The organism is Polyangium sp. 15x6, assembly GCF_029960785.1.
Lineage (GTDB): Bacteria > Myxococcota_A > Polyangia > Polyangiales > Polyangiaceae > Polyangium.
The window spans coordinates 57672-114818 of sequence record NZ_JASBQE010000001.1; the positions used below are offsets into that span (position 1 = coordinate 57672).

A 57147-nucleotide genomic window follows, 5' to 3' on the forward strand; every position below is an offset into this window, starting at 1 on the left:
CGACGCCGCAATTGCCCATCACGCAGGTCGTGACCCCGTGGAGCGACGAGGGCGCGAGCTCCTCGTCCCAGGAGATCTGGCCGTCGTAGTGCGTGTGGATATCCAGAAAGCCAGGGAGCACCAGGGCACCGTGGGCGGAGATCGTGCGCGCGGCGCTCTCGGGGCAGTTGCCGACGTCGACGATCTTGCCGTCCTTGATGCCGATATCGCCGGAGGAGCGCGGCGCGCCCGTGCCGTCGACGAGGGTGCCGCCCACGATCTTGACGTCATACATGGCGCCGATCATCGGCCGAAGCCCGAGGCCCTGGCAAGCGCATTCGGACCCGGCGTGCAAGGGACGCGTCTCGGACGGAGGAGCCGCGGGGGAGCGAGGTTTCGGCCTCGCTCCCCGGAGGCCGCTCTTTATCGGCCGCGGATGCGATCGACGAGCTCGGTGCGGATCTGCGGGTTGTGGCTGCCGCGCGGGAGGCGGTCGGGCACGATGATCGCGTAATCGGGGTGGTCCCATTGCGATCGGTCGGTCCAGGCGCTCGAGGTCACGCCGAATCGATCCCCCTGCCACTTGCCCTTGAGGTCGTACGTGTACTCGCGCGCGTCCTCGATCGTGCCCACGAAATTGTGATCGTCGACGTGCGGGCTCGCGAGGAAGAGCCAGGTGCGGACGTGCGCGACGGTGCTGTCGTCCTCGTCCTTTTCGATCCGCGTGATCGTCTTCCACGCCGGCTCGTTCCACACCTCGGGGCCCGCGTCCTCGTCGATGATGAAGGCGCGCTTGCGGCCGATGAGCTCCGTCTCGATGACCCGGTGCAGCTCGTGGGGCCGGACGTCTTCGTAGACGTCGTCCCATTCGCCGTCGAATCGGGTGCCGACGATCGTGAGCGGCGGGACCTTCTCGTACGTCTTGAGAAGGAGCGCCTTCTGATCGGCGACCGTGAACGTCACGTCGCCGCGCGTCACGGAGCGCGTCGGCTCGGGCTCGAGGATCGACGCCAGGGCCCACGCGTCGCAGAGACCCGACCACTGGGCCGCGCGCGGCTGGTAGAGCTCCTTGCGCTCGTAGGCCGTGGCCGACGTGCGCGTATTGGCGAATCTCTCCGCCCAGGTGTCGTATTTCTCGAGCGTCGAGAGCTCGCCGTTTTTCCCCTGGAACAGGGTGTCCTCCCAGAGCGGATACCACCAGGACGACCAGGGTTTTCTCGTCGCTTCCGCCGTGCGTTCTCCCTTCTCGACCCAGAAAAGGGGCTGACCCGTCGCCGAGCTGCCGCCGGTGCCGCCGGTGCCGCCGGTGCCGCCGGTGCCGCCGGTGCCGCCGGTGCCGCCGGTACCACCCGTTCCGCCAGTACCGCCGCCGCCGCTTCCGTCGCGACCTCCGTTTCCACCCGTGTTGTCCGGACAATCCTCCGCCGGCTCGCAATCGGGTTCGCCGCCGCCGGTGGTCGTGGTGCCGACGACGCCGCAACCGGCGCCTACGAGGCCGATCACGAGGATGGTAGAGGTCGTCACGATGCGAATCGCCATGAGCCGTCTCCTTGGATGTTTGTCCCGGAATGCTCAGGGGATTTTCAAAAAAGGCCAGGCGACCGGGCCACGCGGCCCGGCCGCCTGACGAGCGCGCTCACTTCATGTCAGCGCGACTTGTTCACCGCGACTTGTGGCCGCCCGCGAGGCCCGGGAGCGACGGGAGCTGCCCGCCGATGCCCGGACGCACGCTGCCGACCTGCCCGCCCGGGATGGCCGGCTGCACGCCGCCCGGCTGCGCCGGAGCCGCCTTGCCGCCGTTCTGGACCGGAGCCACCGGCGCCGGGGCCTTCGGAGGCTCGTTCAGGAGCTGAGGCGCCGCGCACATATCGTACACGCGACCCGTCGCGGCGCGCGTGGCGAGCTGCTGGTTGCCCTTGACCGCGGTGTCGAGGCGCGCCTTGCAGAAATCGTTCATGTTGCCCTGGAAGTTCTGGATCTCCTGGCACGAGAGCGAGAAGCTCTGCGTATAGGAGACCTGGACCTCCTTGAAGCGCGGGCACATCGTCTGCGAAACGCTCATCGGCACCGATTGGTCCTGCCGGATGATGTAATACTTGTCCGAGCTCAGCGACGCCGTGATCTGCCGCGAGTTATCCATTTCCACGCGGTCGGTCTGCTCGGCCTCCCAGACGAGCTGGGTATCCTCGCAGGTCAGCCGGATCGCGTTCGGCTGGCGCTGGCTCTGGAACGCCGCGGGATTCTGACAGGCCGACTGGAGCTGCTGCCACGAGAGCTGCTTGAGCCCCGCGTTCTGACCAGCCCCCGTCTCCGCGAAAGCCGTGGCGCCGAGAGCGAAGGTCGAGACGAGAGCGGCGGCTGCGATGTGCTTGAGCATGGGATCCTCCTCCACTTCGTTGCGCGTTTCCGAGACCGGGCGAGCGCGCCTCGGCCGGCTTCGTTCACGCACCGAGACCCAATTGCAAGGCGCCTGCCGTACCCGGTCCCGAGCACATTTCCGCGTGAATTCGTGGTGCCTTCGCTCCGGAGGCGAGTTCCGTCCGATCAGGACGGATACAGGGAGCGAGCGTCTTCCCGCACATGACCGGCACGGACTGTCACGCCCGACCGATACGGAGTCGCCCCGGCGTCCGTCCGTGCAGGGAAGCATCGCCCGTCCCTGCACACCACGGCCTATTCGTCAATAACGGAAGCCCATGGAGGCCATTTGTCGCTTCATCGAGGAAATTCGCGGCGTCTTCGCCAGCGTGTGCCCCTCGGGCGCGGGAGGGAGGCGGGTCGGGACGGACGTGACGGTGCCCTACGATGACGAGGGCAGGCGGCCGTCGATTCTGTCCATCTTGCCGATCCTCCCATGTTCTCGATGGATGGCATTTCATTCAAGAGGCTCTACAGGTTCCTGCTCGAGATGGCGTCGCCCGAAATGAACCCGTCTCGTATCGGCGGCGTGTATCGCGTCGAGCACCTCCGGGGTCCCTTCGCTCGCGGCGCCGGTCTACAGGGCGGCGACGGAGTTCGCGGTCGCGCACGCGCCCGAGCTCGCAGGCGCGCGGCGGGTGCGGCATCGGTGGTGTTCTCGGGGGCCGGAGGGGCGCGCGCAGAACGTCGACAAAAACCCGAAGGTGCGCTAGTCGGTCGGCCGTGGACCTTCTACGCGAGTTCTTCTCCAAGCTGCGCCACCTCGAGGAGCTGCTCACCTGGGGCGGCTACCCGGTGCTCATGGCCATCATCTTCGCCGAGACCGGGCTCCTCGTGGGTTTCTTCCTTCCGGGCGACTCCCTGCTCGTGACGGCGGGCGTGCTCGTCAACGCGAATATGATCAACCCGCTCGAGCTCTCGACCTTCTCGAACCTCCTGCTCTTGAACGCCGTGCTCTGCGTCATGGCGATCGTGGGCGATACGGTGGGCTACTCGATCGGGTACAAGGCGGGCCCGAGGCTCTTCAACCGGGAGCAAAGCCTGTTTTTCCGGCGCGACTACCTGATCGCCACGCAGAAGTTCTACGAGAAGCACGGCGGCAAGACGATCGTGCTCGCCCGCTTCATGCCGTTCGCCCGCACGTTCGCGCCCGTCGTCGCCGGCATCGGCCAGATGAGCTATCGCCGCTTCATCATGTTCAACGTGTTCGGCGGCATCGGCTGGGTCGTGTCGATGACGTTTCTCGGCTACTTCCTCGGCAAGGTGCTCGGCGCGAAGGAGATCGAGAAGGTCGTTTACCTGATCATCGTGATTTCGGTGCTCCCGCCCGTCGTGGGCGCGATCCGGACGCACCTCGCCTCGAAGAAGGCGGCGGCCGCGGAGAAGGTGAAATCCTCGTAATTCAGCTCGGGAGCGGCTCGGGGACGACACGCATGTGGATGCCGTCCCGGGGCCTGAGCGTGATTCCCGGCTCGGGCTCGATGGTCTGTCCGGGGACGAGGTCGAGGCGGACGCGGCGCAGGATCGTGGCGAGCACGAGCGTCCCCTCGACCATGGCGAAGCTCGATCCGATGCACTGGCGCGCGCCGCCGCCGAACGGAAAATAAGCAAAACGTGGCATCCGGGAGAGCGCGCCGCCGGCGAAGCGGTCGGGATCGAACCCTTCCGGGTTCTCCCAGTACGACGGGTGCCGGTGCGTGACGAAGGGGCTCACGAGGGCGAGGGAGTCCTTGGGGATCGAATACCCCCCGACGACGTCGTCCTCGGCCACGCGCCGGGAAATCATCCACGCCGGCGGATAAAGGCGCATCGATTCCTGAAACACCCGGCCGACGAGGTCGAGGGCGCCGATGTCGGTGAAATCGGGGAGGCGGTCGCCGAGGACACGGAACACCTCGGCGCGGGCGCGGCGCCGGACGTCGGGGTGCGTGGAGAGCAGATAAAAGGTCCAGGCGAGCGCGTTCGCCGTGGTCTCGTGGCCCGCGGCGAACATGGTCATGACCTCGTCGCGGAGCTGGCGGTCGGTCATTCCTTCGCCGGTCTCGGGGTCGCGCGTGGCCATGAGCATGGAGACGAGGTCGGTCCCGCCCTCGCGCGCCTTGCGGCGGTGCTCGATGATGCGGAAGACCTCGCGGTCGAGGACGGCGATGGCCTCCTGAAATCGCCGATTGTCGGGGGTGGGCACGCTCCGGGGGATCTTGAGGAGCCGCGTGAGGTTCTTGCGGCTGTCGTCGAGGATGAAGTCGAGGGCAGAGGCCGTCGCGGCGGCGTCGATGGGCACGTCGGTGCCGAGCAGGGTCTCGGTGACGATGCGCAAGGCGACGCGCATCATCTCGCCGGCGACGTCGACGGGCGCGTCGGGGCGGGGCCTTCGCATCCAGCCGTCGACGAGCTCGTCGGCGGCGCGGACCATGACGCCGGCGAACGCGGCGATGCGTTGCTTGTGAAAGGCCGGCTGTGCAATGCGGCGCTGCCGGCGCCAGAAGGCGCCCTCGCTCGTGAGCAAGCCGTTGCCGAGGACCGGGCGGATCGCGTCGATGCCGGGGGTTTGTTTGGTAAAACGCTCGGCCGCGTCGACGAAGACGTACTTGATGTGGTCGGGGTGGCGGAGGAGGTGGGCGACGTGCCGCGGGCCGGGGCCGAATTGAAAGCGGACGACGTCGCCGTAGGTATCGGCGGCCTCGAGGAAGATGCGGATCCGGTCGCGGCGAAGCGCGGGGAGGTTGCCGAGGAACGGCATACCCCGAGGTCCCGGCGCGAAGGGGGCGGAGGGCGAGCGCGAGGCGGAGACGGAGGTCACGGGGGCAGCGTAGCAGCGAGGCGTCGTCGGGGGGAGATCCGGTGTAAGATGCCGGTATGCGAGCGCAATCGATCCTGATTTCGGTGATATTTGCGGCCGGGCTGTCCGCCGTCGTCGCGGCCTGCAGTGACGAAGGCGAGGGGACCGCGGGGGGCGGGGCGTCCGGCGCGGGGACGGGTGCGTCCGGGGGCTCCGGCGGGAGCGGCGGTGGGAGCGGCGGGAGCGGCGGAATCGGGGGCGGGAGCGGCGGCGGAGGCGGGAGCGCGAGCGGAAGCGGCGGCGGGAGCGCAAGCACGAGCGGCAGCGGCGGCGGTGGCGTGGGGGGCGGCAATGGTGTGGGCGCGCCGTGCAATGGGGGCGCCTCCGGGTGTGATCCGGGTCTTTATTGCAATGCGCCCGGGTGCGGGGCGGGCGTTTGCGCGCAGAAGCCGCCTCCGGGGCTGCAATCGCAGGACCCCGACCTCGTGTGCGGGTGCGACGGCGTCACGTACTGGAATGCGGAGATCGCCGAGGTGCTCGGGTCGAGCGTGAAATCGGCGGGCGCCTGCCCCGCGGCCGAGGCCGTGACCTGCGATCCTGAGACGCCTTGCCCCGGGGGACGCCATTGCAATCGCATGGTCGCGGCGGCGAACGCCTGCTCGCCCATGGTCACGGGCGTTTGCTGGGGCATGCCCATTTCATGTTCCGTGACCGGGGCGAAGGCGAAGGGCTGCGCCGGCGGGATGTGCTTCGATCAGTGCAGCCTGATCCAGAGCCAGAATCCCTGGTACGACGACGGCGGCTGCCCTTGAGAGGGGAGGGGGGCGGGAGAGGCGACGCGGTTACTGCGTGATCGCCTTGAGGTCGAGCATCTCCTCGACGCTCGGCACCACGATGAGGTCGCAGCGGCGGTTCTTCTGCCGGCCCTCGTCCGTGTCGTTCGACGCGATCGGGTCCGTGTCGCCGAAGCCGGCGGCGCTCCACTTCGCGGTCGGCATGTTGCCGCCCTTCTCGCTCACCAGGTAGAGCAACACCTCGCGCGCGCGCATGAGCGACAGACCCCAGTTGTCGCGGAAGACGCCGCCCGCGAGGGGCTTGTTGTCCGTGTGCCCGGCGACCTGGTAGTCGCGGCCGAGCAGCGAGGCGTCGTTCTTGACGATGTTCGCGACCTTCAAGAGGATCTCCTGACCCTCTTTCTTCAGCGTCTCGCGGCCCGAGTCGAAGAGCACGTCGCCGGGGAGCGAGATGACCATGCGGTTCTTGCGGATGTTCACCGCGAGGCCGAGCTTCGTGAGCTCGTCGAGCTTCTTGCGCAGCATCTCGAAGCGCGCCTTGATCTGCTCGAGCTGCTTGGCGCGCGCCTTGTACTCGGCGAGCGCCTTCTCGCGCTCCTCGAGCGTCGAGCTCAGCGCCGACACCTTCGTCGCCGACGCCTGCAGGCTCTCGTTCAGCTTGCTGATGTCGACGCCGGCGTCCGAGAGCTTCTTCGTCAGGTCAGAGACCTTCGCCTGCTCCGCCGCGAGCTCCGCCGCGAGCTTCTTCTGCGCTGCCGCCGCGGCCTGGTCGTTCGAGTTCTTCTCGGCCAGGAGCTGGTTGTACTTGTCGAGCTGCGCCTGCCACTCTTCCTCGGAGTACCCGCAGCCGCTCACGGCGAACGCCGCGGCGAAGGCAGAGGCAGTAAGGATGCGCACGTTCATGACATTCTCCCCGGTGCATCCCAGGGGAAAATACGTCCCTGGGACGAGCAATCCTTGAACCGTAGCGAGGTCGTCCGTCCCGCGAAAGTCCATTCCATCGGAAGCCCCCGGCGGATCCCGCGCGCTCGGCCTTCCATGTAGGGATTCTTGCTTCGAAGCCCCGGGGAACCCCCTGCCTCCCGGTTCCGGTCTGGTCCCGAGTCGTGATCTTGCTCGCTTGCCGCAGCCGCGAAGGACAAACCGGCGGCGTCGAGACAGACAAACCAGGCTCCAAAGAGACAAACCGGGCGGACCCGGGATCCTCCGCGGGATCGCGCCGATCTCGGTCGCATACATCCCTTCCCTGACAGAGAAGGGAAAGTCCTCGAACCAACGGCCCCGACAGCCCGATGGCTCGGTTATTCCCGATGCGCCAGATCGTTCGCGTTCGCCGGGACCTAGTTCGTCCCGGCCCGGTCGCGCCGCCGCGCAGGCAGGAGGAAGGCGCGGTGGCGACGCCCCGCGCGACTCCGGCCGCGCCGCCGCGTCGAGAAAGACCCAAGCGCCGGAGGAGGTCCGATGCGATCCGTCCGTCCGAGTTTCATCGCTTCCGTGATCGTCTGCGCCTCGCTCGGGGCCCGCGCGGCCCACGCCGCCCCGCTCCCCTCGCCCGCGGACACGCTCGCCGACGTGCTGCGACAAACCGCCGCCGTGATCGAAGGCGACGTCGAGGATGTGAGCTTCCATTTCGACGAGGTCGAAGGGCCGCGGACGGTCGCGACCGTGACGAACGTGTTCGTCCACCTGGGATCGCTGGGCAAGTCGCCGCCGAGCTCGCTCCAGATCCGCTCGTTCGGCGGGTATCTGCCCGACGGTCGGGAGATCGTCGCGACGCACGTGCCCGCGCTCGCCCCGGGCAAACGGTACTTCCTGTTCCTGCGCAACACCGAGTGGACGCTGTCGCCGATCGCCTTCGAGCACGTGTTCCGCCTGGACACCGTGGGGAAGAAGCGCGCGCTCGTGGATGCCTACGGGCGGCTCGTCGCGGCCGTGGGCGCGCGGGAGGTCCTGCCCGGGCCGCTGCTCTGGACGCAGCCGAGCGGCGCGGTCGATGCTTCGACGCCGCCGCGGCTCTCGACGTGGATCACGGAGGCCGACGTGGATCGAGCCCTCGACGCCGCGGAGCTCGCCGAGGCGCTGCGCGTGTTCGCCCGCGCGACGGGCGCGTGGCCGCACGGATCGTTCTCGCCCGCGCCGGTGTCGGCCGGTCCGTGGCGGCGCGTGACGACGTGGCGCGCGCCCACGCCCACGGAGAGCCCCGCGAGCACCGAGGGCCTGCTCGCATGCTTCGACCCGCCCGTGGGCCTCGCCGATACGTCGACGAAGGAGCTCGCCGTGTGTGAAGACGGAGGTGCGCCGTGATGCGCGTGCATCCGTCGATCATCGCCGCGTGCTTGGTCCTCGCGTGCCTCTTGCTCGCGAGCCGCGCCGAGGCGTTCCGCTTCCTCACGTGCGACGGCAAGAACGTCCGTTGGAAGTCGCCGTTCGGGCTCGTGCAGAATCTCTGCAGCATCCCGTCGGGCTCGAGCCAGGCGAAGGCCTATGCCGCGGCGATCGGGCAGTGGCGCGGCGTCGGCGGCATGCAGGACGTCGTCTACCACTACGGATCCTGGTCCGCGAACCACTGCTGGGTGGATCTCGACGACGGCTGGAACGACGTGGCGCTCGTCGAGGCGTCGAGCATCGACGGCTCGCTCGGCACGACGGTGGTCGTGCGGAGCTGCGATCGGATCGACGAGGTGAACGTGCTGCTCGCGAACCTGTCGACGCAGAGCTTCGACAACCCCGACGAGGCGTTCGCTTCGGGCGCTTGCCCGTACAGCCCGACGCGGACGGGCAGGTCCACGTTCCTCCACGAGCTCGGCCATGCGCACGGTTTGTCGATCTCGGCCCCGGGCGGCGCCGACAACCACACGCTCGACTTCACGATCATGCGGCCCTCGCCGCCTGTGCCGCTCGGCGGCGGGCCGAGCGCGATGTTCGCGCAGCCCATGCCGGACGACGCGGCTGGCGGGCGCTTCCTGTACCCGTCGACGGTCGGCGAGACGAACCTGATGGCCTCCGCGCAGCGCCTCACGAACGGAAAGATCCAGAGCACGGCCGCGTGGCAGACGATCCAGCGCTGCCGCGGCGACACGTTCTCGTTCCACTTCACCACGGCCAACACCGGGACGAAGACGGTGGCATCGGACCAGCGCTTCTTCATCGCGACGAGCCCGACCGCGCACGCGTGGGCGGGGATCACGCTCGGGACATGGTTCGGGGCGACGGTCAACGCGGAGAAGCAGGTCCACCCGAGCGTGACGACCACGGTGCCGTGCGGCACGCCGAAGGGTTTGTACTGGCTCTACCACCAGGTCGACGCGGGCAACGCGGTCGTGGAGAGCTCCGAGAGCGACAACGTCATCCACAACCCGCTCACCATCCAGGTGCTCGACTGCGGGTGCTGAAGCCAGAGGATACGTCGATGAAGGACGAGAGAAACCTGTTCCTGCTGCGCGCGTGCGCCACGTCCGCAGCCCTCTGCACCACGGCCTGCTCTGTGGGTGACGTGAGTGATCTGTTCGCGTTCCGGACGACGGCCGTGAACGACGACCTCACGATCCGGACGCCCGACGGTCGCGTCTTCCGCGGCGATTCGGCGAGCATCGAGGTGCGCGCGTCGCTGCCGAACGGACCACCGGCGACGGCGTCGGTGACGCTCTCGACGGCCGATCGGCGTGGCTACGGGCTCAGCGTGGCGTTCGACATCAGCACGGATACGCTGCTCGAACAGAGCTTCTCGGTGACGCTCACCGACGGGTACGGCGGAGGGACGCTCGCGCATCTGTCGCAGAGCGGCGCGCAGGTCATCGGCCCGGGGACGCTGTCGATGCGGACGTCAGCCGGCAAGATCACGGGGCGGTTCGAGACGGAGGACGAGGCGTTCCCCGCGGGGACGATCGAGGGGCGGTACGAGGTGGTTTGTCTGGTCCTACCGGAGATGCTGGGCGTGTCGCCGAACGGCGAGGCCTCGCAGGGGACGTGGATCCTCGTGGAGGACGAGGCGAAGACGAGCAAGTTCTGCCAGACGTTCGCGGAGCTCTAGGGCGAACGCTCGCGGGAGCGCGCGGGCGCAAGCTCGCTCTGGAAGCGCATGCGCCGGAGCGATCCGTCGACCATGACCGCGAGGCGCTCCATGACGACGCGCTCGTTCGCGTCGCGCGTGGCGAAGACGTACGCGAAGCACCGCTTGGCCCAGCCGCCGAAGGCCAGGACGAAGCCGTCGGTGGGCTCGCCGTTCGTGGAATGTGGGCCGAGGAGGACCTCGACCAGGGTGTCGTGATCCGGAGGCACCGCGAGGCGTGAGGCCGAGACGAGGCGGCGTCCGTCGCGCGAAGGCAAGTCGCGCCAGGTGCGCGCGCGCGCCTCGCATCGCGCGCGGCCGCCGACCTCGTCCTCGCGCCACGTGCGGACGAGCAGGACCGAGCTCGTCGCCTCGTGACGAGCCACGAGCCAGCGCTCGGTCCGATCGTCGACCCGGAACGCCGCGCCGTCGGGCAGCGGCAAGGAGAGGTCGAAGCGCGCCGAGGTGAACGTCGTGAAGGACGTGGCCGCGGCGATCGCGTCGGGCGCGGGCTTCGGCGCCGCGCTCCCCGCGGAGGGGAGCGGGCGCGGCGGGTTTGTCCGGGGAGAGGGCGCGCCGCCGCAGCCGCAGAGGAGGGCGAGGGCGAGCGCGAGGGGCGCGCGCACGGTCAGACGCGCGTGAGCCACTCGGGGTGCGAGTTGTCCTCGCCCCGCACGATGCCGAAGAAGCGCTGCTGCAGCCTGCGCGTGATCGCGCCGACCTGGCCCTCGCCGATCGTGCGATCGTCGACCTCGCGGATCGGCGTGACCTCGGCGGCCGTGCCCGTGAAGAACGCCTCGTCGGCGAGGTAGAGCTGATCGCGCGTGATCATCTCCTCCGCCGCCGGGATGCCCTCCTCGCGCGCGAGCGTGAGGATCGTGTCGCGCGTGATGCCCTCGAGGATCGAGGCCGAGAGCGGCGGCGTGAGCAGACGGCCGCGGCGCACGATGAAGATGTTCTCGCCCGAGCCCTCGCTGACGTAGCCGTTCGGATCGAGCAGGATCGCCTCGTTGTAGCCGGCGATGCGCGCCTCGCGCTTGGCGAGCGAGCTGTTCGTGTACTGCCCCATCATCTTCGCCTTGGGCAAACCCACGTTGATGTGGTGCCGGGCGAACGCGCTGATCTTCGCGCGGATGCCGTTCTCGGTCGCGCCCTTGCCGAGGTACGCGCCCCAGTGCCACCCGACGACCGTGGTGCGCACGGGGTTGTCGTGCGCGTACACGCCCATCGGCCCGTCGCCCATGTACACGAGCGGGCGGATGTAGCCCTCCTGCATGTCGTTCTGGCGGAGGAACTCCACCGTCGCGTCGGACACCTGCTGCCGCGTGAACCGCGGCTGGATCGCGAGCAGCCTGCACGTGTCGAAGAGCCGATCGATGTGCTCCTTCAGCCGGAACACGTACGTGCCGCCGTCGGTCCTGCGATAGGCGCGGATCCCTTCGAAGGCGCCGAGCCCGTAGTGCAAGGAGTGCGTCAGGATGTGCACCTTGGCGTCGTCCCAGTCGACGAACTCGCCTTCCATCCAGATCTTCTTCAGCTTGTCGACCATCACGCGCTCCTTCGGAGGTTCGTCGTTCCGACGCTTCGTTTGATGCCGCTTCCCCCGCGTTCGCCGTCCGCTGCGAGGGGGAATGCGAGAGAGGAACTAGCCCGATCCCGTCAGCGTGCCAAGAGCGCCAGCACGACTCCCGTACCGCCTTCGTCCTCGGGGGCCGACGCGAACGCGGCCACATGGTGGGCGACCGGACCCTGGCTCAACCACGCCGCAATCTCGCCGCGCAGCACGCCGATGCCGCGCGGCGAGTGGTTCCCCCGACCGTGGATCAAAGCCACGACACGATCTCCGTCCGCGCGCCGTTTGCGTACGAACTTTTCCACCTCGCGACGCGCCTCGCCTGCGCTCATGCCGTGCAAATCGAGCCGACCATCGACCGTATACGCACCGCGTCGAAGGCGTCGCACCTCGCGTGGATCGACGTCGAGCCTGCGGCCTTCGATGCGCTCGCCGTCGTCGGTGACCTCGAAGCGAACGCCCTCGGCGACGAGGGAGTGCAGCATGTGACGCGCGTCGGCGTCGTGGTCCTTCATGACGCGCGGAGCCTTGGATTTCGGCTCGATCGGCGTGGCCGAGCGAGGGACGCGCGCCTTGCGATCCTCGAGCGTACGCACGCCCGCCATGTACATGGCGAACGTCTCGGCGTCGCTCGGTTGCACCTCCGGCTCGGCCTGCTCGTTCGTCAACTGTACAGGTACACGTTGCGACGCCTGCTTCTTCGCGCCGCCTTCCTGTTTCGTCGCAGGCGCAGATTTTTCGGGCTTCGCGGCCTTGTCGTTCTTCTCGGCCTTCTCCGCTTTGCCCTTGCGTCCCTTGGACGCGAGCTTCGCGAACGGGCGGAAGAACGGGCTATCGGCCGCCTGTTTGCTCGGCTTCTTCTGCGTCTTCTTGGTGCTCGTCCGCCCGGCTCGCGCCTTGGTCGCCATGAGAGAGAACTTCACCCGAGAGCGCCCGTAGCGCAAACCGCACGGACTGAATTCCCGTCAGTTGCCCATCTTCGAAGTGCCAGTCAGGGTCGTCGAGGTCCGGGAAATCATGAGGATTGCGGATGTCCTCCGGCGTGAGCCCCGGCAAGAGGCGCCGCGCCAGGGAGAGGACCTTCTGCCGCTGGTTCTCCTCCATCGCCTCGACGAGAGAGAGGACGCGCTCGAAGAGCTCACTTGCATCCGGATCACCACGCATGGCGCGGAGCGTAGCAAAGGGGCCGAGGTGTCGAGGCGTCAACGCGTGCGACGCCGCGCGCGCTCGAGCGTGAACGATGGCGAGCGAAGAAGCGGAGGCGCAGGCGGAAACGGAGGCGATTGTCAAGCCGTACGGTGGCTACGACTTCGCCGTCGTGTCGCCTTCGAGCTCGGAGAGCAGCGCCGCCTCTTGCGCCGCGAGCTCGGCCTTGAGCTTCTGGAGCGCTTCGAGCTTCGCCTTCTTTTCTTGCTGGACGGCTTGCGCCCGTTGGGCGGCGATCTTCGCTTCCTGGGCGGTGAGGATTTCGCGCTGCTTCTTCAACGCGTCGAGCTCTGCCGTGGCCGCGCCGATCTTCTTGTCGAGCAGGCTCAGGCTCGGCTCTTCGGCCGATTCCTGCAAGAAGAACGACTCTGCCCATCCGGCGCCGAGCTTGTGCTCGTGCTGGATCTCACCCAGCTTGCCGAAGAGGGACTTCCGCAATTTGTTGTGGTCCTGGTTCAGCTTGACGCGCGTGCCGATGGTCCGGAAATCGACGAGCTTCTGCGCGGCGGTCCTCTTCTCGTCCGCCGCCTGCGTGCCTGCCAGCGCGCGCGCGGCGACCACGGGCGCGTGGTCCTTCAGCACGGGTTTATCGGCTTCCGCCAGCGCTTCGGGCCAGGTCTTCATGATGTCGAGCTGCCCGCCGAGCGTGGGGCGCTTCAATTCGCTGGGTCGCAGATCCCCGAAGAGCCGCTGCGCGAGGAGCGAGCCCTTTTCCACGTTGGCCCAGACGAAATCGACCGAATCATCGAGGTCATGATCCGCGAATTCGACGGCCGCGGCGGCGGAGGCCTCGGCGATGAGGAGGTTCTTCTCCTCGGCGATGGCCGCCTCGATTCGCGACTCGAATGCATCCACCTCGGCGACGAGCGCCTGCGCGTAGGGGTTGCGTCGGATGCGGGCCGCCATGAAGCGGAAGTGTGCCTCGCCGGCCGTCGTGGTCGCTGTTTCGGGGAGGGTCTTGATTCCAACCATGGGGGCGGATGCGAGAGAGCGCGCTTACCGGGCGTCAAGGGCAGAGACCGCCCGGCGACGCCGCCGTCCTCTGCGCGGGAGGGCTCGAACGCCTCGGCGACGGTTTGCGGGGGCGTTCGAGCCGGCTGAAGCGGCGTCGCAACGCGTCGCGGGGGCGGTTCGGGCGCCGGAAGTGAGGTCGGAACGTCGACGGGTGTGCCGCGGGCGCGTGGAACGGGGGCGCGAGCGGTTGCGTGGGCGCTCGCGGCGCCGGAGGCGCGCGGTGCACGTGTTTCGCCGCCTGTCGACCGACGCTCGAACCTGCGTGGCAATGCGGGCCGAGCGGTTTGGGCGAAGAGAGTGAGGAGGCGACGCGTCGACGTGTCGGTTCAAGCCCGCGAGGAGGCGCGTCGAAGCGGCGCGCCTGCGGAAAGAGAGACCGAAGCGGGAGGGCGACGCGTGCGTCGGGCCGTTCGAACGTCCGAAATGGCGTGTCGACGCATTGCGGGACGACTTGCGGCATGTGGGCGCGTTGAATGCCGGGAAAACACCGGGAAAACGGTGGACGGAGCTGCCGCCGCTCCCGCAGCCTCCCCCCACAGCGCAGCGCGACGGCTCACGTGCGGACATTGCGCGTCCGATGCGCCGGCGATTCAGTTGCGCTCGCGTCGCTCTTCGTTGCAGAACCGATGGCCAGGAACAACGCGAGCCGGCGCACGGCGCCATGGGGGTGGCTTGGTGAGGCCTCGCGTGCACGGAGGGGTCCGTCATGGCCTCGTCTCTATCGATCCGCCTGCGGAGCGTGCTGCTCTCGTGGTGTCTCGCCGCGCTCGTCGCGCTGTCGCTCGTGTTGTCCGGGTGCGCCTCTTCGCGCGACCCCACCATGGCCCGGATCTTCGAGGCGCCGAACATCATCCACGTCTGCGTACGTCCGCGGAACGTGCCGAAAGACAAGCGAATCTGGGGACTCGACACCTCCGACGGCTCGCCAATCTTGGAGGCCCGGGAGGTGGACCGCGCGAGACGCGAAGGCCGTCTCCTATACATTTTCGACCCGGACTCGCCTCCAGAGAGCGCGCGGCTCTTACCGATTCCGTACAACAAGCTCGAATGCCCCGCGCGGACGCCGCAGCCGAAGCCCCGCGTCGTCGCGGCGAAGGCGAAGGCCAAAGAGGCCGAAGAGAAGAAGAACGGGGCCAAGAAGGCCGAGGAGCCGAGGCCGCTGCCGCGACCGATCGCGAGGCCGCCGGAGCAAGAGCGGTGCACGGCATATCGGGAGCCGGGTCAGGCGAGAAGACGGAGCGGCTCTGGCTCGCGTGCTTGCACGAGGGTCCTCGTCCACCGGGCCCCCACGGAGCAGGCCGTCGCGGAGAACCGACCGCGCCCGGTCGAGGCGCCCGTGCCGAAGGACCCGAGCGAGGTACAGCCGGGTGAGGTATGGCAGTACGAGGACTGGAGACAAACCCCGGAGGAGACCGCGCGGCTCGAGCGAGCCTACGAGTGCGTTCAGGGAGTTTGCCATGCGAGGCACCAGAACTTCATTCCGAAGGACAAGAAGAAGCCCGCCGGGACGCACAACGGGCAGTCGCTGTCAACGGGGAGCGGTGGGGGAGCAAGCACGCCGCAGCCGGCGGCGAAGACGACGGTCAAGACGAGGACCAAGCCGGTCGGGAAGCCGAATGGCGCGAAGCCGAACGGCGGGGCGGCGGGGCAGGGGGGGCAGGCGGGCAACGGGAGCGCGGCGGAGCCTCCACCGCAGGCGAAATAGAAGCGGGGAGGCGAGAACCCGGCGGCGGCGCGGGGGCGGGAGGTGCATGAGGAGTTCAAGAAGAAGGTCGAGGCGAAAGAGAAAGAGGGAAAGGGGTGGGATCCCAGGCCAAGTTTGGAGGACCCTGTGACGGGCCGAGAGCTGCGACCGGACGCGCTCACGCCCAAAGGGCACCCCATCGAGCTGAAGCCAAACACGCCGACGGGCAGAGAAGCAGGCAAACGCCAGATGAAGAAATACGAGGCGGCTGCGAGGAAGAAGGGGCGCGTGATTTACTATGAACCCTAAGCGAGTCCTGCGGGACCGAATGAGCCACATCTTCAAGACCTGGGTCACGCCTACGCTCCACGAGGCGGGCTTCAAGAAACGAGGGATCGTGTATGTGCGGGAGCTGGGCAGCGTCCAGCACCTCTTCCAGCACGAGAGTGACGACCTCAACACGGCCGACAAGTACAGCTTCACCACGAATTGCGGAATTTACGTGCCGGGGGTCAAGCAGGCATACGGCAATCCGAGCCGCGAAGAACCAAAGGCGCCTCAAGCATTCCAGGGACTCTTAACCGTGCGGCCCGGATTCCTTACACCGGCGGGCAACCCGTGGTGGCATCTCACGTCCTCCGATGGGCCCGTGAAGGACGACGAGATCGGGCAAGAACTGCGGACGCTCGTGGAAACCGCGGCCCTGCCCTTCTTCGACCGGTTCCGTGACGAACGCGCGATCGCGGAGTTCTTCTCGCAGCCCCGCAGGAAGGAGGACCGGCTCATCAATCCCCGTGAAGATACGTTCGAGCTCTTCTTTGCCGCGATCCTCTGGAAGCAGCTCGGGTGCAAGGACAAGTGTCGCGAATGCATCGAGCGGGAGAAGTCGAAGACCAAGAAGCGCTATGGTGCCAAGACCGACGAGGCGTTCTTCGCGCGATTCTCCTGTGACGACGACTGACGCAGGCGCCTTTCAACACAAGACATGGCCTGCCCTGGGCCGCGGATGGACCCACCGGCGACGGTCGCCGGGCTGTTCCCGTTCGGCGGCAAGTGCTCCCCCGCCTCGCGTTCGTCCCGGAACCGAAAGTTTGCCCAGGGACTTGACAAGCGCGTTTGTCTCGGTTAAGGATTGTCCCCGGAGGCTGACGCTGGGCGTGCGCTCGTGACCCCGAGTAGCACCAAGACGCTCGCGTCAGCCTCCCCTTTTTGTGTCCATCCGCGACAGCAGGCCCCCAGGTTTGTCTGATTGCCCGGGTGGCAGGCGAGCGGTAGGAGCTCGCCATGCGCAAAACATGGCCGGCCCTGGGCCGCGGATGGACCCACCGGCGACGGTCGCCGGGCACTTGCCGTTCGACGGCAAGTGCTCCCCCACCTCGCGTTCGTCCCGGAACCGAACGTTTGTCCCGGGGCTTGACATCCGTGGCTGCATAAGATAGGCCCTCTCCCCGGAAGCCGGCGCGGAGCCGCTGTCGTTCGAGCCCAGACGGGCGATACGGCTCCGCGTCGGCTCCCTGGACGAACCCCCCTTGCGGTCCCGGCCAAACTCCGGCAACGTGGGGTTCGTCATGATAGAACGGGTTGTTGCTGTCGCCGCCGCATGCGCCGTCCTGGCGCTCTCGGGTAGCTCCGCCGCCGAGCCTCCCCCGCAGATTGCGTTCCGTCTGGATTACCACGCCAACCTCCCGGAGCGCGGGTGCCCGAACGCGGACGAGTTTGGCCTGATCCTCGCGGGCGAGTTCGGATATCTGCTCGTCCGTGACGACGCGGCGGCCACGCTGCGCATCGAGACCCGGACGAACGGCAGGGGGATCGAGGCCGAGCTATCCGCGCCAAACCCGGCGGAGGATGGTGAGTGGCGGCGGGTGGTCACGAGCCAAGACTGCCGGGAGCTCCTTTATGATGCGGCGACCCTGATCCGGATCCGGTTTGGCCCGGGCGGATGGCAGGGAGAGGAGCCGCCGCCGTGGCTGCTCGCGCCGCCGGTGTTCGAGGTGGAGAGCCCCGAGCTGCGGATGGTGATGCCGGAGGCGTTCCTGGACTCGATGGCGGGGGAGCCGTCGGAGGCGCCGCTGACGCCGTGGGAGGGGACGGCGCCGAGGTGGGCGCAGCAGGCGCCGGGGCCTGCGGGGGAAGAGCAGACCGCTCTCCAGATGGAGGGGGCGCTCGGGCCGGCGATGTCGCTGTACGGGTTGCCGAGTGTCGCGGTAGGCGGGAGTGGGATGGTCGGGTTGCGCTGGCAGAGGTTCGCCCTCGGCATGGACGTGCGTGCTTTGATCACGCCAGCGTTGGGCATCGGGGAGCCGCCAGCGCCAGGGCGCACATCGGTCGTCAATATTGCATTGTTGGGTTGTGGGATCGCAAAGTTTATTGATCTTTGTGCGGTGGTGAATGGCAGCCGTCTCAATTTCGATCTGGACAAGGTAGGACAGCTCCAGTCCGCCGATACGTCATCGCTCGGTTTTGGTGGACGAATAGCGGCGCGGTGGCAGTTCAGCTCTCGCTTCACACTGCTAGGGTACACCGATGTAAGCGGAGAGATCCGAAATATCGTGTTCCGAGCCGCGCGTTTGGATGCCCCTACCATTCCGGCTTATTATTGGCGGTCCCCGTCGATGAGGGTCGCCCTTGGTCTTGCCGTATCTGCATTTCTTTTCGATTGAACGGAGGATAGGTCATGAGGGCAAAGCAGATCGCGACACTGGCGGTAACGGCCATCGTATTTGGTATCATTGGCGCATCATGCGTCGATGGTGTAGCGGACTTCGTCCTGCTGGACGCTGGCGGTGGTGAAGGCGGCCAAGCCCCCGACGCCGGCCCCGACGGCGGCGACGAGGAGGACGCCGGCAAGAGCAGCAGCAACGCCGGCGCCTGTGACTTCACCTGCGACGGGGACTGCGTGCCCCTCCACCCGGGCGACAGCTCTTATCCTGTCCTCGTCTGGATCGGCCCCAACGACGGCAGCGCGCCGGATTGCCCGGACAACGCCCCCGTCGAGCAATTCGTCTGGTACACCGACCTCGTTGTCCCGCCGAAGTCGTGCGGTCCTTGCTCCCGCGGTCCCTCGTTCGCCACCGTGCCGCCCGTTCCTCCGAAGCCGTCCTTTCGCCGCATGGCGCGCGTGTGCGAGGGCAGCGCCTTCGGACGATGCGAGCCCGACGAGCACTGCGCGCCCGCGCCGCCCGAGGGCTTCCGACAATGCGTGTACGCGGCGGGCGAACACGATTGCCCGCCCGAGAGCTACGCGGAGCGGGTTGTCGTCTACGAAGGATTCGCGGACGAACGCACTTGCCCGCCCGGCGCCTGCGGCGCGCCCGAGGGAGACGTCGCGCCCAAAGGAACCCGCACCCTCTGCTGTCTGGGTTGACCCGAGGCTTCCATGGACGACCGCGAATTCACAAGAGCGCTGGAGTCGCAACGGACCAAGCTACAAGCCTGGCTCTCCCGCCGGTTTTCGGCGAGCGACGTGCCGGACCTCGTGCAAGAGACGCTCCTCCAGTGCTGGAAGAAGCGCGAGGAGTACGATCCGACCCGGGAAATCGGCGGCTGGGTGCATTACCAGATGCGCACGGTGGCCTACGCCCATCGCAAGCGCGCCCGCGTGCGCGAAGTGGCCGCGCCGCTCCTCCGGGAAGAGGACGTCGCCCCGTCGACCCCCGAGCGTGAAGCCTCGAATCACGAAACGGATTCGCTCCTCCACCACATCCTCGCTTTCCTGCCCACCCAGGAGCGCGAGATGGTCGCGGTGCGGTTCTTCGACGAGCTCTCGATCCGAGAAATCGCCGGCTCGTTCGACCGCACGGAGGATGCCGTCGATGCGACTCTGCGACGGGTCAACAAGAAAATGCGCGAGGCGCTTCTGCGCATGGGCGTCGAAGACGCACGGCGGGCGGCGGTGCTGCCGTTCCTCGTGGAGAGGTCCGGCGGGACCGAGACGGAGGACGCCGCGTCGAGCGAGCGGCCAGCGGTATGGACGTCCATTCCCGCCGCGGGCATGCCGGCAGGCCCCTCGCGCGTGGCGTGGGAGCCGTTCGCCCGTTGCTGCGCTGCCGCGGCCGGCGTCGTCGCCCTTCTCCTCTATCTCCTGTCGCGGAGGGAGGCGCCGTGGGCGAATCACCTCGCGCTCGTGATGCCCGACCTCCGGCCCGGTGGCGTGGTCCCGCTCGTGACCGACCCCATGCAGCCACCCAACCCGACGGTCGAGCCGCCGCCCCTGTGCCCGCCGTCCCCGCCGGCGCCACGCACGCCCCCCTGTCCACCGGACGTGCCCAAGGACGCGGGGCCGCGCTCGCTCGGACGCGCCGCCGTGACCGCCCACGAGCGAGGCGACAAGAAGAGCGCCGCCGAGGCGTGCCGCCTGGCCGGCCCTGACAGCGTCTTCTGCCGAGAGCTCCAGAGCCTCCATCCGTAGAGCGCAAGGCGCGCGGATACCCGACTCCGAAAAACATTGGCTTGGGCGAGCACACCGGTCGCCGCTGCCGACCACGCGCGGCGATCACTCCCCGAGCCTCGCGAGCAGATGGGGATGGCGCGTCCTCGGCGCTCTCTCTGGGAACGGCTCACGCCTCCGGATGATCCGAGGAGGGCGCGACCAACGCGGCCATCTCCTGCGCGCGGCGCTGCGCCTCCTCGGCGGAGTAGAACATGTGGAGGGCCTCGCGGATGCACGGCAGAGCTCGCCGGAGCCCGTCAGCGCCGAGCGCGCTCACGTCGACGCCGGCGCGGCCGCACGCCTTCGAGAGCACGTTCCGCGCGAGCAGCGGCGAGAGCCCCATCGCTGCGACGATGCGCGCGAAGAGGGGTCCCTCGGAGGCCGCGTCGCGCGGTCGCGAGGCGGGCGGTCTGTCGGCGCTCGCCGGGCGCGAAGGTGCAGCGCTCGCCTGCGCGGCGCGACGGCTGCGGAGGAGGTTGCGGATCCTCGCGCGCACGGCGTCGAGGTTCACGCTCTTGTGGAGGAAGTCGGACGCGCCCGCGTCCGTGGCGCGCCGCGCGAGGGCCGGATCCTCGCTCGCCGTGAGCATGACCGTCGGCGTGGACTCGCGGCCCGGCATGCGGCGGAGCCTGCGCAGCGTCTCGAGGCCGTCGACGTCGGGCATCACGAGGTCGAGCACCACGCAGTCGACGGACTGCACCGCGAGGAGCTCGAGCGCTTCGACGCCGGAGCGCGCGAGCACGACGTCGTGGCCATCTTCGCGCAGCTTGCAGGCGAGCTCCGTGAGGAACGTGGGGCTGTCGTCGACGGCGAGGATGCGGCGCGCGGCGGCGACGGGGCCGGTCTCTTCGCCGCTCGTCCGCTCGCAGAGCGCGCGCGCGCGGCGGACGAGGTAGGTGATGTCGTAGGGTTTGCCCACGTACTCGTCGGCGCCCGTGGTCAAACCCTTCACGCGGTCGCGCACCTCGGCCTCGGTGGAGAGGACGATGACGGGGAGATGGCAGAGCGCGTCGCTCGCGCGGATCATGCCGAGCAGATCGATGCCGCTGCCGTCGGGAAGGATGACGTCGAGCACGGCGAGGGAGAAGGTGTGCTCGCGGAGGGCTTTTTCCGCTTCGCGCTTCGTCTCACAGGCGGTCACGGAGAAGCCGGCGGCCGAGAGCGCGCCGCGTAGATCCATCCGAACGGTGAGGCTGTCGTCGACCACGAGGACATGCGGCTTCATCGGGCCCCCTTTTTGGCGATCTTCCCTTTTACACGTTTCCCCCTCGAACCGGGCGACCGAGTGCGAGCAAGGTGCGTCCGAAGTCGCCGATGGGGAGGATGCGGCTCGCCGCGCCGAGCCGGATGGCCTCCCGCGGCATGCCGAAGACCACCGACGTCGATTCGTCCTGCACGAGCGTCGTCGATCCGGCGCGCTTCATCGCGAGCAAGCCGAGCGCGCCGTCCTTGCCCATGCCCGTGAGCAGGCAGCCGATCGCCGTCCTGCCGATCTCCGTGGCGACCGACTCGAACAGGACGTCGACCGAGGGCTTGCACGAGTGCCGCTCCGGGCCGTCGTCGAGCCAGAGCCGCCCCGCGCGCACGACGAGATGACGCTCGGGAGGCGCCATCACGATGCGCCCCGCGCCCGGCAGAGGCAGAAGGTCGCCGTGCCTCGCCTCGACGACGGGGAGCGGCACCATGCCGTCGAGCCAATCGGCGAACGCGCGGCCGAAGGGCTGGCCGATGTGGATCACGAGCAGCACGGGGAGCGGGAACGTCTCGGGCAGCTCTCGCAGGGCCTGCACGAGCGCGCCCGGCCCGCCGGTGGAGGCGCCGATCGCGATGAGCGAGTGCGACGTGGCCGTCTCGGCAAGCGCGACCGGCGCGGGCATGGCAGGGGTGCGCGGCGGGATCCGCTCGGGGATTCGCTCGGGGGTTCGCTCGGGCGGGCGGACGCGGGGAGGAACCGGCGGCTGCACCAGCGATGGGTTCGACTTGAGCTTGGCCCGCGGGTGCGTGATCACGCGGATCTTCGCGGCGAGCTTGACCGTCTCGACGAAGCGCCTCGCCCAGGCCTCGTCGGGTTCGTCGCCGGTCGGCTTGTCGATCACCTCGAGCGCGCCGGCCCGGAGCGCGTCGTAGGTCTTGATCATGTCGCCGCGGTTGAACGAGGCCGACACGATCACGATCGGCGTCGGGCAGAACGCCATGATGTGCTCGGTGACCTCGACGCCGTTGCCCTTCTTCAGGATCAGATCCAGCGTGACGACGTCGGGGCGCAGCGACTCGCAGAGCGCGATGCCCCGCGCCCCGTCCTCGGCCTCGCCGACGACCTCGCAGCCCGGATCGGCCGTGAGCGCCTGGACGAGGCGGCGCCGTACGGTGAGCGAATCTTCGATGACGAGAACGCGTGTCTTGCTCATGAAGCCGCTCCCAGAAGCTCGGCGACCTTCCGGACGAAGTGCTTCTGGTCGAACTCGCCCTTCACGATGTACGCGGAGGCTCCGGCCGCGGCGCCCTTCTCGCGATCCTTCGAGGTGGCGAGCGAAGTGACGATGATGACGGGTACGTCGCGCAGCGCAGGATCCGCGCGCGTTGTCGCCGTGAACTCGAAGCCGTCCATGCCGGGCATCTCGACATCCACGATGAACAGGCCGTACTTGCGCGCCTTCGCCTTGCGCAGGCCCTCCTCCGCCGACGCGCTGAGATCCACCTCGTAGCCAGCCGCCTCGAGGATGCTCTGCTCCAGCATCCGCGTCGTGAGCGAGTCGTCGATGACCAGGATCGGCAGCCGCTTCGGCGCCTCGCGCCGCGTCTCCATCGCCGCCCCGCGTCGCGCGCCCGTCCGCGCGAGCGCGGGTGGATCGAGCACGAGCAGCGGATCGCCCTGCGCGTCGAACGCCGCGCCCGCGACGGCCGCCGGCGCTCCCGCGCCCGGTGGCAGCGGCCGAAGCACGACGTCCATCGTGCCGAGCAGCCGATCCACGCCGAGCGCGATCCACGCCTCGCCCGACTGCACGATCACCGCCGAGCAGGCCTCCGGCAGATCGTGCCGTTCGCCCTCGGACGCGAGCACCGCGCCGAGCGAGGTGAACGGCACGGCCCGATCGCCGAACAGGATCCGCTCCCCGTCAGGCCCTTGCAGACGCTCCGACGCGGTCAAGCGCCGTGTGCCGCGCACGGCGTCGAGCGGCACGAGCGCCGTCGATCCGCCGAACATCACGGACAGCACCGGGATCGACGAGAGCGACACCGGCACCTCGATCTCGATCGTCGTGCCTTCGCCGAGCTTGCTCGAGAGCCGCACCGATCCGCGCAGCCGGCTCGCCACCTCGCGCACGACGTCGAGCCCCACGCCGCGGCCCGAGATCTCCGTCACCTCCGCGGCCGTCGTGAGCCCCGAGCGGAACACGAGCGCGAGCGTCGCCTCCTCGTCGAGCTCTTCCTCGCTCGAGGCGAGGCCACGATGCACGGCGGCTTTTCGCACGGCCGCGACGTCGATCCCGCGCCCGTCGTCGCTGCATCGGAACGCGACCATCCGACCGCGCCGCTCGATGTCGAGATGGATGCGGCCGGCCTCGGGCTTGCCCCAGGCGAGCCGCTCTTCGAACGTCTCGATGCCGTGATCCACCGCGTTGCGGATCACGTGCAGGAGCGCATCGCGCACGGCCGAGAGCACGTGTCCTTCGAGTCGCACCTCGCCGCCTCGCGCCGAGAAGCTCACGTTCTTGCCGAGCGCCTCGGCCGTATCCCGTGCCGTGAGCTCCAGCGTGCCGAGGATCGCGCCGACCGGCAGGAGCCGCAGCGTCGCCGCGCGCGACTGCACCTCGCCGAGCTCGCGCTCGATCCGCCCGAGCGACGCGTTGATGTCCCGCTCGGCGTGCACGAGGCTCTGCGTGATCTCGGCGAACTGCGCCGCGAGCCGGGGACTTCGGCCGCGCTCGCCCATGGTTTGTCCGAGTTCGAGCTCCTCGCGCAGGAGGACCGCGAGCCGGAGCGCGTGCTGCAGCGCGGCCAGGCCTCCGTTCAGCGGGCCGATCTGGATGGACGCTTCCGACAAACCTTCGAGCAGCGCGTCCATGTCGGCGATGTCGACGCGCACCGTCTCCAGCCGATCGTCGATCGGCGGCGGCGCGGGCTTGGTCGTGCCCTTGCCCTTGCCGTCGGAGGCGGGCCCGGGCGCGATCGTGGCCCCGAGCTTCATGGTCTCCTCGCGGATCCGTTCGAGGATCCGGAGCAGGTCGCTCACGTAATCGCTGGTGATGGTCTCGTCGGTGTCGCGGAACGGGGCGAGCGCGTCCTCGATGGTATGCGCCATCTCGCCGATGCGCGTCTGCCGGACCACGCGCGCGGCGCCTTTCAGCGTGTGCGCGAGCCGCATGCAGCGCGCGAGGATCGCCGAATCGGCGGGGTTTTTCTCCAGCGCGAGCAGATCCCGCGTGAGCCCTTCGACGATTTCGTTCGCCTCGTCGCGGAAATAATCCTCGAGCTCGTTCATGGGCGCTTCTCCCGGGGCTCGCTCACGACGCGCCCTCGCGGCGCTCTCCGGCCCGCTTCAATGCCCGCGCGACCAGCGATTCGAGCACGAGCACCCCGCGCGCTTGCCCGGCGAGCGTCACGAACTCGCGGACGTGCGCCTCGCCCTCCTTCGCCGAATCGACGGGCACGAGATCGGCGGGGCTCACTTCGAGGCAGGCCTCGATCGACGCGACGCCGATGGCGATGGGCTCGTCGCCCCCCGCGATGAGCAGCCAGCGCGGCTTCTCATTCCACGTCGGCAGGCCGAGCAGCGCCCCGAGCGCGTGCACGGCGAAGAGCCGGCCGCGGATCCCCGTGAGCCCGAGCAGGCCCGGCGGAGCCTCGGGCAGCGGCACGACCTTGCGGCACTCGTGCACGCCGTCGATATCGGACAGCCGGATCGCGTAGCCCTGTCCGCCCGCCTGAATGGCGAGGACGAGCTCACCGGATCGTTCGGCGTCGCGAGGCGGCGCGGCGAACGACGCGTCGAATGCGCGGCGCAGATCCGTGACGTGTCGCTCCGCTGCAATGGCGGGCGCGGAAACCGGAGCCCCGTCGCCCGACCTGTCCCATTCCTGCGAACGACCGTTCATCGAGCCCCCTCGACCCCGGAAAAATAATCATGAACATAGCACGAACCCTGGGGCCCGCACAATCGTTCGCCCCCGTACGATCCCGCTCGTTTCGTGCTTCTCTCGCGCGCGGCCCGCCTCGCCGATTTCAATGGCCGGGCTCCGTGGGCCATGGGCCCATGCAGTCGGGACGATCGGCCCGGAATCACGCAGCTTGCTCCTCTCTGCGGATGAGACGCACGAGGTCTCCGGACAACCCGGAGAGCTGCGAGGCGGTGTTCAATGTCTGCGACGAACCGGCCTCGCTTTCGCGCGCCGTCTGGGCGACGTCCGCAATGGCGGAGGCCACCTGCTCCATCGCGCTCGTTTGTTGTTTCGTGCTGAGCTCGATTTCCCGCGACGCCTCGGCGGTCGAGCCCACGTACTCGACGATCCGGCGGAAGCTCTGCGCCACCTCGCCGAACCGGCGCGTCCCCGCCTCCACGGCCTTTGCTCCGTCCTCGGTGGCCATCACCGTCGTGTTCGCCGCGGCCCGGATCTCCTCGATGAGCCGGCGGATCTCCTTCGCCGAGCCGCCCACGCGATCCGCGAGCTTGCGGATCTCGCCCGCCACGACCCCGAACCGCCGCCCCGTCTCGCCCGCGCTGACCGCCTCGATCGTCGCGTTGATCGCCAGGATGTTCGTCTGTTCGCTGAGCTCCGAGACGATGTCGAGGATCCCGCCGATCTCCTGCGATTTCCGCCCCAGATCGAGCATGTGCGCGACGATTTGATCGACCTGCCGCCGTACGGTCTCGATTGCCTCCTGCGCGCCCTCGACCGTGTGATTGCCGCCCCTCGCGGCCAGCGCCGTCTCGCTCGCGACCTGCGTGACCCGCTGCGCGCTCTCCGAGATTTGCCGCGACGTCGTCACGAGCTCGCGCACCGTCGTGCTCACCTCGGTCGCCGCGGAGACCTGGCCTTTCGAGCCCCGGACCTGCTGGGTCGCGGCCGCTTCGAGCTCCGCCGACGCGCTCCGGATGTGCTGCACGGCCGCGCCGATCCGCGCTCCGAGGCCGCGGGTCAGGAGCACCGCGATGCCCGCCACGATGAACACCGCCGCGAGCGTGCCGAAGATCAGGATCTGGCTCAGCCACGCGGCGGCCTGCTTCGCATCGGTGTTGCGCTCGGTGAGGAGCTTCTGCTCGTGAGTCTTCATCTCGGCCACGACGCGCCGGATCTTATCCATCACCTTCGGGCCATTGCCTTCGACCACGATCTTCTCCGCGGCCTCGAACCCCTGCGTCCTGCGCGCCTCGATCGTCTCGTCGATCTCGCGCATGCGCTCCTCCACGAGCGGCCGGAGCTGTTTGACGCGGTCTTTCTGGTCCGAGTCGTCGCTGAAGAGCTCTTCGAGCTGCCGGAGCTCGATGCCGACGCCTTTTCTACCCGTGTGATAAGGCTGCAGGAAATCCTCGCGGCCCGTGATCACGAATCCGCGTTTGCCCGTCTCGGTCTCGTCGAGCGCCGCGAGGAAGCTCGACAGACCCGTCAATTCTTCGTGCGCGTGCGTGACCGCCTCGCTGGTCGCGAGGAGCCGCTGCGTGCTCCGATACGAAAAAGCACCGAGCGCGATCAGGATGAGGAGCGGGAGCAAGAATCCCGCCGCGATTTGCTGCCCGACCGTCCATGATTTGCTCACGAAGCCCGCCTCCCTTTTCCCATCCGATCACACGGGTGTCGGGTCTCGCTTCGGGATACCCAGCGCACCGAGCTGGGCCTTGCACAGCTCGAGCAACACCTCCCTGCGAAACCCCCCGCCGAACATCACGATCCTCGCGCGCTCCTCGTGCTCGAGCAGCTCGAGCGCCTTTTCGAGCTCCACGCGCGCTTCTGCGCCGTGTCCCCCGCGCCGGAGCACCATGCCGAGCCGCAAATGCGGCAGCGAGAAGCGCGGATCGCGCCGCTTCGCCTCGCGGTAATGCCACGCCGCCCGCTCGATGTCGCGCTCGTTCTCGCGGAGCAACCCGAGCAGGTAATGTGCCCCCGTCTCGCATTGCCCCCGCGCGAGCAAGGCGCCGAGCGCGCGCTCCGCGTCCCGCAATCGCCCTTTTTCGCCGTAAATGGCCGCCCGGCAAAGCTCGAGCTCCGGCGGCGCGCCCGGACCCGCGGCCGAGACCACGAGGAGCGCCTCGTCGTGCCGCTCCGCTTCGAGCAGATCGAGCACGCGCGCGAGCGCGGAAGGCGTCTCCGCCGCCCGCGCCTCGGCCACGCTCGCCGCATCCTCGGCCTCCCGCGTCTCCGCGATCCGGGCGATCCGCTCCGTCGAGCGCTGGATCTCCTCCGCCCACGAGAACGCGCCGTCCTCCGGCGTGGGCAAAGGCGCCCGCATCGGGGGCTCGGGGAGCGGGAGCGGCAAGAGCGCGGGCGTCGTCGTGATCGTCGAGGCGCTCGGGCTCTTCAACCGGTAATAAAATGCATCGTGCTCGTGCACGAGCTCGAAGCCGTCGGAGATCCCGCGGAGCGACTCGCTGTGGCCGAGGAAGAGATACCCGCCCGGCAGGAGCGCCCGGACAAACGCCGCGAGCGCCCGGTGGAGCGCGCGCTCCGAGAAATAAATGAGCACATTGCGGCAAAAAACGACGTCGTACGTGGCCTCCGGCACGCGCGCGAGCACGTCGAGCAGGTTGCCCTCCTCGAAGGTCACGCGGCTCTGGATGCGCGGATCGAGCACGAACGTCTCGCCGTCTTTCCTGAAAAACTGCTCGCGGATCTGCTGCGAGGCCCCGCGCACGGCCCAGGGCGAATAACGCGCCCGCCGCGCCTTCTCGATCGCGGCCCCGTTCAAATCGAGCCCCGTGATCGACAGGAGCGGCGAGAGCTCCGGCGTGGTCACCTCGGCCGCGATGGCCATCGTATACGGCTCCTCGCCGGACGAGCAGCCCGCCGAGAGGATACGCAGCTTCCGCCCCCGCGGCCCCACGAGCGCGCGCTCGGGGAGCACCCGTCGCACGAGCGCGTCGATTTGCATGGGCTCGCGAAAGAAATAGGTCTCGCCGACCGTCACCGCCTCGACCAGGCGTTCGAGCGGAATCGGCCCGCCGCTCTTGATCGGCTTTTCGCCGAGGATCATCTCGATGCGGTCGCGCTGAAACGCCGAGGGCGCGAGGCCGAAGCGGGCCTCGATGAGGTCCTCGATGCCCTTGGCGTCACGCGGGGCGTTCATCGTGATTCGGCGGAGAGGGAAGCGGCGTCTGGGAGCGCGGCGAACGCGTCCGCCGGGAGCAGGCGCGCGGCGTCCAGCACCGCGAGCGCCTGCCCATCGAGCGAGCCCATGCGCTCGACCTCCGCGGGCAGCGCCGCGCCGAGCAGCGGCGGCAGCGCTTCCAGGCGCTTCTCGTCGAACTCCTCGGTGCCCACCACGTCCTCCACGAGCAACCCCATCCGCCGCTCGCCCGCTCGCACCAGCACGAGGCGCCGCGCTTCCGCTCGCTCGCTGCCACCGAGAACGGACGATAACGACACGACCGGAACGACCTCGCCGCGGACCACGGAGAGGCCCACGACGAAGCGCGGCGCGTTCGCGACGGGGTCGATCGAAAGCGGGCGCATCGTCTCGACGACCGACGACGCGGGTAACGCGCACACCCAGGAGCGCGCCCGGACGAGCAAAAAGGTGCGTCGACCCGTGGGTTCTTCCATGGCTTTCTTTCTCCATCGCACGCGAAGACAGCCCTTGTAAAGCGGTCATCCCGCGCTTTCCCCCGTCAAAACATCGACGATCCCCGTGCGAAACCGCGAATGGCTGGTGAAGTGTCGGCGTGATGCCGTTTCACTTCATCGCGCAGGCTCGCGCCGCACCTTCCACACGTGCTCGGCCGGGTACTTTCGTGCCCATTCGAGCGGCACATATCCCTCGTAGGTCGTCTTCGCGTCCGCGGGCGGCCGGATCTCGACGAGGTCCTCGACCACGAATCCCGAGCGCCGGAACAGCCGGATCCACTCTCCGTACGGGAGCTGGAACGAGGTCGCGCCGTCCAGATCCTCCCACGGCTTCATGTCGAAGTAATCGTTCACGAGCGCGGGCACCACGAGATCCGTGGCCTTGTCGACGACGAGGTAGAGCAGCGGCGTCGCCATGTTGAAGATGAACATCCCGCCCGGGCGCAGGAGCCGCGCCGCTTCCGGGACGGCCTTGTGCGGGTCGGCGAACGTCATCGCCCCGTGATCGCAGAACACGAGGTCGAAGCTCGCGTCCGGCAGCGGCACCGCCTCGGCGCTGCCTTGCACGAGCGTCACGGAAACACCCTCCCGCTCGACGAGCGCGCGCGCGTGGCGGAGCTGCTCGGAGGAGAGATCGAGCCCCGTCATGCGCGCCCCGCGCTGCGCGAGCGCCACCGACCACTGCGCGGCGCCGCAGCCGAATTCGAGCACGTCCTTGCCCGCGACATCGCCCAGGATCCGGAGGTCGCGCTCGGGGATGCCCCACACGCCCCAGGTCGGCTCCTTGATGCCGAGCTGCTCGGCGTGTTGCTGCTGGTATTCACCAGCGATTCGGTTCCAGTACTCCTGGTTCTTCGCGACATGATCGGGCATCGACATTGCAAGCTCCCTCGAACGCCTTTCGTTGCGTAACGGTAACAGCCCTCTAACCGTATTCGAAACGCAAAGCATGCGCGTAGCACGCAATCCACGCGCCTTCCGTAGCGTGAGCTTTCCGCCATTTGCGCGAGGCGCGCGGGGATCCGGTCGAGGGTTTTACCGATGGATCCGGCCGGGCACGCGAGGTGCACCGTGGGGACGTTCATGGAGCGCATGGAATCGGTGGGAGAAGAGCAGGCCTCGCGGAGCTCGTCCCGAAAGGACCTCGTCCTCGCGAGCGTCTTCACGGCCCTCGGGCTCGCCGCCGTGATCATCGGCCGCGGCGGACTCGGGGTCATGATCGCCGGCTCCATCGGCTCCGTCGGGGCGAGCGTCGTCGCCGTCGGCCTCGCGGTCCTCGATCCACGCCTGTCCTACAGCGACAAGGCGCAGGTCGGCATGTGCATCGTGCTGATGATGCTCGTTTGTGGTTTCCTCGTCGGCGATTCGGCCTTCATCCTTTCGGGATACCCGCTCCTCGCCCTCGGCATCGCAGGGCTCGTCCCAGCCCTCCGCGGTCAGGCCGCGCCCGCCCGTTCGCGCGCGGCCGCCTCGTCCGCGATGCGCGCGAGCTCGGCGCCGGTCAAGGTCTCGCGGGCGACCAACGCCTCCGCCGCGGCCTGAAGGCCCGCGCGCCGGGCTTCGAGCAAGGCCCTGGCCCGACCGAAGAGCTCGGCGAGTCGGTCGCGCACCTCTTCGTCGATCTCGCGCGCGGTCTCGTCACTGCAGAGCCGCTCTTCTTGCGTCACGCCGAGCAGCGGCGAGCCCACGTTCCGCGCGAGCGCGGGCAGCCCGAGCCGCCGGCTCATCCCGAAGCGCGTGATCATCTCCCGCATGAGCGCGGTCGCCCGCCCGAGGTCGTCGTGCGCGCCCGTCGACGGCGAGCCATGGCAGAGCTCCTCCGCCGCGCGGCCGCCGAGCAGCACCATCACGCGTGTCTCGAGCTCGGACTCCGTGAGCACGTGGCGCTCGTCGCGTGGGACCTGGATGGTCACGCCGAGCGAGATCGCGCGCGCCACGATCGACACCCGCTCCACGGGATCGGCCTCGGGCAAGGCGAGCGCGACGAGCGCGTGTCCCGCCTCGTGGACGGCGACGCGACGCCGCTCGCCCGGCGTCATCATGATGCCGCGGCGGCGCAAACCGAGCTGCACGCGGTCGAGCGCGTCCTCGAAATCGGCGTGCGTGATCTCGGTGCCGCCCCGTCGCGCCGCCGCGAGCGCGGCCTCGTTCACGATGTTCGCGAGATCCGCGCCGGCCATGCCCGGCGTCCGCCGCGCGACCGCGCCGAGGTCCACGTCGCCCCCGAGCGGCAAGCGCCGCGCGTGCACCGCGAGGATCGCCTCGCGCCCGGCGAGATCGGGCCGATCGACGATCACCTGCCGATCGAAGCGACCGGGCCGGAGCAGCGCGGGATCGAGCACCTCGGGCCGGTTCGTCGCGGCCATCAGGATGACGGTCGCGCGTGGATCGAAGCCATCGAGCTCGGCGAGCAGTTGCTGCAGCGTCTGCTCGCGCTCGTCGTGCGTCGCGAGCGCGCCGAGCCCGCCGCGGCTCCGGCCGACGGCGTCGATCTCGTCGATGAACACGATACACGGCGCGTTTTTCCGGGCCTCGGTGAAGAGGTCGCGGACACGCGCGGCGCCGAGGCCGACGAACATCTCCACGAACTCGCTCGCGTTGAGCGAGAAGAACGGCACCTCGGCCTCACCGGCGACGGCCCGGGCGAGCAGGGTTTTTCCGGTCCCCGGCGGCCCGACGAGCAGGATCCCGCGCGGGATCCGCCCGCCGAGCGCCCGGTAACGCGCCGGGTGCTTGAGGAAGTCGACGACCTCCATGAGCTCGGCCTTGGCCTCGTCCACGCCGGCGACGTCGGAGAAACGGACCGGCTCGCGCGCCGCGCGGTCGTAAAGCCGCGTCCTCGCGCGGGTGAGCCCGAGCGGCCCGCCCACGCCGCCGCCGGCCCCGCGTCGGAAGGCCGCGAAGAACAGGAGATTGATGACGACGAGCGGGATGATCCACCAGAGCGCCATGACCCAGAACGGCGTGCGCGAGGGCCGCGCGTCGACGGCGACGTCCTTCGTGAGCAGCGCTTCGACGAGCGGCTCGCGCTCCATGCCGGGGATGCGGCCGGTGCGCACCTCCTCGCCTTTCGGGGAGGGCGCGGGCAGGAAGCTCGGCGGCTTTTTCGTGGTCTCCGCGGGGGGCGGGCCTTCCGCCTTCAGCCGGAGGACGACGTCATCGGCCGTGACGGAGGCGGACTCGACGCGCCCTTCCTGGACGAGCCGCACGGCCTCGTCGTAGGGCACGGTGCGCGCGCCCGTGGGCCCGAAGACGCCCGAAAACGCGAGCGCCGCGAGGATCAGGAACGCATAGAAAAGCCAGCTCCACGCGCGTGGTTTCGGGTTGACCTCGGGCATTCCGAGGGGGGCATGGAGACGACGAGGCGCCCCAGCAACCCGCTTGCGCCCACGCTTTCTTTCCGCGTACAGGGAGCGGCCAGGGCCATGCGAGGAAGCGGGCGTGCGCGCGTCACTTCCTGCAGTTGTCCCAGCGCTCCTTTTCGTTCTTGCAGCTCGTCGACCAATCCGCGCCGCCGCAGCGGCCGGTGTCGTACTCGCAGGCCTGGAGCTCGTCCCAGTAATCGACGCAGCCGCGGCGGTCGGCCTCGATTCCTTCGTTGTCGATGTGACGGTAGCAGTCGTCGAGCTGCGAGACGCTGCAGCCCTCGCATTCGCACTTGAGGTCGCAGACGGCCTCGGCGTCGGTGCGACACGCGGGCAGGGCCGCGGTGAGGAAGCCGAGCAGGAAGAGCGGGCGGATCGAGGACAGGAGCAAGTTCTTCATGGTCCGAGCGTACCAGAAGAGCGCCACGCGCGCGACCCGCCGCTCGATTTCAACGTTTTTGGCGTGACACCGCGCGGTGGTCACGGGAGATTCCACGCCGGAGGAGCCAGCCGAAAACGAGCGCGGCGAGACCGAGCGCGCCGCCCTCGGACCCTCGGGATCCGGGGATCCGGCACCCGCATCCCCCCTCATCGTCGACGACGAGGTCGGGTTTGTCGGGGCCACCCGTGCCGCCCGTGCCGCCAGCACCGCCCATTCCACCGTTCCCGCCGCCGCTGCCGCCCGCGCCGCCATTTCCGCCCGCGCTGCCGCTACCGCCTGCGCCGCCTGCGCCGCCGCTGCCGCTCCCGTTTCCGGTCGTGAAGCTCTGCGACGCGCTGCACGCCTTGTTTCCCTTCCGATCCTCGGCACACGCGCGATACACGACCGTCGCGTCTCCCGGCGCCACGAACGTCGCGCGGAAAAGATCACCCCCGATGAATTGCGCGACCGCCACGCCGCCCGCGTCCTCCAGCTCGACGAACGCCTTCGTGAGCCGCGGCCCCGCGTCCGTCGTCGAAACGTCGCTCACCGCGAACCGCACGACCCGCTCGCCGCCGGGCATTCCGCTCGGCAGCGCCTCGACGGCGCGGATCACCGGCGGCTGCGTGTCGATCGGCTGCGGCGACACGCCGAAATAAAGCCGATTGAGGAAGTCCCCGAACTCGCCCTGCGCCGTGATGACGTCGAGGATCCCGTCGCCGTTCACGTCACCGAGATCGAGCCCGAGGGTGGCGTCATTCTCCGTGGGGAACGAGCCGGCGAGCAGCGTGAAATGGCCCGTGCCGTCGTTCACGAGGACCCGCTCGTTCCCTGAAAGCGACGCGATCACCGCGTCGAAATCGCCGTCCCCGTCGATGTCCGCGCATTGCACCTCGTTGTCGTCGGCGCCGATGTTTCCCACGACCCGCGCCGCCGTTTCGTCCGTGAAGACGCCTTTCCCGTCGTTCACGAGGAGCTGCTCGTGCAGGTTCGCCGCGCCGTTGTCGAGCCACAGATCGAGGTCGCCGTCGCCGTCGATGTCACACGCGTCCGGGCCGTACACGTACGGGCCCGGCTGATCCGGCAGGTCGCCGTTCGCGTCGACGAACGTGCCCGTGCCGTCGTTCCGGAACAAGAGCGATTCACCCTTGCGGCTCGCGAGGAGCAGGTCGAGATCGAAATCGCCGTCCACGTCGACGAGGTCCGCGTCGATCGGACCCGTGCCGATCGCCTGCGTCCCTTGCGGCACGGCCTCGGCCTTTTCCTGAAAAACCCCGGCCCCGTCATTGAGGTAGATCCGCGCGGTGCCGGCCGAGTCTGGCGGATCAGACCCCCAATCCGTCGAGACGAGGTCGAGATCCCCGTCGCCGTCGAGGTCGCCGAACCGCGCGCCCGCCGAGCGCGACGACGTGCCGATCCGCGCGGCCCCTTCGTTCGTGAACAGGGGCGGCGTCTGGCCGTTGTTCACGAAGAGCGCGTCGGGCTGCATGCCGTACGAATCCGGCGCGTAAAGGTCGACGTCCCCGTCGCCGTCCACGTCGGCGGCCGCGATTTGCCGCACGCGCCCGGAAAAACCCCCGAACGAGGTCCCGCCGACCTCCTGGAATTTGCCCGTGCCGTCATTGAGGTACGCCGCGAGCGGCGCAGTCGTGGACGGCGTGTAATACCCGCCGCCATTCGCGAACACGGCGTCGAGGTCATTGTCGCCGTCGAGGTCGACGAGGAGCACGTAATGGGAATAGCAACCCTCGTTCGAGGCGGCGCAGGGCTGCGGGGAGCCGAGGTTTTCCGTCCTTTCGACGAAGATCGGCGCCGCGGCCGCGGCGACCGGGAGGCTCGTGAGGGTAAGCAGAGTGAGGCAAGCTGAAAATCGAGGGCGCATGCCGCGCAGGGTAGCGGCACGCGCCCCGATGTCGAGCGTTCGGGCATCAGGCGCCGGCGGGCGCGCTCGGCGCGAGATCCGCCGGGTCGAGCTCGATCGGATAGAACACCTCGAGCGCGCCCTTCGTCGCGGCCGGCAGCGTCATCGAGCCGAGCTCCTTCGCGAGGCAGCTCCCGAGCGCCGCGTCGCCGATCGAGCCGCCGCTCACGCGCGACGAGCTCACCGTGCCGTCCTTCTCCACGTGCATCCGGACGATCACCTTGCCGCCGAGGCCCGGATCCTTCTTCAGCGCCTCCGCATAACAGGCCCGGAGCGCCGGGATCTTCGCGTTCGCCTGGCGCAGGATCTCCTCCGGAGCGACGCGCCCATCCGCCGTCACCGCGTCCGCCGCGGGCACGGCCTCGCCCGAGACGAGGCGGAGGTCTTTCATTTCATAACCATAATCGCCCTTCTTGGCGTTGCCCGACTCGGAGACCGCCTCCGCCGTCGTGTTCTCGTCGATTCCCGCCGCCTCGGCCGCGCAGCCGCCGATGAACATCGCCGAGAAGAGACCAATCGTGAGCGAGAGGATCGAGTGCTTGAGCGTCGTCATGGGAACCTCCATTCGATTTCAGCCGGGGTTGTCGTTGGCTTCGTCGAGGAGCCATTGCAGCGGGCGTGCCATGCCCAAACGGGCCCCGTGGCGCGGGAATTCGTGGCCTGGCTCTCTGAAACACGTCTGCTTCCGGCTGCCCGTGGCGGTTGCACCGGTTGCACCCCCTGTTGCACCCGTTGCACCGGTTGCACCCCTACTTCTTGAACGCGTCCGGCTCGATCCCGTACCGCTTCATCCAGCGCTGCACCTGCATCCGCGCCTTGCCCATCGCGCGCGCCACGGCCGAGACGTTACCCTTGTGCTCGCGGAAGAGCCGCACGAGCTCCTCGCGCAAAGGTTCGCCCTCGTGGTCCTTCGCCGCCGCGGACTCCTCCGCGGGTGCTTCGTCGCGCGCCCAGGGCGGGAGGTGGTCGAGCGTGACCTCGCCCCCGCCCGCGAGCGCGAGCGCCGCGCCGAGCACCTTCTCGAGCTCGCGCGCGTTGCCCGGGAACGCATGCTCGAACATCGCGCGCGCCGCCGACGGGTGCAGCCGAGCGCGCACGGCCTCGGCCCCCGCGTGACGCTCGATCAGCGAGGCCGCGACGAGCCAGAGGTCCTCGCGACGCTCCCGCAGCGGCAAGAGCTCGATGCGATGGCCCGCGAGCCGATGGAAGAGGTCCGCGCGGAACGTGCCCGCCTCCACCATGCGTTCGAGGCCGCGGTTCGTGGCCGAGACGAACCGCACGTCGACCTTCACCGGCGAAGTCGCCCCGATCGGCCGCACCTCGCGCTCTTCGAGCACGCGGAGGAGGGCGGCCTGCGCGGGCGGCCGGAGCTCGCCGATCTCGTCGAGGAACAAGGTGCCGCGATCGGCCGCGCGCACGAGCCCCGGCCGATCCTCCTTCGCATCCGAGAACGCGCCGCGCCGATGGCCGAAGAGCTCCGCCTCCACGAGCGACTCGGGCAGCGCGCCGCAGTTCACCGCGACGTACGCCCCCGGCCGCCCCGAGAGCGCGTGGATCGCGCGCGCCGTCACCTCCTTGCCCGTGCCCGTCTCGCCCGTCACGAGGATCGGGAGCGTCGCCCGCGCGATCACCGCGAGCGTCTCGTACGCGCGGCTGAGCGAGGGCAAGAGCGTCGCGAGGCCTGGCGCCTTCGCCTTGTCCCATGCGACCTCGACGACGGGCGGATCCTCGGGCGCGATCTCGAGTCCCTCGCGGAACACGAAGAACGTGCGGCCGAGCTCGATCAGATCTCCATCGGCGAGCGCCGCGCGCGTGACGGGCTCGCCGTTCACGCGTGTCCCGTTCTTCGAGCCGCTGTCCTCGATCGTGAAGCGGCCGAGGACCTTTCCGATCCGCGCGTGGTTCGTGGACATCCAGGCGTCGTCGACGCGCACGGCGAGCTTCCGCGATGTTACGCGTTCGAACGATCGCGCGGAGCCGCGGCCGAGGGCGACCTCGTCGAGCCCCGCGAGCGAGAGGCGCGCGGCGGGGGCGAACGGGCGGTGGCTCTCGAGGCAGAGCAAGAGGAGCGGCGCGCGAATGGCCGCGCGATCGCCGCCCGCGTCTCTCGTCGGCGAGAGCGTCTTCGTGTCGCTGCTCGTCATGCGAGAGCCGTTTTACTTCATGCGGCGAACGATGTCGCGCAGGCCCGGATCCGCCCCGGCCCAGGCCTTGTCCACGGCGGCGTCGAGCACGCGCGCATCGTCCGTCTTTCCGGCCGCGCGGAAGAGCTCCGCGAGCCGGACGCGCGCCGCGATCGCGTCGAACGGCGCGTCCCACGGCTGCACGAGGCAGTCCCGGTACGCGTCCTCCGCTTCTTTCTTCGAACCGCGCTTTTCCAGGGCGAGGGCTGCTTCGAACTCGCCTTCCGCAGCGCGCGCGTCTCCCTTCTCGCGCCCGAGCAAGCGACGGATGCGGAGCTCGTCCTTGGCGAGCGCCTCCGCTCGTTGTTCGCGTCCGAGGGCCTTCTGCCGCCCGATTTCGAGCTTCCACGCCGCGAGGGCGTCGTCCACGCGGCCGGAGAGCAGCATCGCGCCGATGCGCAACGTGGCGCCTTCGTGGTTCGCCTCGGGATCGGGTTCGCCGAGCAGCTCCTCCGCGGTCGCGATCGCCGCCCGCCCGTCGAGCGAGGCGAACGCGACGTACGCTCGATCCCGGGCGATCTCCGCGCGCGTCGCCGTCTCCACGCCGAGCGCGCCACGGATCTCGACCGCCTCGCGCGCCTCCTCGATGCGGCCTGCTTCGAGCAGTCGTTCGGTCCACCGGCCCCGCATCTCCGGCAGCACCGCGCCCATCCAGCCAAGGAAACGTGAAAACCGCGGATCGTCGTCGTCCACCGCGGGGAACGCGCAGCGCAGGATCGGCAGCGCCATCGTGGGCCAGCGTTTCGCCAGCCAGTCGGCCATCGGCAGCGTCTGATCCGTCACGATGCACCCGCACGACGTGTAGAGCGCCGCGAAATCCGGGTCCTCCGCGAGCTCGCCGTACGACTGGATCAGGAGCGACACGCCACGCTCGGTCTCCGCCTCCGAGGCGGGATGAACGTACGTCCTCAAAACACCTTCGAGCAGGGTCGCGCGACCCTTGGATAAACTCCCGAGCCGCCCGAGTGCGGTCTCCTTTGCCGCCGAGGCTCGTGCCGACTCTCCCTTGCGCCGAAGATCACACGCGAGGAGCGCGTGCGCCACGGCCGAGCCCGGGTCTGTCTGGACGAGCGCCTCCGTCTCGACGCCGTCCCACTCCGCGAAGCCGAAGGCGCGCCGCCGCACCACGCGCTCGATCCGGCGCGCGCTCTCCGCGTCCGATACACCCCACCAAACGAGGTGCTCCTTCGACGGAGCCGGCCGGCCGAGCGCCGGCAGGAGCGCCTGGATCGCGGCGTTCGTCGCGGCGATCGGCGTCTCGCCTTTGCCTTCGGCCTTCTTTCCGGCGATCGAGAGCGTGACCGTCGTGCTCCCCTCGCCGATCTCCGCGTTCACGTCGAGCTGCGTGCCGGGTTCGTTCTTCCAAACCACGCCGAGCTCGACCGCGAGGCGCGCGCAGGCGCCTTTTCCGAGCGCGTCGGCGAGTTTTTCCGTCGCGCCCGGCCCCGTGATCGTCGCGGCCGCGCACTGGACCGCCTCGACGATCGCGCGCGGCGCGGGCGAAGGCGGCGGCGTGGGGGCCTCCGACGTTCGTCGCAGGAGCATCCAGGTATTCAAGGCGAGCACGGCGATCCCGACCGCCGTCGCGACCCTCCGCCCGAGCGCGCGTTTCTGCGCCTTCGGCCCCTCCGCGGGCGCCTGCGAGACCGCCGCGGCCTCCGGAACCGTGACGACCTGCGGGTTTGGCAGGGCCATCTTCTCTTCGCCCCCGAGCGAGAGCGTTCGCGTCCGCTCCTGCGCGGGCGCGACCTCGGGCACCGTCTCCGCCTCCCGCGAGGCCGCGCGCGCGGGCGGCTCCGGCGCCGCCTGCATCGCGCTCTCCGCCTTCACGTCGAGCGCGCGCGCGAGCGCCTCGGCGGCCGCGCCCGCGCTCGGGAAACGATCCTCGGCCTCCTTCGCCGTCGCCTGCGCGAACCACGCGTCGAACGCGGCGGGCAGCGTGACGCCGGACTTCGCCGCGCGTTCCGAGGCAGGCTCCTTCGGCCCGTCGAGCGTCGTCAGCGCGAACGAGAGCGTGTTCTCCGACGCCCGCGCCTCGTCGGCCCAGTACTCGCGCCCGACGAGCAGCGAATACGCCACCATGCCGAGCGCATACACGTCCACCTTCGGACCGACCTTGCCGTTCCGGAGCTGCTCGGGCGCCATGTAGAACGGCGTCCCCACGGCCGAGGTCGTGCCCGCCGTCTCGGCGACGCGCTTCACCACGCCGAGATCGAGCAGCTTGATGCGCGGCGCCTCGCCCGCGCGCTCCGCGACGAACAGGTTCGAAGGCTTGAGGTCCCGATGCACGATCGACGCGGCGTGCAGCGCATCGAGCCCGCGCGCGGTCTGCGTGATCCACGTCGCGACCTCTTCGGGTGGCAGCCGCCCGAGCCGCGACTTCCTGCGACCGAGGTCCTCGCCGCGGAGCAGCTCCATCACGAGGAACGGGCTCTCGGTCGCTTCATCGACGCCGGCGTCGAGCACCTCGACGACGTGCGCGCTCTCGATGAGCGCCGCGGCGCGCGCTTCGAGCCGGAACCTCTCGCGGAGCGCCGCGCTCTCGGCCACGTGCGGCAGCATCACCTTGAGCGCCGAAGGCCGATCGGTCTCGAGGTGCTGCGCCTCGTAGACCTCGCCCATACCGCCCGCCGCGATTCGACGTACGATCCGGTAACGTCCGGCGAAGACCGTGTTCTCGGCTAGCATCGAGCCGTCGCATTGTGCACAAGCTCTCGGAGCCGAGGTATCTTTTTGGTATACTCGCCGAATCTTTCGGCAGCGGCCTCGGGCCGCGGAGAGGCGTTGACGATGGTTACCTTGGAGGATGGGAAGCGATGGTGCGCCGCCCTCGCCCTCACGCTCGGCGCATTCGCTTGCTCGTCGGGCGGCGGAGAGAGCTCGGGCGGCGAAGGCGGCGCGGGAGGCGTGGCGGGCCCGGGATCGGGCGGGAATGCGGGGACGATGACGGTCGCCTCGTCCTCGTCGAGCGTGGGCGCCGTCGCGAGCTCGGCGGCGAGCGTGGGCTCCGGCGGCGCCGGCGGCACGATGTCGTTCGTATGCGACCCGCCCGCCGAGCCGGGCAGCTTGTACGAGCATTCGGTCGAGTCCTACGACGTGAACGACCTCGAACCGGTTCCGCTCTGCAAGTACCGCGGCGAGGTCCTGCTCATCGTCAACACCGCTGCCGCTTGAGGCTACACGCCGCAATATGCGGGCCTCCAGGTCTTGGAGGAAAAATTCAGCGGTCAGGCTTTCCACGTGCTCGGCTTCTTGAGCAACGATTTCGGCAATCAAGGAGGTTCGGACGAACAGATCGGCGGGTGCATCGACAGCTATCATTTGAGCTTCAAGCAATTCGCGATCGATCACGTCAAGGATCCGGACGGCGCCGGGCCGGAGGTGCCGCAGCCCGTCTGGCAATGGATCCTCGCGCAGCCGAACCCCGGCCCCGCGCCCACGATCGAGCCCTTGTGGAACTTCCACAAGTACCTGATCTCGAAGGACGGAAAGCTCGTGGCGGAGTGGACCTCGTCGACCTACCCCGGCGACGATCCGCAAAACCCGAACGATAGCTTCGATACGAACCCCATCGTCCAGGCCATCCAGGCCGAGCTCGCCAAATAACGATTCGTTTCAGCGCGCGTGTCGGTGCTCGACCATCAAGCAACGATCCTGCACGACCTCGATCCCCGCGTCGGCGAGGCGTGCGGCGGCCTCGTCGTTGCGAATGCCCGACTGGAACCAGACGACCTTCGGGCGTTTCGCGAGGATGTCGTCCACGTGCGGCGGAATGTCGCTCGGGCGCCGGAAGACGTCGAGGATGTCGATCTCGCCGGGCACGTCGGCGAGGCGCCGATAGACGGGTTGACCGAGGATGCGCGTGACGTCGGGGTAATAGACGGGGACGGGGACGATGTCGACGCCCGCGCCCTGGAGATACGCGGGCACGTAGTACGCAGGCTGGCCTGCTTGCTGCTCGGTCTTGATGCCGAGGACGGCGACACGCCTCGCATTGCGGGCGATCTCCGCGATGCGGCGGCTGTCCGTGACGATGCGACCCTTCGGTTCGGCTGTGGCCATGCGGCGGAGCCTAACCACGGGTTCTCGGGCGTGCACGTCAGGGCTTCGGGACGAACAGGAATTGGCCGCTCTTCGGCAAGTTCGCGTCGAAGCGGAAGAGGGTCGGCGTCTGCTTGGCTTCTTTTTTGTCCTCGACCGAGCGGGGCACGCGCTCCTTGACGAACTTCGCGAGCTCCTCGTCGGTCACCACGTGATCCTGGTTCGCGTCGGCCGCCGCCGTGCCCGCGGCCGAGACGGCGAGCCCTTCCAGGACGAATGCCGTCATCGCCGAATGCCCGCCCCAGGCCCACGCCCGCTCGTCCGGGTCGTCCTCCCACGCCCGCTGGCCCTTGCTGCCCGCCGTCAGGACGACCTCCGCGCGCTCTTTCCACAAAGAACCGAGGTGCGTCTCGAGCTCGTCGTCGCCCTTCGCGCCCACGGCCCAGCCGCTATAGCAGCAATCGAGCAGGAGCATCACGTGCTTCGAGGGCACGCCTTTGCGGATGTCGCTCACGAGGTCCTGCATGTCCCAGCCTTTGTGCGAGCTCGGCAGGGTCGCGAGCTTGCCGAAGAACTCCGCCGGCTGCAGGACGCCGTAATCCTGGCGCGCGCCTTTGATGTAACCGCCGTGGCCCGAGTAATAAAAGAGGAACGAGCTGTCCTCCTTGTCGCCGAACCGCGCGCGGAATTTTTCGACCGCGAGCTTGAGGCCCTCGGCCGTGGGAACGCCGTCCGTCTTGTCGCCCGGCGCGGGCTGGTCGACGAGGTAAAGGATGTTTTCGCGCTTGTAGCCGTATTTCGTGATGAGGAGATCCCGCATCGCGCGCGCGTCGCGGCAGGGCGAATGCAGCGCATGCTCGCCCTCGTAGCCGCATACGCCCGCGACGAGCGCGTACGGCTCGATCGAGCGTGGTCCGTCGTTCTTCGCGATGAGGCTGATCACCTCCGCCGCGGGCAGCGGATCTCCCTTGCTGCCCCGCGGACGGCCTTCCTTCGCGGGGACGTTCGCCTCGGTCGTCTCGTCGTTCGAATTCGGCGCGGGCCGCGCGTCCGCGATCGCCGCAGGTTTGTCCTGGTTATGTAGGACCCACCCGACCCCGAACGCCCCGGCGAGCGCGGCGGCCGCGAGCGCACCCGCCGCGACGAGCCGCCCGCGTCCGCTGCCCTTTCGAATGGGCCGGAGCCGCATTTCCTTTTCGAGGCACTCGACGACCTCCTCGAACGCGAGCGCCGTCCCCTCGCGCGGCGCCGCGGCGAGCGTGCCGCCGTGATCCTTGCCGTCGTACCACGGCGCCGCCTCTTTTCCTTGCGCCGCCCGCGCCTTGTTTTCCCGCTCCCCGAGCGCCTTCGCCAAAAGCCCGACCTTCGCGCGGCTCGCGGGATCGGCGCTCAAGACGATCATCTTCTTGTCCTGCTCGACGAGCAGGAGCGGATATCCACGACCGCCCGGCGCGCGGGCGTCCGTTCGGGCCCACAGCTTGAATTGTGTCGCGATCGGCCGCTGAATGCAGAGCAGCGGGAGCGTCCGCGCGACGCCGCCGCTCATGGCGCCAGGCAATTCGGCGAGGAAGCCGAGGCTCCGCCCGAGGTCCTCTTCGTAGAGCTTGTGGTCCTGCGCGAGCAGCGCGACGAACCGTTCGAGGCGCGCCTCGCCCGCGACGAGGTCGTCGTCGTAGAGGCGCGCGCCCGCGGCGAGCTTTTTCCCGACGATCGCGCAAAACGCGAGCGCGTCGTCGAGAAAGGCCTCCCGCCGCGGCGGGTCTTCGAGCAAATGGTGCTGCGCGAGCGCGAGGTAGACCGCCTGCACGGCGTGCTCGGGCTCCACGCGGTCGGGCCAGAGCCCCTGCCGCACGTCGCCCGCATACCGGCACATCGCTTCCCATGCGGCCGGGAGCGGTTCGCCGCGTCGCTTGCACGTGAGCAGATAGAGCGCCCACGCTTCATCCAGGTGCGGAAAGGAGCGAATGGCAATCGTGGCGTTTTCGAGCGCGGCCCCCTCGATCGCGAAAGGGGCCTCGCCGCGAAAGACGAGCAGCGAGAGCGAATCGTGTCCCGGCGCGGCCTTTCGATCGAGCCAGAGCGTCGCGCCCTCGGGGCGAACACCGTCCGCGGCCCATACGAGCGAGAGTCCTGCGAGAGGGCTCATGGGAAAACTCCTCGAAAGATGATTATTCGAGCGATCGGGCCTGGAAGAGCTCGCCGGCGACCTTCTTGAACTGCGCCTGGGTCGGCTTCTTGGTGAAGACCGAAGGACGGACCATCTTGCCGCCCGCGAGCGAGGGATCCATCGTCACCGCGCCATTCGCGTCGATGCGATACGCGCGCTCGGCCAGACCCGACGAGGGCGCCCCGGTGAAGAGGACGAGGTCGAAGCGGCCGTCCTGGTCCGTGTCGTAATAGGTCCACTCGGCGCCGTCGCGGTGCAGGAACGCGAACTCGGGCTTGAATTTGCCGCCCGTGATCACCTCCTGCGCCGAGAGTTTGCCCGGGGCGGGGCTGTCCTTGTTCACGTCGACGACGAGCGAGGTCGACGTCATGCCCGCCGAGACGATGACCGCCTTGTCCCAGCCCGTCTTGGGGCCGAACGCCGTGCTCCATCGCGAGGTGTCGCCGAAGCTGAAATAAATGCCGCCGTGCCGCAGCGGATCCGGGAACGAGTCGAGCCCGTCGTCGGCGATCGCCGAGGTCGCCGAGGGAATGGCCCGCACGGCCACGCGGCCGAGCCTCGCCGCGAGCGTGCCATTCTCGAGGAGGCGCGGGCGCAGCATCTTGCGGCCCACGTGCTCGGGCGCGGGCTCCTTCCGGCCGTCCTCGCCGAGCCGATACGCTTCGAGCGCGACGCCCGTGCCGACGCGGCTCGTGTACGTGAGGAAATCGAATTTGCCGTCGTCGTTTCGATCGTAATAGACCCAGAGCCGCGGGCCCTGCGCGATCATCGTGGCCTCGGCGTCCACCGCCTGCTTCTCGAGGAGCGCCTGCGCTGCGTCGTTCTTGTGCACCTCGCCGAGCGTGCCCTGATCGACGTCGAACACGAATCCATGGCTGTAGACCGAGCGCGTGACCAGCGTGTCCGTGCGGCCGTCGCCGTCCATGTCCTCGATCGCGACCTCGCGGCCGCCGCCGAGCAGCGGGCTCGGGAGGTTTTCCGCGAGCTCGCCGCCGCGCGACTCGACCATCGACGCGCCGAGCGTGATCGACCCGAGCCGCGCGAGCGCACTCCGCTCCGCGCTCTGCACGACGAGGTCCGGCTGGATCATGGGGCCGCCCGAGCCGAGAGCGTCGTCCTTGCCGAGCTTGCCGTTCTTGCCGATGCGGTAGCCGTGGGTCACGCGGCCCGAGCCGCGTTCGTCGTGAAGAACCACGTCGTAACGGCCGTCGTCGTCGGTGTCGTACCAGGCGAAGCTACCGTCACGGGTGGCCAGGAAGATGACCTCCGCGTCGAACCCGCGCTTGCCGTAGAGCGCGCCGACGTCGGGTTTGCCCGCGCCCTCGCCGATCGTGCTCTGGTCGAGGTCGTAAAACCGCGCCATCGCCGCGCGGCCCTCGGTGCGCAGGACGTCGTAGCGGCCGTCGAGATCCGCGTCCTCGATCGTCGCCTCCTCGCCGCCGTCGAACCACGGGTCGGGCAGGACGTCCGCAGGCTGGACCGGGATCTCCGAGAGGAACGTGCGGATCTCGGAGACGTGCACGTGGAAGGTCGCGCGGTTCTCGCTGTTGCCGTAGCCGAAGCTGTTCAGCCCGACGAGCTCGTTTCCCCGATTGACGAGCGGGCCGCCGCTGTCGCCCGGCCAGTTCGGGCAGGTGGATTGCACGACCATGAGGGGTTTGTCGTGCTCGAGCACCTTCTTGAGGCCCTCGAACATCTCCTGCTTGCGCTTGGGGCAAGCGTCGTCGCCCGCGGATTCGCTGCCGCTGCACTCGAGCGAGACGAGCTGCGAGAGGTGCGTGGCGAGCTTGCCGACGGCCGCGACCTCGCCGTCCTTGATCGCCCAGACGAGGCCCGAGCCGGCGTGGCCGAGGCTCGCGACGGGCTCGCCGGGGGCCGGATCCTTCGCGGCCGGGCGGATGAAGGGCAGGTCCTTGTGGTTGCCTTCGAGCTTGATGATGGCGAGGTCGCGCATCGGATCGGCCTTGTGCACCCAGGCCGTGATCGGTTTGTTCGTGCGCTCCATGGCGCCCGATTTGTCGAGCGTGCCGAGCTCGACCGAGACCTTGATGCGGAAGTCCTCGCGCTCGCCGCTGTCGACGACGTGGTTGTTCGTGAGGATCCAGCCCGTGGGGCCGACGATCACGCCGGTGCCGAGGCCCGTGGGCGTCCGGATGATCACGGTGGCCGGCGCGACCGCGCGATAGTTTTCCCGCACGTCGCCCTTGCCGCCCTCGGGCAACGACGCGAGAGCGCTCTTCGTGCTGGCCGCGTCGGGGCTCGGCAAGAGCTCGGCGCGGCGCAGGAGGTCGAGCATGCTGCGGCTCGGGACACGCGCGGTGCTCGGTGCCTGGGCCTTCGTTGCTTCGGCTTTCGTGGCCTTCGCGGCGGGGGCGGCGTCCGCCTTCGCGCTCGCGGGATCGGGCGGAGGGGCCGGCGTGGCGCCGCCGCACCCCGCGACGAGGGGCCCGAGGATCGCCGCCGCGACGTACCCCGAGGACCCGCCCAACCTGCCGAACCATCGCTTGCCCATGTTCTCCTCCGAGCGCGCTGCCGCTCTCGAACTCATACCAAATTCGGGGCGGTTCAGTAACCCCCGGCCGCGAACGATGCTTCGCGCGGCCAGGGTGGACGGCCAGGGTCGCGGGATCGTCATGGGGGTGTCACGGAGCGGGGTCGTTCGAGCGCGGCGGCGGGCTTCGAGTCCTTGCATTCAGAGGCGTGCTGCCCGATGCTTGGAGCTCGGAGGAATAACATGCGCACGAAACGAACCATCTTCCTTTACGCGTTCGCTGCTTTTTCTCTCGGCGGCGCGGCGACTTCCGTGGGCTGCTCCGGCGGTGAGAACTCGACCTCGGCCAACACGGGCGGCAACTCGTCCGGCTCGTCGCAGGGAGGCGGCGGCAATGGGCAGGGTGGTAATGGCGGCGACGGCGGCGGCGACATCAACTTCTTCGACGCCGGGCCCGGCGACGGCGGGCTCACCGAGGACAGCGCCTGCGTGAGCCAGAGCTCCGAGGCGACGCTCGTGAAGAAGCCGGTCGACATCATCGTGGTCATCGATAACTCCGGCAGCATGTCCGCCGAGATCATCGGCGTTCAGACGAACATCAACCAGAACTTCGCGCAGATCCTCGAGACGAGCGGGCTCGATTACCGGGTCATTCTCCTCGCGAAGCACGGCAACGCGTCGAGCGCGCAGAGCGTGTGCATCGAGGCGCCGCTCTCGGGGATCCCCGCGGGCGGCTGCAACCCTCCGCCGTCCCTGCCCGTCAACAACCCGGGGCGCTTCTACCATTACGATCGCGAGATCACGAGCGTGGACTCGTGGTGCCGGCTGATCCAGACGTTCACGACCGCCGACGCGAACGGCTTCGCGCCCACGGGCTGGCAGGAGTGGCTGCGGCCGGACTCGTTCAAGACGTTCATCGAGCTCACGGACGACCGCGTGAGCTGCACGTACAACAACGTGAACTACAACGACGGGAACACGGTGAACGGTGGCATCGCCGCCGCCGAGAAGTTCGACACGGACCTGCTCGCGCTTTCGCCCCAGAATTTCGGGACGAAGGAGGCGCGCAATTACCGCTGGTACAGCATCGTCGCGATGTCGTACAACGACCCGGCGACGAAGCCCTGGGAGCCGGCCGATCCGATCACGACCGGCGAGTGCCCGACCGCGGCGAACCCCGGCACCGGCTACCAGGCCCTCAGCGTGCTCACGGGCGGCCTCCGCTTCCCGCTCTGCGACACGACCTCGTACGACGTGGTGTTCCAGGCGATCGCCGAGGGCGTCGTCGCCGGCGCGCAAGTCTCGTGCGAATTCGGGATCCCCGATCCGCCCATGGGCACGACGGTCGATCTGAACAGCGTGGTCGTCGATTACACGCCGGGCGACATGTCGCCGAACAAGCAATTCAAGCAGGTCGCGGACGCGGCGGCGTGCACGGCGGAGTCGTTCTACATCGACAAGGATGCGAAGAAGATCATCCTCTGCCCGGATACCTGCGGGGTGGTGAAGAACGACGCCGCGGCCAAGGTCGCCGTGCTCTTCGCCTGCGATCCGGGCGGCGCGAACTGAGCGGATGAAAAGGCCGATGCTCCATCGAAAGACGGTCGTATTGGCCTCGGTCCTCGCCGGGTTTGTCCTGGCGTGTGGACCCGAGGCCACCAATACCCCTGGTTCGGGCGGCGCGGGCGGCACCGGCGGCGCGGGCGGGGGCGGCGGCGGAGCGGGCGGCGGCGGGACCGCGAAGGATCCATCCGGGCCCAAAGATCCGGGCGACGCTCTGAAAGCAGCGATCCTCGTGGGAAGCTGCATCCCCGACGGCAACGTGGATTACTGGCTCCGCGATTTTTACACGGAGCGCGGGTCCAGCGACGGGTCGCCCAACATCCGCAACTACACGAAATGCCTCGCGAGCAAGAACAACGGCTGCAAGGCGATCGAGGAGTGCCTCGGGGTCGAGGTCGATGCCAGCGGCCCCTGCGAGACCACCTGCACGGGGAACGTGCTCAAGACCTGCGACACCAAGCTCGCATTCATCATCGATTGCAGCGCGGTCGGCCTGGAGTGCTCCCCGGAGAGGAGGGACTGCATCGACAAGAGCATGCCAGGCGGGCAGTTCTGCGACGACGGTACGTTCGTGGAGGGCTGCCAGGACGGCGTCCCCCGGATATGCAACGACGAAGTGGAGGCGTACGGCCCCCTCTGCGCCGACCACGGGCTCACGTGCAAGGAGCTGCAATCCGGCACCTTCGGGTGCGTCGGGACGGGCGCGACGTGCCAGTCGGAGTCGGGCGGCGCGCTCCGCATCGCCTACCGTACGGGCCTCGCGTGCGACGGGCCGCAGCTGCGCGCCTGCATCAACGGAGGCGAGCAGGCGGTCGATTGCGGCACGCTCGTGACGGGGTTCACCTGCCAAACGTCGGGCGAGAGGATCTTCTGCGGGCTCGCGGGCGAGTGCGATCCCTACGACGGGACCGACCCGACCTGCGAGGGAGACTCGCTCGTCGTCTGCAACGCCGGCCGGATCGAGAAGGTCGACTGCAAGTCGCTCGGCTTCACCGGCTGCAATGCGGACTGGCGTCGGTGCAGCCCGACCATCTACGACGAGTTCCCCCCGCCCGGGCCCTGATCAAAGCCCCCCGTCCCGCAGCCACTCCCCGAATCGCTCGCCGATCATCAATGCCGTGACGTTCGTGTTCGTACTGACGATCGTCGGCATGATGCTCGCGTCCGCCACGACGAGGCCCGAGACGCCACGCACGCGGCCGCGTCCGTCGACGGCCGCCTCGGGATCGCCCTCCGGCCCCATCGGGACGGTGCCGGAAGGGTGATACCCGGAGCCGGAGCTCCATTCGATCCAGCGCGAGATTTCGGCTCGATCGCGGAGGACGCGGTCGTTCGGCCAGAAAGGGACGACGAGGTCGCGCAAGGGTTTCGTGCGCGCGACGTGGCCGGCGAGCTCCATGGCCTCGACGGCGCAGGCGCGGTCGTCGGGGTGGGTGACCGTGTCGAGCTCGATGAGCGGTTTGGCGGAAGGATCGGCGCTCGTCCAGGTGATGCGGCCGTGGCCGCGGGGTTTGCCGACGCAGCAGGAGATGCCGACGAGCGGCATGTGATTGCCGGGCCAGGCGAAGAACGAGAACGGCTGGAGCTGCATGTCGCTCGGGAAGGGGCTGCCCTCGGAGGTGTAACGCAGCACCGTTTGAATGAGCGGATGCCGGATGCTGGCGAATCCGTACGTCCGCGGGACGAAGAGCGCGAGGGAGCCCGGGTGATCGAAGAGGCGCGCGCCCACGGCCGGAAGGTCGGAGACGACGTCCACGCCGAGCCGTTCGAGCAAGGCGCGCGGGCCGATCCCCGAACGAATGAGGATCCCCGGCGTGGCAATCGCCCCGGCCGAGAGAATGACCCGGTTCGTCGCGAGGACTTCGATGTTGCCGTCGGTCTCGACCTCGAGGCCCGTGACCTTGCCATTGTGGAAGAGGACGCGGCGGACGCTGGTTCGCGGCCGGACTTTCAGGTTTTCCCGGCGGCGGACGTCCTCGCTCAGGTAACAACGCGCGGCGCTCATGCGGACGCCGCCGATCTTGTTCATGGGCTGCGGGCCGACGCCGAACGGATCCGGGTCGTTTTGATCGGGGCAGGCCGGAAAACCAAGGGCGCGGCAGGCTTCCACGAACGCGACCTGGAACGGCGAGAGCTCCTCGGTCGGGTGGCGACGGATCGGAATGGGGCCGCCGCGGCCGTGCCAGCGATTCTGGACGTCTTGATCGTCTTCGAGGCGTTTCAGCGCGGGCAGGCACGCGTCGAAGCTCCACTCGGGCAGGCCGAGCGCCGCCCATTCGTCGTAATCGTAGGGCTGGCCGCGGAGCGCGATGCAGGTGTTCACCGCGGAGGAGCCGCCGACGACCTTGCCGCGCGGGTACATGAAGGGCTTGTGCCCGGGCATGGGCAGATAGGAAAAACCCCAGTCGTGGGCGGTCATCGAGTTGCGGGTGCCGTCCACGAGATCCGAGGGGAGCTCCCCGCTCGGGGGATAGTCGGGCCCGGCCTCGACGAGCAGCACCTCGCGATCCGCGCGTTCGGTCGCGCGGGCCGCGATTACCGCGCCGGACGAGCCGGCGCCCACCACGATGGTCTCCGCTTGCATGAGCCCGAGCCTACCATTTTTCCGGGAGGGTTCACGTCGTCCCGGACGCTCGGGCTCCGTGGCAAACGGTTTTACAGGAAGACCCGCTTCACCTCGGCGGCGAGAGGTTTTTCCGCCCAGCCCGAAGGCAAGTGCCCGAGGGCGACGCCGATCTTCCCCGTGGCAGAGGGTCGATCGGCGAGCGAGATGCCCGCGAGGGCCGCGGCGATCGGGGCCGGGAGGCCGCCCGGCGCAGGGTCGCCGTGGGGCATCGTGAGGAGCGCGAGGGCGAGGAGGGCGAGGAGTTTGTCCTCGGAGGACAATCCAGCGAGTTTGCCGCGCAGGGTGACCGTGGTGCGGCGGAGCTCGGCGCGGAAGAGGCCCTCGCGGGCGGTGTGGCCGCGGCGGACGAGGGCCGCGACGGCGGCGAGCGTGGCGCCGAGGTCGGCGTCGAAGAGGCCGTCGGCCTTTTGATGGAGGAGGAGCGCGCGGAGGCCTGCGTCATCGTCCGAGAGGCGCGGGGCCGCGGGCGGCGCGGATCGGGCCATTTCAGCGGCGGGGGCCGGGGCCCGCTGCGGCGAGGGGGCCCTGGGCGGCGGCGTCGGAGCGCCGGGCCGCGCAGCCGGCGGCGGCAGGACAAACCCGCCGGGCGGCGCGCCCATGGCGGGGGGAGGGGGCGGACCAAAACCACTTGCCTGCGGGCCAAACCCGGGTGGCGGGACAAACCCACCGCCCGGCGGCGCGGCCATGGCAGGCGGCGGGGGCGCGTAGAAGTTCGAGCGGAACATGACGTCCTCCTCGGCGGCGTTCGAAGGCATGGGCAGGGCGACCGGGATCTTTCCTTCGATCGTCACCTTGCGATCGTCCGGATCGACGCCGACGAGCGCGACCTTGCGGTTCACCAGGCCAAACGTGGTGCCGAGGCCTTCGAGCGTGTCGTCGTCGTCCGGATCGAATCGATACGTGAGCCGCTTGTTGCGGAGCAGCGCCCAGAGCGTGGCCGCGCCCTCGGCGCGCGCGTCCGCGGGCACGGTGAGCTCGAGGGCGACGCGCTCTTCCTCGCCGTCCGCGCGTTGTCCGAGGAGGACGAGGCGATCGCCCGGCTCGATTTTGCCGCGGAACGCGAAGAGGACCGGCTCGGCGGCGAAGAGGTCGATGGGGCTCGGAGGTTCGAGCATCTTCGGGCTCTTGCGCTCGCCGTCGCGCTCGACGAGCACCCGAATGCCGGTCCAGAGGGGCGCGGTGATCGCATTCTTGAGCCGCACGAGCGCGCGCTCGAGGTCCTCGTTCGTCGCGACGGGCATGTACGTGCCGCCGCCGAGCTGCGCGAGCTCGGCGAGCATCGAATGCTGGACGGAGTCGCCGATGCCGAGGACGTGCAGGCGCGTGTCGATGAGCTTTTCCTTGGCTGTTTTGAGCACGTTCGCCGCATTCGCGACGTCGCCGTCGGTCATGAAGACGACGATCTGCAGCCGGTACGTCTGGTCGGGCGGCGTGGGGTTCGTCCAGGCAACCGCGACGTCGGTGCCGAGCCGCGCCGAGAGCGCCGCGCGGATGGCCATGGACGCCTGGGTGCCGCCGCGCGCCGTGATGCGGCCGATGAAATCGTCCGCGGCCTGGAGGTGCTCGTCGTCGAAGGGGACGGGCGAGACCGCGAGCGCTTCGAGTTTGTCGTCGAACGCGATGACGTTGAAGCGGTCCTCGGGCCCGAGCGAGCGCAAGGCGCCGCGTACGGCGCGGATGGCCGATTGCATGGGCGCGCCGCCCATCGAGCCGGAGCGATCGACGAGGAAGATGACGGAGCGCGGAATGACGGGGCCTTCGTCCGCGAACGCCGGCGGGACGATACCGACCGCCGTCGAGGGGCCATTTCGATCGGGGCCGTCGGTCGCATCATGGCGGATCCACACGGCGGGTTTTTCACCGCGCGGCCGGTTGATGAGCTCGATCTGCACGTCGCGGTCGAGCGGGGCGTCGTGGATCTCGATGAGCCGCGCGCGCGGGCCGGCCTGCGAGATGCGCGTCGAGTGCGAGGTGCAGCGAAGGCTCGCGGATTCTTCCGGGCCATCCTCGATCGTGACGTTCACGCCGGCCCGCGCCGCGAGCGTCGTCGGCCGCGGACGAGCGAGCGCCGCGGCCTCGGTCTCCGTGACGGTCGCCGTTTCTTCCACGTACCGCGGCATGTACGTGAGCGGGACGATGAGGCGGTGGCCGTCGGCGATCGGCAAGAGCATCTGATCGACCGTGAGCGTGACCTCGACGTCCTCGCCGGGCTCGATCGGCGCGATTCGCAATCGCGCGAGGTCCTCGCCCTCGGATTCGCCGATCGCGGCCGATTTCCCGGCCTCCACGGCGCGCTCGTACTCGGCGCGCGCCCGACCCCGCGCGCGGATTTTGCCTTCGATCGTGCGGCCGCCGAGCTTGACGACGAGCTCGCGCAGGGCGGCCATGGGCGGGAGCGGAAAGACGAGGTCGCCCTCCAGCGTGCGGGCGAGATCGTTGTGGAACGTGACGACGAGGCGGGCCCGCGAGAGGAGGCGATCGACGTGGACGTCGGCGCGGACGGCGCGCACGGAGAGGTAATCGCCGGCTTTCGCGTCGGAGAGCAGCACGCCGTTTTCGTTCGGGGCGGGCTTTTTGGGCTGCTTTCGTCGTTTTTGCGGCTTGCCCCAGGGCGCCGTGCGCGGCTGGGTCCAGACCTCGGGCGCGGCCTCGATTCGCAGGGACGCGTCGCCGATCTCGATCACGTCGCCAGGCGCGAGGTCGAGCGGCTTCTGGATCTGTTCGGCATTGACGAACGTGCCATTCGTCGAGCCGAGATCCTCGATGCGGATCGTGCCGCCCTGCCATTCGATCCGGGCATGCTTGCGCGAGATGCCGTTCGATCCGATGAGGACGTCGCATTGCTGCCCGCGGCCGATCAGGATGCTCGGCTTGTCGAACGCGTCGCGCGTCTCTTTCCCCCTCGCCCCCTCGACGACCACCGTGAACATGCCCGCCTCCTCACACACGCATTTCAGGAACGGTCCCGGGCGTCAAGGGTTGACGCGCAGAGCGAGGGCTTCCTAGCATGCTCGCAATGCTGGCCGAACGCCTCGGGACCGCTGAAAAAACGGGCAAGCTCGATCTGCGTGGCCTCGTGCTCGGCCAGGCGCCGCCCGCGATCCGCGCGCTGCGGAACCTCGTCGAGCTCGATCTCGGGAGCAATGCCCTCGCCGAGGTGCCGGCGTGGCTCGGCGAGCTCACGTCGCTCGAGGTGCTCCGGCTCGAGCGCAACGCCCTCGAAGACCTGCCCCGCAAGCTCGGGCGGCTCGACAAGCTGCGCGTCCTCGATCTCAGCCAGAACAAGCTCCCGGACGTGCCCTCGTTCATCGCGGATCTGCCGGCGCTCGCGTCGCTCGACCTCGCCCAGAACCGCATCGAGTCCGTGCCGCGGTGGCTCGCGGACCGGAAGGCGCTCCGGGCGCTCGCGCTCGGGAAGAACCCGCTCGAAGCGTTCCCCGAGCCGGTGCTCGCGCTCTCGAACCTCGCGGAGCTCGGGCTGTCGGGGCTCGGGTTCGAGGCGCTGCCGGGGAATCTCGGCGCGCTCTCGGCGCTCCGGAAGCTCGACCTCGGGGACAACCGGCTCTCGGGGCTGCCCGCGTCGATCGGTAAACTCGGCGCGCTCGCGGCGCTCGTGCTGCGGGGAAATCGGCTCACGGAGCTGCCGCCCATGCTTCCGGGGCTGCGGCTGCGCGCGCTCGACGTGTCGGGCAACCGCATCGGCGCGCTGCCGCTCGCAGGGCACGCGTGGGACGAGATGGAGGCGCTCGAGCTCGGCGACAACCCGCTCGTCGTGCTGCCCGAGGAGGTCGCGGCGTTCGGTTCGCTCGGACGGCTCGACTTGCGAAACACCTGGCTCGAGAGCCTGCCGGATGCGTTCGCGCGCCTCACGAGGCTCCGGACGTTGCTCCTCGCAGGATCGCCCGTGGGGCTGCGCGACGGAAGACCCCCGGACGTGATCTTCACGCTGGAGGGGCTCGAGGAGCTCGATCTGTCGCTCACGGGGATCACGGCGCTGCCCGAGGCGCTCTCCTGGCTCTCGCGCCTCAAGTTCTTGTGGCTGCAAGGAAATCCGCTCGCGAGTATCCCGGCCGCGCTGCGATCGATGCAGCACATCGAAGAGATCGATCTCACGGACACGCCGTTCGGCCGGACCGACGAGGTCGAGGCGCTGACGCTGGCGCTGCCGAAGACGCGTGTGGTGTGCGTCGATTGGGCGGCGACGTACCGCTCGATGCTGGAGGATATTTACATCCTGCGGGATGATACGGGGCTCGACGACGTCGAGATCGCGAAGTGGGTGGTCGCACGGGAGCGCGGGGGGCGTTTGCCGGCGGCGGGGCGGCTGCGCCCGGTGGACGAGGAGGTGCTCACGCGGCTGCACGCGCTGGTGTGCGTGCAGGCGCCGCGGCGGCGCGTGACGACGCGGGGCGCGGTGGGGGTATTGATCGACCTCGTGGCGAAGGATCAGCTCGGCTGGCACGAGGTGCTGGAGCAGCTGCTCGACGGCGCGCAAGCGAGCGGCGGGACGAAGAGCCGCCGCAGCGGAGACACGGGTCGATGACGGACGGCGCGACGCGGATCGCGGAGCTCGAAGCGGAGGTCCGAGTGCTCCGCGCGCGCGTCGCGGAGCTCGAAGCAGAGGTCGCGGGAAGACCGCCGGTCGCCGAGGCGTGCTTCGACGAGGCGTTCATCGGGTCGTTCGGGCGGGCGACGATCGGCTGGAACCTCGAAGGGATCGTGACGCGCTGGAGCGAGGAGGCGGCGCGGCTGCTCGGCCATTCGCGTGAGCAGGCGCTGGGGATGCGGGTCACGGACCTGATGGGCACCCACGAGCGGACGCCGGAGGAGCTGCGGCAATGGGCCGATCGGATGATGTCGCGCTCGATGGCGACGATGCGGGCCCAGTACATGACGCGCGACGGTCGGTCCATGCAGTTGCAATGGTCGCACACGGTGCTGCGCGACGCGGAGGGGCAGGCGACGGAAGTCCTGTCGGAGGTCGAGGACGTGACCGATCAGCAGGCCACGGAGCGCGCGCTGCGCGATAGCCAGCGGCTCCTGCTCGCGGTGCTCGACAACACGCCGAGCTACGTGTTCATCAAGGACACGCAGGGGCGGTTCTTGCTGGTCAATCGGCAGGTCGAGGCGTACCTCGGCAAATCACGCGCCGAAATCGCGGGTTTGACCGATTACGACGTTTTCCCACGCGACGTCGCGACGTTTTTCCACCGGCAGGACGAGGAGGCGCTCCGGACGGGTCGTGCCATGCAGTACGAGCAGACCTTGCCGTCGCCGGACGGGCCGCTCTCGTACCTGGCGCTGAAGTTCCCCGTGCTCGACGCGCAGGCGAATCCGATGGCGATCGCGGTGATCTCCACGGACATCACACAGCGCAGGCGCGCCGAGGAGGAGCAAGCCCTGCTGCGCGATCAGGTGATCGAGGCGCAAAAGGCCGCGCTGCGGGAGCTGTCGACGCCGCTGATGCCGCTCGCCGAGGGGGTCGTGGCGCTGCCGCTCGTGGGCGCGATCGACGCCGAGCGGGCCGAGGAGATCATGAATACGCTGCTCGACGGCGTGAACCGGTACGGGGCGCATACGGCGATCCTCGACGTGACGGGGGTCCGGAACATGGACATCGACGTCGCGGGCGCGCTCGTCCGGGCGGCGCGCGCGGCCGAGCTGCTCGGGGCGCGCGTGGTGATCACGGGGATCCGCGGCGAGGTGGCGCAGACGCTCGTGCACCTCGGCGAGGGCTTCGGCGGCCTCACCACGCGCTCGACGCTGCGAGCAGGGATCGCCTGGGCGCTCAGGCGTTGAGGTCGGCGCGGTAGGGCTCGAGCGTGGCGCGGAAGGCGTCGGTCCAGGGCACGGGCCGGTGCGTCGTGGGATCGACGCGCACGACGGTGCGGGTGCCGCGGGCGAAGTCCTCGTCCTGGTCGGTGGGCAGGACGCGGAACCCGAAGGTGAGACTCGAACGACCGAGTTTCTCGATCCAGACCCGGACGCGCACGTCGCGGACGCCGACGACGGGGCGGAGATATTCGATGTTGTTGGCGCGGACGAAGTGGAACTGGTCGGGGTTCTTCTGGGCGTCGAGGACGCCGCCCCACCCGAGGTGCTTCCAGAAGGAGCCGATCGTGCGCTCGAAGAGGAGGAGATACCGGGCGTTGTGCAGGATCTGGAAGGCGTCGAGGTCGTCGAAGTAGACGCCCATGAGCGTCTCGTGGAAGCGGGCCATGGTGGCGGAGAATAGCAGCTAGCCGGAAGAGTCGAGCCTGTGCGTGGCCCACGCCTGCGTGGACGCCGCGCGGAGGGCGGCGACGCGGACGAGGAGCACGGCGCAGCCCGGGAGGTATACGGCCGAGACGCGCGCGCCGAGCGGGACGAGGACGATCGCGACGACACAAACGGCGACGCCGATCCACGCGAGGGCGACGCCGAGCGCGCGCAGGCGCTCGCGGGGGACGGCGGGCACGAGCGCGACGATCGCGAGGTAAGCCGCGAGGAAAAACGAGCGGTGCGCGAGCGCCGAGCCGATGAGCGCCACGAGGAGCCCGGCCGATACGAGGAGCGGGAGCGGCGCTTCGGACGGCGGCGTGCGCGGAGGTGCAGGGGCCATAGCGGCGAACGCGGCGAGGTTCAACGCGGTACCATACCCGGTCGCATCGTGCCGGCACGCCAAGAACTTGTCTCCGCAATGCAAACCGTGGTTCGTGTTTCGGACCACAAATAGGTCGTTCCGGACCAACGTCGATGCGAGCCCGGTTGACGCGAGGCGCGAGGGGACGGATGGCTGTGCCGATGCGGTTCTGGCTGGAGGGGCACACGCTCACGGAGGTCGTCCTCGAGGGGGAAGTGACGACGCTTTATCGAGGGTACCGGGACGTCGATGGAGCGCCGGTCCTCGTGGAGGCGCTGAACGAGGATTACCCGGCCGCGCGGGACGTGGCGCGGATCCGGCACGAATTCTTGGTGATGCGAGGGCTCGCGCTGCCGAGCGTGCCCGAGGCGCTCGGGCTTTCGCCGTGTCGCAACGGCGTGGCGCTCGTGCTTTCGGACGCGGGCAAACGGCCGCTCCTCCAGCGGATGCGCGCCGGGCGGCAGAATGTGGGCGCGGTGCTCCGGCTCGGCGCCTCGATCGCGCGCGCGCTCGACCGCGTGCACCTCGTGGGGCTCGTGCACAAGGATATCTGCCCCGCGAATATCCTGGTCGACGACGGGACGCTGGAGGTGGAGCTCGTCGGATTCGGCCACGCCTCGCGGCTGCCCCGGGAAGACGCACGCATCGCGGCGGCCTCGGCGATCGAAGGGACGCTCGCGTACATGGCGCCGGAGCAAACGGGCCGGATGAACCGCGTCGTGGACCATCGCGCGGACCTCTATGCGCTCGGCGTGACGCTGTACGAGCTCGCGACCGGCGCGCTGCCCTTCGTGATGGAAGATCCGCTCGAGCTCGCGCACGCCCACATCGCGCGCGCGCCCGTGCCGCCGCACGTGCTCGCGCCGGAGCTGCCACGCGTGGTGTCGGACATCATCGTCAAGCTGCTGGCGAAATCGGCCGACGACCGCTACCAGCGCGCGCGGGGGCTCGAAGCGGACCTCGCCGCGTGCGCGTCCGCGTGGGAGGAGCACGGGCAGATCGCGCCGTTCCGGCTCGGCAAGCACGACCTCGGCGCGGAGCTC

50 protein-coding genes (2 of these 50 running past the window's edge) are annotated in these 57147 nt (G+C 69.2%); 19 read left to right on the top strand and 31 right to left on the bottom strand.

Annotation, left to right across the window (positions count from 1 at the left end; all coding sequences use genetic code 11):
* The 3 genes from QHF83_RS00180 to QHF83_RS00190 all read right to left on the bottom strand — a co-directional run.
* Positions 1-274: the 5' portion of an amidohydrolase family protein gene (locus QHF83_RS00180; RefSeq protein WP_282415668.1), read on the bottom strand. It extends 1487 nt beyond the left edge of the window; the window shows 274 of its 1761 coding nt (coding positions 1-274); it begins with the start codon at positions 272-274; its stop codon lies off the left edge, out of view.
* Between the two features lie 128 nt (positions 275-402).
* On the bottom strand, positions 403-1518 hold the full coding sequence (locus tag QHF83_RS00185) for a hypothetical protein (RefSeq protein ID WP_282415669.1): 1116 nt from the start codon (positions 1516-1518) through the stop codon (positions 403-405).
* A 121-nt stretch (positions 1519-1639) separates the two neighbouring features.
* Positions 1640-2356 (bottom strand): hypothetical protein, encoded by a 717-nt coding sequence (locus QHF83_RS00190; RefSeq protein WP_282415670.1) that lies wholly within the window; start codon positions 2354-2356, stop codon positions 1640-1642.
* A 764-nt stretch (positions 2357-3120) separates the two neighbouring features.
* Between QHF83_RS00190 and QHF83_RS00195 the strand changes: the two genes are divergently transcribed.
* A complete protein-coding gene (locus QHF83_RS00195; RefSeq protein ID WP_282415671.1) occupies positions 3121-3798 on the top strand; it encodes a VTT domain-containing protein in 678 nt (225 codons plus the stop codon).
* A 1-nt stretch (position 3799) separates the two neighbouring features.
* On the opposite strand, the gene QHF83_RS00200 is transcribed toward QHF83_RS00195, so the two are convergent.
* Positions 3800-5197 (bottom strand): cytochrome P450, encoded by a 1398-nt coding sequence (locus QHF83_RS00200; protein ID WP_282415672.1) that lies wholly within the window; start codon positions 5195-5197, stop codon positions 3800-3802.
* Between the two features lie 56 nt (positions 5198-5253).
* Here QHF83_RS00200 and QHF83_RS00205 point away from each other — a divergent pair, with 56 nt between their 5' ends.
* Positions 5254-5988, top strand: coding sequence for a hypothetical protein (locus QHF83_RS00205; RefSeq protein ID WP_282415673.1), 735 nt, complete (start codon positions 5254-5256; stop codon positions 5986-5988).
* A 30-nt stretch (positions 5989-6018) separates the two neighbouring features.
* Here QHF83_RS00205 and QHF83_RS00210 read toward each other — a convergent pair whose 3' ends face one another.
* Positions 6019-6873: an OmpA family protein gene (locus QHF83_RS00210; RefSeq protein ID WP_282415674.1), complete on the bottom strand. Its 855-nt coding sequence runs from the start codon at positions 6871-6873 to the stop codon at positions 6019-6021.
* Between the two features lie 558 nt (positions 6874-7431).
* Here QHF83_RS00210 and QHF83_RS00215 point away from each other — a divergent pair.
* Genes QHF83_RS00215 through QHF83_RS00225 form a run of 3 tightly spaced genes read left to right on the top strand, consistent with a single transcriptional unit; the run spans position 7432 to position 10000 of the window.
* On the top strand, positions 7432-8274 hold the full coding sequence (locus tag QHF83_RS00215) for a hypothetical protein (protein ID WP_282415675.1): 843 nt from the start codon (positions 7432-7434) through the stop codon (positions 8272-8274).
* On the top strand, positions 8271-9362 hold the full coding sequence (locus tag QHF83_RS00220; RefSeq protein WP_282415676.1) for a hypothetical protein: 1092 nt from the start codon (positions 8271-8273) through the stop codon (positions 9360-9362). Before QHF83_RS00215 ends, QHF83_RS00220 begins: the two co-directional genes overlap by 4 nt.
* Positions 9363-9379: 17 nt before the next feature.
* The gene (locus tag QHF83_RS00225; RefSeq protein WP_282415677.1) at positions 9380-10000 is read left to right on the top strand and encodes a hypothetical protein; all 621 of its coding nucleotides are present in this window, start codon (positions 9380-9382) and stop codon (positions 9998-10000) included.
* Here QHF83_RS00225 and QHF83_RS00230 read toward each other — a convergent pair.
* The 5 genes from QHF83_RS00230 to QHF83_RS00250 form a co-directional block, all read right to left on the bottom strand.
* Positions 9997-10644: a hypothetical protein gene (locus tag QHF83_RS00230; protein ID WP_282415678.1), complete on the bottom strand. Its 648-nt coding sequence runs from the start codon at positions 10642-10644 to the stop codon at positions 9997-9999. The two genes, QHF83_RS00225 and QHF83_RS00230, sit on opposite strands and share 4 nt — an antisense overlap.
* 2 nt (positions 10645-10646) lie before the next feature.
* The gene (locus tag QHF83_RS00235) at positions 10647-11567 is read right to left on the bottom strand and encodes a branched-chain amino acid transaminase (protein WP_282415679.1); all 921 of its coding nucleotides are present in this window, start codon (positions 11565-11567) and stop codon (positions 10647-10649) included.
* A 110-nt stretch (positions 11568-11677) separates the two neighbouring features.
* Positions 11678-12499, bottom strand: a complete 822-nt coding sequence (locus QHF83_RS00240) for a Smr/MutS family protein (protein WP_282415680.1) — start codon at positions 12497-12499, stop codon at positions 11678-11680.
* A complete protein-coding gene (locus tag QHF83_RS00245) occupies positions 12423-12755 on the bottom strand; it encodes a hypothetical protein (RefSeq protein WP_282415681.1) in 333 nt (110 codons plus the stop codon). Before QHF83_RS00245 ends, QHF83_RS00240 begins: the two co-directional genes overlap by 77 nt.
* A gap of 138 nt (positions 12756-12893) precedes the next feature.
* Positions 12894-13769, bottom strand: a complete 876-nt coding sequence (locus QHF83_RS00250; protein ID WP_282415682.1) for a hypothetical protein — start codon at positions 13767-13769, stop codon at positions 12894-12896.
* A gap of 748 nt (positions 13770-14517) precedes the next feature.
* Between QHF83_RS00250 and QHF83_RS00255 the strand changes: the two genes are divergently transcribed.
* The 6 genes from QHF83_RS00255 (at position 14518) to QHF83_RS00280 (ending at position 19906) form a co-directional block, all read left to right on the top strand.
* Positions 14518-15516, top strand: coding sequence for a hypothetical protein (locus QHF83_RS00255; RefSeq protein WP_282415683.1), 999 nt, complete (start codon positions 14518-14520; stop codon positions 15514-15516).
* A gap of 42 nt (positions 15517-15558) precedes the next feature.
* The gene (locus tag QHF83_RS00260; RefSeq protein ID WP_282415684.1) at positions 15559-15804 is read left to right on the top strand and encodes a hypothetical protein; all 246 of its coding nucleotides are present in this window, start codon (positions 15559-15561) and stop codon (positions 15802-15804) included.
* Between the two features lie 19 nt (positions 15805-15823).
* Positions 15824-16456: a DUF4304 domain-containing protein gene (locus QHF83_RS00265; RefSeq protein ID WP_282415685.1), complete on the top strand. Its 633-nt coding sequence runs from the start codon at positions 15824-15826 to the stop codon at positions 16454-16456.
* Between the two features lie 607 nt (positions 16457-17063).
* Positions 17064-18158: a hypothetical protein gene (locus QHF83_RS00270; RefSeq protein WP_282415686.1), complete on the top strand. Its 1095-nt coding sequence runs from the start codon at positions 17064-17066 to the stop codon at positions 18156-18158.
* Positions 18159-18172: 14 nt separating this feature from the next.
* On the top strand, positions 18173-18862 hold the full coding sequence (locus tag QHF83_RS00275) for a hypothetical protein (protein ID WP_282415687.1): 690 nt from the start codon (positions 18173-18175) through the stop codon (positions 18860-18862).
* 12 nt (positions 18863-18874) lie between these two features.
* Positions 18875-19906: a sigma-70 family RNA polymerase sigma factor gene (locus QHF83_RS00280; RefSeq protein WP_282415688.1), complete on the top strand. Its 1032-nt coding sequence runs from the start codon at positions 18875-18877 to the stop codon at positions 19904-19906.
* A 148-nt stretch (positions 19907-20054) separates the two neighbouring features.
* On the opposite strand, the gene QHF83_RS00285 is transcribed toward QHF83_RS00280, so the two are convergent.
* From QHF83_RS00285 to QHF83_RS00320, 8 genes are all read right to left on the bottom strand, one after another.
* Positions 20055-21152, bottom strand: a complete 1098-nt coding sequence (locus tag QHF83_RS00285; RefSeq protein ID WP_282415689.1) for a response regulator — start codon at positions 21150-21152, stop codon at positions 20055-20057.
* Positions 21153-21180: 28 nt separating this feature from the next.
* Positions 21181-22335, bottom strand: a complete 1155-nt coding sequence (cheB, locus tag QHF83_RS00290) for a chemotaxis-specific protein-glutamate methyltransferase CheB (RefSeq protein ID WP_282415690.1) — start codon at positions 22333-22335, stop codon at positions 21181-21183.
* On the bottom strand, positions 22332-24410 hold the full coding sequence (locus tag QHF83_RS00295; protein WP_282415691.1) for a response regulator: 2079 nt from the start codon (positions 24408-24410) through the stop codon (positions 22332-22334). Before QHF83_RS00295 ends, cheB begins: the two co-directional genes overlap by 4 nt.
* Before the next feature lie 22 nt (positions 24411-24432).
* Positions 24433-25023, bottom strand: coding sequence for a chemotaxis protein CheW (locus tag QHF83_RS00300; protein WP_282415692.1), 591 nt, complete (start codon positions 25021-25023; stop codon positions 24433-24435).
* Between the two features lie 184 nt (positions 25024-25207).
* Entirely contained in the window at positions 25208-26683 is a 1476-nt protein-coding gene (locus QHF83_RS00305) for a CHASE3 domain-containing protein (protein ID WP_282415693.1), read from the bottom strand.
* 27 nt (positions 26684-26710) lie between these two features.
* A complete protein-coding gene (locus QHF83_RS00310) occupies positions 26711-28207 on the bottom strand; it encodes a protein-glutamate O-methyltransferase CheR (RefSeq protein WP_282415694.1) in 1497 nt (498 codons plus the stop codon).
* Positions 28204-28683, bottom strand: coding sequence for a chemotaxis protein CheW (locus tag QHF83_RS00315; protein ID WP_282415695.1), 480 nt, complete (start codon positions 28681-28683; stop codon positions 28204-28206). The genes QHF83_RS00310 and QHF83_RS00315 overlap by 4 nt, the downstream gene beginning before the upstream one ends.
* 135 nt (positions 28684-28818) lie before the next feature.
* A complete protein-coding gene (locus QHF83_RS00320) occupies positions 28819-29583 on the bottom strand; it encodes a class I SAM-dependent methyltransferase (RefSeq protein ID WP_282415696.1) in 765 nt (254 codons plus the stop codon).
* Positions 29584-29745: 162 nt separating this feature from the next.
* On the opposite strand from QHF83_RS00320, the gene QHF83_RS00325 reads away from it, so the two are divergent.
* Positions 29746-30246, top strand: a complete 501-nt coding sequence (locus tag QHF83_RS00325; RefSeq protein WP_282415697.1) for a hypothetical protein — start codon at positions 29746-29748, stop codon at positions 30244-30246.
* On the opposite strand, the gene ftsH is transcribed toward QHF83_RS00325, so the two are convergent.
* From ftsH to QHF83_RS00355, 6 genes are all read right to left on the bottom strand, one after another.
* Positions 30141-32042, bottom strand: coding sequence for an ATP-dependent zinc metalloprotease FtsH (ftsH, locus tag QHF83_RS00330; RefSeq protein WP_282415698.1), 1902 nt, complete (start codon positions 32040-32042; stop codon positions 30141-30143). The two genes, QHF83_RS00325 and ftsH, sit on opposite strands and share 106 nt — an antisense overlap.
* Positions 32043-32154: 112 nt before the next feature.
* Positions 32155-32469 carry a hypothetical protein gene (locus QHF83_RS00335; protein WP_282415699.1) on the bottom strand — a complete coding sequence of 105 codons (315 nt, stop codon included), beginning with the start codon at positions 32467-32469 and terminating at the stop codon, positions 32155-32157.
* 49 nt (positions 32470-32518) lie between these two features.
* Positions 32519-34372: an FG-GAP-like repeat-containing protein gene (locus tag QHF83_RS00340; RefSeq protein ID WP_282415700.1), complete on the bottom strand. Its 1854-nt coding sequence runs from the start codon at positions 34370-34372 to the stop codon at positions 32519-32521.
* Between the two features lie 46 nt (positions 34373-34418).
* Complete coding sequence (locus QHF83_RS00345; protein ID WP_282415701.1) at positions 34419-34964, bottom strand: AgmX/PglI C-terminal domain-containing protein; 546 nt, start codon at positions 34962-34964, stop codon at positions 34419-34421.
* A 196-nt stretch (positions 34965-35160) separates the two neighbouring features.
* Positions 35161-36555 (bottom strand): sigma 54-interacting transcriptional regulator, encoded by a 1395-nt coding sequence (locus QHF83_RS00350; RefSeq protein WP_282415702.1) that lies wholly within the window; start codon positions 36553-36555, stop codon positions 35161-35163.
* A 12-nt stretch (positions 36556-36567) separates the two neighbouring features.
* Entirely contained in the window at positions 36568-39282 is a 2715-nt protein-coding gene (locus tag QHF83_RS00355) for a serine/threonine-protein kinase (RefSeq protein WP_282415703.1), read from the bottom strand.
* 102 nt (positions 39283-39384) lie between these two features.
* Between QHF83_RS00355 and QHF83_RS00360 the strand changes: the two genes are divergently transcribed.
* Entirely contained in the window at positions 39385-39768 is a 384-nt protein-coding gene (locus tag QHF83_RS00360) for a hypothetical protein (protein WP_282415704.1), read from the top strand.
* 66 nt (positions 39769-39834) lie between these two features.
* A complete protein-coding gene (locus QHF83_RS00365) occupies positions 39835-40200 on the top strand; it encodes a hypothetical protein (RefSeq protein ID WP_348980414.1) in 366 nt (121 codons plus the stop codon).
* Between the two features lie 9 nt (positions 40201-40209).
* On the opposite strand, the gene QHF83_RS00370 is transcribed toward QHF83_RS00365, so the two are convergent.
* From QHF83_RS00370 to QHF83_RS00380, 3 genes are read right to left on the bottom strand one after another with little or no spacing between them, the layout of a single operon-like run.
* Positions 40210-40656 carry a CoA-binding protein gene (locus QHF83_RS00370; RefSeq protein WP_282415705.1) on the bottom strand — a complete coding sequence of 149 codons (447 nt, stop codon included), beginning with the start codon at positions 40654-40656 and terminating at the stop codon, positions 40210-40212.
* A gap of 37 nt (positions 40657-40693) precedes the next feature.
* Complete coding sequence (locus tag QHF83_RS00375) at positions 40694-42781, bottom strand: caspase family protein (RefSeq protein ID WP_282415706.1); 2088 nt, start codon at positions 42779-42781, stop codon at positions 40694-40696.
* A 22-nt stretch (positions 42782-42803) separates the two neighbouring features.
* Entirely contained in the window at positions 42804-45314 is a 2511-nt protein-coding gene (locus QHF83_RS00380) for a serine protease (protein ID WP_282415707.1), read from the bottom strand.
* A 222-nt stretch (positions 45315-45536) separates the two neighbouring features.
* On the opposite strand from QHF83_RS00380, the gene QHF83_RS00385 reads away from it, so the two are divergent.
* Both QHF83_RS00385 and QHF83_RS00390 read left to right on the top strand, forming a co-directional pair.
* On the top strand, positions 45537-46862 hold the full coding sequence (locus QHF83_RS00385) for a hypothetical protein (RefSeq protein ID WP_282415708.1): 1326 nt from the start codon (positions 45537-45539) through the stop codon (positions 46860-46862).
* Between the two features lie 16 nt (positions 46863-46878).
* A complete protein-coding gene (locus QHF83_RS00390) occupies positions 46879-47919 on the top strand; it encodes a hypothetical protein (protein WP_282415709.1) in 1041 nt (346 codons plus the stop codon).
* On the opposite strand, the gene QHF83_RS00395 is transcribed toward QHF83_RS00390, so the two are convergent.
* Positions 47920-49440, bottom strand: a complete 1521-nt coding sequence (locus QHF83_RS00395; protein WP_282415710.1) for a GMC family oxidoreductase N-terminal domain-containing protein — start codon at positions 49438-49440, stop codon at positions 47920-47922.
* Between the two features lie 71 nt (positions 49441-49511).
* Positions 49512-52412, bottom strand: a complete 2901-nt coding sequence (locus QHF83_RS00400; protein ID WP_282415711.1) for an FHA domain-containing protein — start codon at positions 52410-52412, stop codon at positions 49512-49514.
* Between the two features lie 86 nt (positions 52413-52498).
* On the opposite strand from QHF83_RS00400, the gene QHF83_RS00405 reads away from it, so the two are divergent.
* A complete protein-coding gene (locus QHF83_RS00405) occupies positions 52499-54025 on the top strand; it encodes a leucine-rich repeat domain-containing protein (RefSeq protein WP_282415712.1) in 1527 nt (508 codons plus the stop codon).
* A complete protein-coding gene (locus QHF83_RS00410) occupies positions 54022-55281 on the top strand; it encodes a PAS domain S-box protein (protein ID WP_282415713.1) in 1260 nt (419 codons plus the stop codon). The genes QHF83_RS00405 and QHF83_RS00410 overlap by 4 nt, the downstream gene beginning before the upstream one ends.
* On the opposite strand, the gene QHF83_RS00415 is transcribed toward QHF83_RS00410, so the two are convergent.
* On the bottom strand, positions 55271-55702 hold the full coding sequence (locus QHF83_RS00415; protein ID WP_282415714.1) for a thioesterase family protein: 432 nt from the start codon (positions 55700-55702) through the stop codon (positions 55271-55273). The genes QHF83_RS00410 and QHF83_RS00415 overlap by 11 nt on opposite strands.
* Positions 55703-55720: 18 nt before the next feature.
* A complete protein-coding gene (locus QHF83_RS00420) occupies positions 55721-56107 on the bottom strand; it encodes a hypothetical protein (RefSeq protein ID WP_282415715.1) in 387 nt (128 codons plus the stop codon).
* 158 nt (positions 56108-56265) lie between these two features.
* On the opposite strand from QHF83_RS00420, the gene QHF83_RS00425 reads away from it, so the two are divergent.
* A protein-coding gene (locus tag QHF83_RS00425) for an AAA family ATPase (RefSeq protein ID WP_282415716.1) crosses the window boundary here: on the top strand, positions 56266-57147 show its start. 4083 nt of this gene lie beyond the right edge of the window; 882 of the gene's 4965 nt are visible here — the first part of the coding sequence; the start codon lies at positions 56266-56268; the stop codon falls past the right edge of the window.

Coding starts and splice junctions, on each gene's coding strand:
- QHF83_RS00390 (WP_282415709.1), top strand. CDS start 46,879: ATGCTCCATCGAAAGACGGTCGTATTGGCCTCGGTCCTCGCCGGGTTT.
- QHF83_RS00275 (WP_282415687.1), top strand. CDS start 18,173: ATGAGGGCAAAGCAGATCGCGACACTGGCGGTAACGGCCATCGTATTT.
- QHF83_RS00270 (WP_282415686.1), top strand. CDS start 17,064: ATGATAGAACGGGTTGTTGCTGTCGCCGCCGCATGCGCCGTCCTGGCG.
- QHF83_RS00370 (WP_282415705.1), bottom strand. CDS start 40,656: ATGGCCACAGCCGAACCGAAGGGTCGCATCGTCACGGACAGCCGCCGC.
- QHF83_RS00235 (WP_282415679.1), bottom strand. CDS start 11,567: ATGGTCGACAAGCTGAAGAAGATCTGGATGGAAGGCGAGTTCGTCGAC.
- QHF83_RS00335 (WP_282415699.1), bottom strand. CDS start 32,469: ATGAAGAACTTGCTCCTGTCCTCGATCCGCCCGCTCTTCCTGCTCGGC.
- QHF83_RS00410 (WP_282415713.1), top strand. CDS start 54,022: ATGACGGACGGCGCGACGCGGATCGCGGAGCTCGAAGCGGAGGTCCGA.
- QHF83_RS00280 (WP_282415688.1), top strand. CDS start 18,875: ATGGACGACCGCGAATTCACAAGAGCGCTGGAGTCGCAACGGACCAAG.
- cheB (WP_282415690.1), bottom strand. CDS start 22,335: ATGAGCAAGACACGCGTTCTCGTCATCGAAGATTCGCTCACCGTACGG.
- QHF83_RS00225 (WP_282415677.1), top strand. CDS start 9,380: ATGAAGGACGAGAGAAACCTGTTCCTGCTGCGCGCGTGCGCCACGTCC.
- QHF83_RS00320 (WP_282415696.1), bottom strand. CDS start 29,583: ATGTCGATGCCCGATCATGTCGCGAAGAACCAGGAGTACTGGAACCGA.
- QHF83_RS00355 (WP_282415703.1), bottom strand. CDS start 39,282: ATGCTAGCCGAGAACACGGTCTTCGCCGGACGTTACCGGATCGTACGT.
- QHF83_RS00190 (WP_282415670.1), bottom strand. CDS start 2,356: ATGCTCAAGCACATCGCAGCCGCCGCTCTCGTCTCGACCTTCGCTCTC.
- QHF83_RS00285 (WP_282415689.1), bottom strand. CDS start 21,152: ATGAAGCCGCATGTCCTCGTGGTCGACGACAGCCTCACCGTTCGGATG.
- QHF83_RS00405 (WP_282415712.1), top strand. CDS start 52,499: ATGCTGGCCGAACGCCTCGGGACCGCTGAAAAAACGGGCAAGCTCGAT.
- QHF83_RS00255 (WP_282415683.1), top strand. CDS start 14,518: ATGGCCTCGTCTCTATCGATCCGCCTGCGGAGCGTGCTGCTCTCGTGG.
- QHF83_RS00385 (WP_282415708.1), top strand. CDS start 45,537: ATGCGCACGAAACGAACCATCTTCCTTTACGCGTTCGCTGCTTTTTCT.
- QHF83_RS00295 (WP_282415691.1), bottom strand. CDS start 24,410: ATGAACGAGCTCGAGGATTATTTCCGCGACGAGGCGAACGAAATCGTC.
- QHF83_RS00360 (WP_282415704.1), top strand. CDS start 39,385: ATGGTTACCTTGGAGGATGGGAAGCGATGGTGCGCCGCCCTCGCCCTC.
- QHF83_RS00325 (WP_282415697.1), top strand. CDS start 29,746: ATGGATCCGGCCGGGCACGCGAGGTGCACCGTGGGGACGTTCATGGAG.
- QHF83_RS00400 (WP_282415711.1), bottom strand. CDS start 52,412: ATGTTCACGGTGGTCGTCGAGGGGGCGAGGGGGAAAGAGACGCGCGAC.
- QHF83_RS00250 (WP_282415682.1), bottom strand. CDS start 13,769: ATGGTTGGAATCAAGACCCTCCCCGAAACAGCGACCACGACGGCCGGC.
- QHF83_RS00300 (WP_282415692.1), bottom strand. CDS start 25,023: ATGAACGGTCGTTCGCAGGAATGGGACAGGTCGGGCGACGGGGCTCCG.
- QHF83_RS00345 (WP_282415701.1), bottom strand. CDS start 34,964: ATGACGACGCTCAAGCACTCGATCCTCTCGCTCACGATTGGTCTCTTC.
- QHF83_RS00395 (WP_282415710.1), bottom strand. CDS start 49,440: ATGCAAGCGGAGACCATCGTGGTGGGCGCCGGCTCGTCCGGCGCGGTA.
- QHF83_RS00215 (WP_282415675.1), top strand. CDS start 7,432: ATGCGATCCGTCCGTCCGAGTTTCATCGCTTCCGTGATCGTCTGCGCC.
- QHF83_RS00210 (WP_282415674.1), bottom strand. CDS start 6,873: ATGAACGTGCGCATCCTTACTGCCTCTGCCTTCGCCGCGGCGTTCGCC.
- QHF83_RS00205 (WP_282415673.1), top strand. CDS start 5,254: ATGCGAGCGCAATCGATCCTGATTTCGGTGATATTTGCGGCCGGGCTG.
- QHF83_RS00315 (WP_282415695.1), bottom strand. CDS start 28,683: ATGGAAGAACCCACGGGTCGACGCACCTTTTTGCTCGTCCGGGCGCGC.
- QHF83_RS00380 (WP_282415707.1), bottom strand. CDS start 45,314: ATGGGCAAGCGATGGTTCGGCAGGTTGGGCGGGTCCTCGGGGTACGTC.
- QHF83_RS00340 (WP_282415700.1), bottom strand. CDS start 34,372: ATGCGCCCTCGATTTTCAGCTTGCCTCACTCTGCTTACCCTCACGAGC.
- QHF83_RS00240 (WP_282415680.1), bottom strand. CDS start 12,499: ATGGCGACCAAGGCGCGAGCCGGGCGGACGAGCACCAAGAAGACGCAG.
- QHF83_RS00415 (WP_282415714.1), bottom strand. CDS start 55,702: ATGGCCCGCTTCCACGAGACGCTCATGGGCGTCTACTTCGACGACCTC.
- QHF83_RS00375 (WP_282415706.1), bottom strand. CDS start 42,781: ATGAGCCCTCTCGCAGGACTCTCGCTCGTATGGGCCGCGGACGGTGTT.
- QHF83_RS00185 (WP_282415669.1), bottom strand. CDS start 1,518: ATGGCGATTCGCATCGTGACGACCTCTACCATCCTCGTGATCGGCCTC.
- QHF83_RS00265 (WP_282415685.1), top strand. CDS start 15,824: ATGAGCCACATCTTCAAGACCTGGGTCACGCCTACGCTCCACGAGGCG.
- ftsH (WP_282415698.1), bottom strand. CDS start 32,042: ATGCCCGAGGTCAACCCGAAACCACGCGCGTGGAGCTGGCTTTTCTAT.
- QHF83_RS00310 (WP_282415694.1), bottom strand. CDS start 28,207: ATGAACGCCCCGCGTGACGCCAAGGGCATCGAGGACCTCATCGAGGCC.
- QHF83_RS00350 (WP_282415702.1), bottom strand. CDS start 36,555: ATGACGAGCAGCGACACGAAGACGCTCTCGCCGACGAGAGACGCGGGC.
- QHF83_RS00245 (WP_282415681.1), bottom strand. CDS start 12,755: ATGCGTGGTGATCCGGATGCAAGTGAGCTCTTCGAGCGCGTCCTCTCT.